Source organism: Empedobacter sedimenti (assembly GCF_030005555.1).
In the GTDB taxonomy this organism is placed as follows: domain Bacteria; phylum Bacteroidota; class Bacteroidia; order Flavobacteriales; family Weeksellaceae; genus Empedobacter; species Empedobacter sedimenti.
Genome location: NZ_JASCQG010000005.1, coordinates 1 through 57,671 on the forward strand (window position 1 = coordinate 1; position 57,671 = coordinate 57,671).

General features: G+C 30.4%; 53 protein-coding genes and 2 riboswitches (1 of these 55 running past the window's edge). Of the genes, 17 read left to right on the forward strand and 36 right to left on the reverse strand.

The genetic code is table 11. The features are described 5' to 3' along the window. Positions 1 to 422: 422 nt before the first annotated feature. Both QHG34_RS06390 and QHG34_RS06395 read right to left on the reverse strand, forming a co-directional pair. Positions 423 to 3,044: a valine--tRNA ligase gene (locus QHG34_RS06390; protein WP_282629370.1), complete on the reverse strand. Its 2,622-nt coding sequence runs from the start codon at positions 3,042 to 3,044 to the stop codon at positions 423 to 425. 77 nt (positions 3,045 to 3,121) lie between these two features. After that, positions 3,122 to 3,790: a hypothetical protein gene (locus QHG34_RS06395; RefSeq protein ID WP_282629371.1), complete on the reverse strand. Its 669-nt coding sequence runs from the start codon at positions 3,788 to 3,790 to the stop codon at positions 3,122 to 3,124. Positions 3,791 to 3,938: 148 nt separating this feature from the next. Here QHG34_RS06395 and QHG34_RS06400 point away from each other — a divergent pair, with 148 nt between their 5' ends. Next, positions 3,939 to 4,304, forward strand: a complete 366-nt coding sequence (locus QHG34_RS06400; protein ID WP_282629372.1) for a DUF1573 domain-containing protein — start codon at positions 3,939 to 3,941, stop codon at positions 4,302 to 4,304. 12 nt (positions 4,305 to 4,316) lie between these two features. Here the strand turns inward: QHG34_RS06400 and QHG34_RS06405 are convergent, their stop codons facing one another. Both QHG34_RS06405 and QHG34_RS06410 read right to left on the reverse strand, forming a co-directional pair. Further along, on the reverse strand, positions 4,317 to 5,981 hold the full coding sequence (locus QHG34_RS06405; protein ID WP_282629373.1) for an LIC_10190 family membrane protein: 1,665 nt from the start codon (positions 5,979 to 5,981) through the stop codon (positions 4,317 to 4,319). A gap of 6 nt (positions 5,982 to 5,987) precedes the next feature. Beyond that, positions 5,988 to 6,644, reverse strand: a complete 657-nt coding sequence (locus tag QHG34_RS06410) for a metal-dependent transcriptional regulator (RefSeq protein WP_282629374.1) — start codon at positions 6,642 to 6,644, stop codon at positions 5,988 to 5,990. A 105-nt stretch (positions 6,645 to 6,749) separates the two neighbouring features. Here QHG34_RS06410 and QHG34_RS06415 point away from each other — a divergent pair, with 105 nt between their 5' ends. Further along, positions 6,750 to 8,801 carry a TonB-dependent receptor plug domain-containing protein gene (locus QHG34_RS06415; RefSeq protein ID WP_282629375.1) on the forward strand — a complete coding sequence of 684 codons (2,052 nt, stop codon included), beginning with the start codon at positions 6,750 to 6,752 and terminating at the stop codon, positions 8,799 to 8,801. Further along, the gene (locus QHG34_RS06420) at positions 8,801 to 9,247 is read left to right on the forward strand and encodes a thioredoxin fold domain-containing protein (RefSeq protein WP_282629376.1); all 447 of its coding nucleotides are present in this window, start codon (positions 8,801 to 8,803) and stop codon (positions 9,245 to 9,247) included. Before QHG34_RS06415 ends, QHG34_RS06420 begins: the two co-directional genes overlap by 1 nt. Before the next feature lie 55 nt (positions 9,248 to 9,302). Here the strand turns inward: QHG34_RS06420 and QHG34_RS06425 are convergent, their stop codons facing one another. Beyond that, positions 9,303 to 10,484, reverse strand: coding sequence for a homoserine dehydrogenase (locus QHG34_RS06425; protein WP_282629377.1), 1,182 nt, complete (start codon positions 10,482 to 10,484; stop codon positions 9,303 to 9,305). 128 nt (positions 10,485 to 10,612) lie between these two features. Then, positions 10,613 to 10,713, reverse strand: a riboswitch (SAM riboswitch). 447 nt (positions 10,714 to 11,160) lie between these two features. Then, a riboswitch (SAM riboswitch) is annotated at positions 11,161 to 11,260 on the forward strand. A gap of 43 nt (positions 11,261 to 11,303) precedes the next feature. On the opposite strand from QHG34_RS06425, the gene QHG34_RS06430 reads away from it, so the two are divergent. The 3 genes from QHG34_RS06430 to metF all read left to right on the forward strand — a co-directional run bounded on the left by QHG34_RS06430 (position 11,304) and on the right by metF (position 16,313). Beyond that, positions 11,304 to 12,302 carry a homocysteine S-methyltransferase family protein gene (locus QHG34_RS06430; RefSeq protein ID WP_282629378.1) on the forward strand — a complete coding sequence of 333 codons (999 nt, stop codon included), beginning with the start codon at positions 11,304 to 11,306 and terminating at the stop codon, positions 12,300 to 12,302. Continuing rightward, a complete protein-coding gene (metH, locus tag QHG34_RS06435) occupies positions 12,290 to 14,953 on the forward strand; it encodes a methionine synthase (RefSeq protein ID WP_282629379.1) in 2,664 nt (887 codons plus the stop codon). The genes QHG34_RS06430 and metH overlap by 13 nt, the downstream gene beginning before the upstream one ends. A gap of 403 nt (positions 14,954 to 15,356) precedes the next feature. Further along, positions 15,357 to 16,313: a methylenetetrahydrofolate reductase [NAD(P)H] gene (gene metF, locus QHG34_RS06440; RefSeq protein ID WP_282629380.1), complete on the forward strand. Its 957-nt coding sequence runs from the start codon at positions 15,357 to 15,359 to the stop codon at positions 16,311 to 16,313. A gap of 39 nt (positions 16,314 to 16,352) precedes the next feature. Here metF and QHG34_RS06445 read toward each other — a convergent pair whose 3' ends face one another. Continuing rightward, positions 16,353 to 17,738, reverse strand: a complete 1,386-nt coding sequence (locus QHG34_RS06445) for an MFS transporter (RefSeq protein WP_282629381.1) — start codon at positions 17,736 to 17,738, stop codon at positions 16,353 to 16,355. 14 nt (positions 17,739 to 17,752) lie between these two features. Then, positions 17,753 to 19,078: a DcaP family trimeric outer membrane transporter gene (locus QHG34_RS06450; RefSeq protein ID WP_282629382.1), complete on the reverse strand. Its 1,326-nt coding sequence runs from the start codon at positions 19,076 to 19,078 to the stop codon at positions 17,753 to 17,755. Between the two features lie 598 nt (positions 19,079 to 19,676). Here QHG34_RS06450 and QHG34_RS06455 point away from each other — a divergent pair. Further along, positions 19,677 to 20,516 carry a GNAT family N-acetyltransferase gene (locus QHG34_RS06455; RefSeq protein WP_282629383.1) on the forward strand — a complete coding sequence of 280 codons (840 nt, stop codon included), beginning with the start codon at positions 19,677 to 19,679 and terminating at the stop codon, positions 20,514 to 20,516. A 31-nt stretch (positions 20,517 to 20,547) separates the two neighbouring features. Here the strand turns inward: QHG34_RS06455 and tyrS are convergent, their stop codons facing one another. Further along, on the reverse strand, positions 20,548 to 21,744 hold the full coding sequence (gene tyrS, locus QHG34_RS06460) for a tyrosine--tRNA ligase (protein ID WP_282629384.1): 1,197 nt from the start codon (positions 21,742 to 21,744) through the stop codon (positions 20,548 to 20,550). A gap of 198 nt (positions 21,745 to 21,942) precedes the next feature. Further along, positions 21,943 to 22,404 (reverse strand): YciI family protein, encoded by a 462-nt coding sequence (locus QHG34_RS06465; RefSeq protein ID WP_282629385.1) that lies wholly within the window; start codon positions 22,402 to 22,404, stop codon positions 21,943 to 21,945. 66 nt (positions 22,405 to 22,470) lie between these two features. On the opposite strand from QHG34_RS06465, the gene ybaK reads away from it, so the two are divergent. Beyond that, the gene (gene ybaK, locus QHG34_RS06470) at positions 22,471 to 22,962 is read left to right on the forward strand and encodes a Cys-tRNA(Pro) deacylase (RefSeq protein WP_282629386.1); all 492 of its coding nucleotides are present in this window, start codon (positions 22,471 to 22,473) and stop codon (positions 22,960 to 22,962) included. Between the two features lie 4 nt (positions 22,963 to 22,966). Here the strand turns inward: ybaK and QHG34_RS06475 are convergent, their stop codons facing one another. After that, on the reverse strand, positions 22,967 to 24,094 hold the full coding sequence (locus QHG34_RS06475) for a redoxin family protein (protein WP_282629387.1): 1,128 nt from the start codon (positions 24,092 to 24,094) through the stop codon (positions 22,967 to 22,969). 151 nt (positions 24,095 to 24,245) lie between these two features. On the opposite strand from QHG34_RS06475, the gene QHG34_RS06480 reads away from it, so the two are divergent. Continuing rightward, positions 24,246 to 25,016 (forward strand): hypothetical protein, encoded by a 771-nt coding sequence (locus QHG34_RS06480; protein WP_282629388.1) that lies wholly within the window; start codon positions 24,246 to 24,248, stop codon positions 25,014 to 25,016. 294 nt (positions 25,017 to 25,310) lie between these two features. Here the strand turns inward: QHG34_RS06480 and QHG34_RS06485 are convergent, their stop codons facing one another. From QHG34_RS06485 to QHG34_RS06515, 7 genes are all read right to left on the reverse strand, one after another. Continuing rightward, on the reverse strand, positions 25,311 to 25,652 hold the full coding sequence (locus QHG34_RS06485; protein WP_282629389.1) for a cysteine-rich CWC family protein: 342 nt from the start codon (positions 25,650 to 25,652) through the stop codon (positions 25,311 to 25,313). Between the two features lie 287 nt (positions 25,653 to 25,939). Beyond that, entirely contained in the window at positions 25,940 to 27,232 is a 1,293-nt protein-coding gene (gene brnQ, locus QHG34_RS06490) for a branched-chain amino acid transport system II carrier protein (protein ID WP_282629390.1), read from the reverse strand. A 176-nt stretch (positions 27,233 to 27,408) separates the two neighbouring features. Continuing rightward, positions 27,409 to 27,873, reverse strand: a complete 465-nt coding sequence (locus tag QHG34_RS06495) for a hypothetical protein (RefSeq protein ID WP_282629391.1) — start codon at positions 27,871 to 27,873, stop codon at positions 27,409 to 27,411. A 126-nt stretch (positions 27,874 to 27,999) separates the two neighbouring features. Further along, positions 28,000 to 29,409: a cell envelope integrity protein CreD gene (gene creD / locus QHG34_RS06500; RefSeq protein WP_282629392.1), complete on the reverse strand. Its 1,410-nt coding sequence runs from the start codon at positions 29,407 to 29,409 to the stop codon at positions 28,000 to 28,002. A gap of 65 nt (positions 29,410 to 29,474) precedes the next feature. Then, positions 29,475 to 29,774 (reverse strand): winged helix-turn-helix domain-containing protein, encoded by a 300-nt coding sequence (locus tag QHG34_RS06505; protein WP_282629393.1) that lies wholly within the window; start codon positions 29,772 to 29,774, stop codon positions 29,475 to 29,477. A 9-nt stretch (positions 29,775 to 29,783) separates the two neighbouring features. After that, the gene (locus QHG34_RS06510; RefSeq protein WP_282629394.1) at positions 29,784 to 30,410 is read right to left on the reverse strand and encodes a hypothetical protein; all 627 of its coding nucleotides are present in this window, start codon (positions 30,408 to 30,410) and stop codon (positions 29,784 to 29,786) included. Between the two features lie 108 nt (positions 30,411 to 30,518). Then, the gene (locus tag QHG34_RS06515) at positions 30,519 to 31,238 is read right to left on the reverse strand and encodes a 3-ketoacyl-ACP reductase (RefSeq protein WP_282629395.1); all 720 of its coding nucleotides are present in this window, start codon (positions 31,236 to 31,238) and stop codon (positions 30,519 to 30,521) included. 142 nt (positions 31,239 to 31,380) lie between these two features. On the opposite strand from QHG34_RS06515, the gene QHG34_RS06520 reads away from it, so the two are divergent. Beyond that, positions 31,381 to 31,662, forward strand: a complete 282-nt coding sequence (locus QHG34_RS06520) for a DUF1294 domain-containing protein (RefSeq protein ID WP_282629396.1) — start codon at positions 31,381 to 31,383, stop codon at positions 31,660 to 31,662. A 10-nt stretch (positions 31,663 to 31,672) separates the two neighbouring features. On the opposite strand, the gene arfB is transcribed toward QHG34_RS06520, so the two are convergent. From arfB to QHG34_RS06560, 8 genes are all read right to left on the reverse strand, one after another. Then, entirely contained in the window at positions 31,673 to 32,065 is a 393-nt protein-coding gene (gene arfB / locus QHG34_RS06525; RefSeq protein WP_282629397.1) for an alternative ribosome rescue aminoacyl-tRNA hydrolase ArfB, read from the reverse strand. Then, a complete protein-coding gene (locus QHG34_RS06530; RefSeq protein WP_282629398.1) occupies positions 32,065 to 33,249 on the reverse strand; it encodes an MFS transporter in 1,185 nt (394 codons plus the stop codon). Before QHG34_RS06530 ends, arfB begins: the two co-directional genes overlap by 1 nt. A 2-nt stretch (positions 33,250 to 33,251) precedes the next feature. Next, positions 33,252 to 34,205: an aldo/keto reductase gene (locus QHG34_RS06535; RefSeq protein ID WP_282629399.1), complete on the reverse strand. Its 954-nt coding sequence runs from the start codon at positions 34,203 to 34,205 to the stop codon at positions 33,252 to 33,254. A gap of 254 nt (positions 34,206 to 34,459) precedes the next feature. After that, positions 34,460 to 37,486: a sensor histidine kinase gene (locus QHG34_RS06540; RefSeq protein WP_282629400.1), complete on the reverse strand. Its 3,027-nt coding sequence runs from the start codon at positions 37,484 to 37,486 to the stop codon at positions 34,460 to 34,462. Next, entirely contained in the window at positions 37,473 to 38,267 is a 795-nt protein-coding gene (locus QHG34_RS06545) for a LytR/AlgR family response regulator transcription factor (protein WP_282629401.1), read from the reverse strand. Before QHG34_RS06545 ends, QHG34_RS06540 begins: the two co-directional genes overlap by 14 nt. A 79-nt stretch (positions 38,268 to 38,346) precedes the next feature. After that, a complete protein-coding gene (locus QHG34_RS06550; protein WP_282629402.1) occupies positions 38,347 to 39,501 on the reverse strand; it encodes an MFS transporter in 1,155 nt (384 codons plus the stop codon). Beyond that, positions 39,502 to 39,891, reverse strand: a complete 390-nt coding sequence (gene gloA2 / locus QHG34_RS06555; RefSeq protein WP_282629403.1) for an SMU1112c/YaeR family gloxylase I-like metalloprotein — start codon at positions 39,889 to 39,891, stop codon at positions 39,502 to 39,504. Between the two features lie 3 nt (positions 39,892 to 39,894). Continuing rightward, entirely contained in the window at positions 39,895 to 40,974 is a 1,080-nt protein-coding gene (locus QHG34_RS06560) for an NADH:flavin oxidoreductase/NADH oxidase (RefSeq protein ID WP_282629404.1), read from the reverse strand. Between the two features lie 181 nt (positions 40,975 to 41,155). Here QHG34_RS06560 and QHG34_RS06565 point away from each other — a divergent pair, with 181 nt between their 5' ends. Next, a complete protein-coding gene (locus QHG34_RS06565; protein WP_282629405.1) occupies positions 41,156 to 42,490 on the forward strand; it encodes an NAD(P)/FAD-dependent oxidoreductase in 1,335 nt (444 codons plus the stop codon). A gap of 46 nt (positions 42,491 to 42,536) precedes the next feature. On the opposite strand, the gene QHG34_RS06570 is transcribed toward QHG34_RS06565, so the two are convergent. The 8 genes from QHG34_RS06570 to QHG34_RS06605 form a co-directional block, all read right to left on the reverse strand. After that, positions 42,537 to 43,187: a hypothetical protein gene (locus tag QHG34_RS06570; protein WP_282629406.1), complete on the reverse strand. Its 651-nt coding sequence runs from the start codon at positions 43,185 to 43,187 to the stop codon at positions 42,537 to 42,539. A 136-nt stretch (positions 43,188 to 43,323) separates the two neighbouring features. Next, positions 43,324 to 44,109: a zinc ribbon domain-containing protein gene (locus QHG34_RS06575; RefSeq protein ID WP_282629407.1), complete on the reverse strand. Its 786-nt coding sequence runs from the start codon at positions 44,107 to 44,109 to the stop codon at positions 43,324 to 43,326. 2 nt (positions 44,110 to 44,111) lie between these two features. Further along, a complete protein-coding gene (locus QHG34_RS06580) occupies positions 44,112 to 45,209 on the reverse strand; it encodes a Nif3-like dinuclear metal center hexameric protein (protein WP_407080902.1) in 1,098 nt (365 codons plus the stop codon). Then, complete coding sequence (locus QHG34_RS06585; RefSeq protein WP_282629408.1) at positions 45,210 to 45,695, reverse strand: GNAT family N-acetyltransferase; 486 nt, start codon at positions 45,693 to 45,695, stop codon at positions 45,210 to 45,212. Then, complete coding sequence (locus tag QHG34_RS06590) at positions 45,667 to 46,698, reverse strand: phosphotransferase enzyme family protein (protein WP_282629409.1); 1,032 nt, start codon at positions 46,696 to 46,698, stop codon at positions 45,667 to 45,669. Before QHG34_RS06590 ends, QHG34_RS06585 begins: the two co-directional genes overlap by 29 nt. A gap of 4 nt (positions 46,699 to 46,702) precedes the next feature. Further along, complete coding sequence (locus QHG34_RS06595) at positions 46,703 to 47,623, reverse strand: nucleotidyltransferase family protein (protein ID WP_282629410.1); 921 nt, start codon at positions 47,621 to 47,623, stop codon at positions 46,703 to 46,705. Continuing rightward, positions 47,613 to 48,983: a Gfo/Idh/MocA family protein gene (locus QHG34_RS06600; RefSeq protein WP_282629411.1), complete on the reverse strand. Its 1,371-nt coding sequence runs from the start codon at positions 48,981 to 48,983 to the stop codon at positions 47,613 to 47,615. Before QHG34_RS06600 ends, QHG34_RS06595 begins: the two co-directional genes overlap by 11 nt. Before the next feature lie 88 nt (positions 48,984 to 49,071). Next, entirely contained in the window at positions 49,072 to 49,950 is an 879-nt protein-coding gene (locus QHG34_RS06605) for a ChaN family lipoprotein (protein WP_282629412.1), read from the reverse strand. 75 nt (positions 49,951 to 50,025) lie between these two features. Between QHG34_RS06605 and QHG34_RS06610 the strand changes: the two genes are divergently transcribed. Next, positions 50,026 to 50,925: an ABC transporter ATP-binding protein gene (locus QHG34_RS06610; RefSeq protein ID WP_282629413.1), complete on the forward strand. Its 900-nt coding sequence runs from the start codon at positions 50,026 to 50,028 to the stop codon at positions 50,923 to 50,925. Between the two features lie 3 nt (positions 50,926 to 50,928). Then, the gene (locus QHG34_RS06615; RefSeq protein ID WP_282629414.1) at positions 50,929 to 51,756 is read left to right on the forward strand and encodes an ABC transporter permease; all 828 of its coding nucleotides are present in this window, start codon (positions 50,929 to 50,931) and stop codon (positions 51,754 to 51,756) included. A 69-nt stretch (positions 51,757 to 51,825) separates the two neighbouring features. On the opposite strand, the gene QHG34_RS06620 is transcribed toward QHG34_RS06615, so the two are convergent. Both QHG34_RS06620 and QHG34_RS06625 read right to left on the reverse strand, forming a co-directional pair. Next, positions 51,826 to 52,704 carry a DUF808 family protein gene (locus QHG34_RS06620; RefSeq protein WP_282629415.1) on the reverse strand — a complete coding sequence of 293 codons (879 nt, stop codon included), beginning with the start codon at positions 52,702 to 52,704 and terminating at the stop codon, positions 51,826 to 51,828. Positions 52,705 to 52,748: 44 nt separating this feature from the next. Then, entirely contained in the window at positions 52,749 to 53,141 is a 393-nt protein-coding gene (locus tag QHG34_RS06625; RefSeq protein WP_282629416.1) for a hypothetical protein, read from the reverse strand. A gap of 144 nt (positions 53,142 to 53,285) precedes the next feature. Here QHG34_RS06625 and QHG34_RS06630 point away from each other — a divergent pair, with 144 nt between their 5' ends. The 4 genes from QHG34_RS06630 (at position 53,286) to QHG34_RS06645 (ending at position 56,993) form a co-directional block, all read left to right on the forward strand. Next, positions 53,286 to 54,011 (forward strand): AAA family ATPase, encoded by a 726-nt coding sequence (locus tag QHG34_RS06630; RefSeq protein WP_282629417.1) that lies wholly within the window; start codon positions 53,286 to 53,288, stop codon positions 54,009 to 54,011. Position 54,012: 1 nt separating this feature from the next. Further along, positions 54,013 to 54,498 carry a GNAT family N-acetyltransferase gene (locus QHG34_RS06635; protein WP_282629418.1) on the forward strand — a complete coding sequence of 162 codons (486 nt, stop codon included), beginning with the start codon at positions 54,013 to 54,015 and terminating at the stop codon, positions 54,496 to 54,498. Between the two features lie 79 nt (positions 54,499 to 54,577). After that, positions 54,578 to 55,612 carry a sulfite exporter TauE/SafE family protein gene (locus QHG34_RS06640; RefSeq protein ID WP_282629419.1) on the forward strand — a complete coding sequence of 345 codons (1,035 nt, stop codon included), beginning with the start codon at positions 54,578 to 54,580 and terminating at the stop codon, positions 55,610 to 55,612. A 97-nt stretch (positions 55,613 to 55,709) separates the two neighbouring features. After that, positions 55,710 to 56,993, forward strand: a complete 1,284-nt coding sequence (locus tag QHG34_RS06645; protein WP_282629420.1) for an MFS transporter — start codon at positions 55,710 to 55,712, stop codon at positions 56,991 to 56,993. 23 nt (positions 56,994 to 57,016) lie between these two features. On the opposite strand, the gene QHG34_RS06650 is transcribed toward QHG34_RS06645, so the two are convergent. Then, positions 57,017 to 57,671, reverse strand: partial view of an outer membrane beta-barrel family protein gene (locus QHG34_RS06650; protein WP_282629421.1) — the final stretch only. The gene runs 1,730 nt beyond the window's last position; the window shows 655 of its 2,385 coding nt (coding positions 1,731-2,385); the start codon falls outside the window, past its right edge; it ends in the stop codon at positions 57,017 to 57,019.

Below are 57,671 nucleotides of genomic sequence, written 5' to 3' on the forward strand. Positions count from 1 at the left end.
TAAAATTGCTCTGTTTCATAATTATCCCTAAGTTAATAAACTATATTTTTAAACGGTCCGGTTTTTAGGGAAGATTACACTATAAATCTATTAATAACAATTGTAATCGAGCTACTATTTATAGAAATAATACAAAAATTGGAGAAAGTATTTATATTGGAAAAAACGTTGTTCCTACACCTTTAGATCATTTCAAAATACATAGAAAAGATATGCTTCAATCGCTGTCTTATATAGATCCTCTAGAATCTGATTTTAACTACAATGTCAATATTGTTTTTGACAAAGAGGGGTTACCTAAAAGCTCAACAGAAAATAGTCCTAAAATACAGAATAGTACAAAAAATAATAACTTCTCTTATTATTAATAATAAAAAACCACTTCAAATGAAGTGGTTTTTAAATTTTATTTTGATAAAAAATTACAATGAAGCTAATTGTTCTTCAATTTGTGTAATTTTTTCTAAAGCATCTGCTTCTTTTTTGCGTTCTGCATTAATTACTTGTTCTGGCGCTCCAGCAACAAATTTTTCGTTTGATAATTTTTTACGAACAGAATTTAAGAAACCTTGGTTGTAATCCAATTCTTTTTGTAATTTCTCGCGTTCAGCTTCAATATCGATATTATCAGACATCGGAACCATAAATTCTAGCGTACCAACACGGAAAGCAAAACCTTTTTCTGGTTTATCTCCTGTATTGAAATTAGAAACATTTCCTAATTTAGAGAAAACATCAACATATATTTCGTTCGCAGCTTGTGCATCAGCAAAAACTTCTAAAGCTTCTTTTGGCGACATTCCTTTTTCTGAACGTAATCCACGAATTGCTGTTGTTGCTTCTTTTGTATTTTCGAAATTCTTGATAATTTCTTCGTTGAAAGATGTTACTTCTGGATATTTAGAAATAATCAAGGCTTCATCATCCGTTCTTTCAGCAATTAAATGCCAAATTTCTTCCGTTAAGAAAGGCATAAATGGATGTAAAACTTTCAATACATTTTCTAAATAAGAAATGGTTGCTGCATAAGTTTTTGCATCAATTGGTTCACCAAAAGTAGGTTTAATCGCTTCTAAATACCAAGAACAGAAATCATCCCAAATCAATTTATAAATCGCCATCAATGAATCAGATAAACGATATTGATCGTAATTATGTTCGATATCTGCTAATGTTTGTTGGAATTTATTTCCGAACCATTCTACAGATTTTGCTTGAGCAGAAGATTGTTCTAAATCTTCTTTCACTTCCCAACCTTTGATCAAACGGAAAGCATTCCAAATTTTATTCGCGAAATTACGTCCTTGTAAACACAAATCAACATCGAAAGGTAAATCGTTACCAGCAGGCGCCGTTAACAACATTCCCATACGCGTTGCATCAGCACCATATTCGTTCATCAATTCAATTGGATCTGGTGAGTTTCCTAACGATTTAGACATTTTACGACCTTGTTTATCACGAACAATTCCTGTAAAATATACATTTTCGAAAGGTAATTCGTTACGATATTCATATCCAGCCACAATCATACGAGCTACCCAGAAGAAAATAATATCTGGACCAGTTACTAAATCTTGTGTTGGATAATAATAATTGATCTCTTCGTTTTCTGGCTCATTGATTCCGTTGAAAACAGAAATTGGCCATAACCAAGAAGAAAACCAAGTATCTAAAGCATCTTCGTCTTGACGTAAACCTTCAATTGTTAATGTCGAATTTCCTGTTTTTTCTTGCGCTAATGGTAAAGCTTCTTCTTTTGTTAAAGCTACAACAAAATCTTCGTTTCCATCACCATAGAAAAATGCAGGAATTTGGTGTCCCCACCATAATTGACGAGAAATGTTCCAATCTGTTACATTTTCCATCCAATTACGATACGTATTTTTAAATTTCGCAGGATGAAATTTAATCGTATCATTCATTACATTGTCTAATGCAGGTTTTGCTAAATCTGTCATTTTCAAGAACCATTGATTTGAGATTTTTGGCTCAATCACAACTCCTGTTCTTTCAGACGTTCCTACATTATTTTTATAATCTTCTACTTTTTCAAGTAAACCTTTTTCTTCTAATTCTTTCTCAATTTCTTTACGAACTTTGAAACGATCCATTCCTGCATACTGCATTCCATAATCGTTCAATTTTGCGTCATCCGTAAAGATATCAATGAATTCTAAATTATGTTTTTTACCTAATTCATAATCATTTGTATCGTGTGCAGGCGTTACTTTAAGACATCCTGTACCAAACTCTAAATCAACATATTCATCTTCGATGATATTTACTTCACGACCAACAATAGGAACAATTACTTTTTGACCTTTTAACCATTGGTAACGTTCGTCATTTGGATTGATACAAACTGCAGTATCACCAAAAATTGTTTCTGGACGTGTTGTCGCAACAACAATGTATTTATCAGAACCTACAACTTGATATTTTAAATAGAATAATTTTCCGTTTTTCTCTTTGTAGATAACTTCTTCATCAGAAATATTTGTTTTCGCTTCTGGATCCCAATTTACCATTCGATATCCGCGATAAATTAATCCTTTGTTGTATAAATCGACAAAAACACGTTGAACTGATTCAGATAAATCTGGATCCATCGTAAATTTTGTACGATCCCAATCGCAAGAAGCTCCTAATTTCTTTAACTGATCTAATATGATTCCACCATGTTTGTGTGTCCAATCCCAAGCATGATTAAGGAACTCCTCACGACCAATATCAAATTTAGAAACACCTTCTTCTTTTAATTTCGCAACAACTTTCGCTTCCGTAGCAATTGAAGCATGGTCTGTTCCTGGCACCCAACAAGCGTTATATCCACGCATACGAGCACGACGAATCAATACATCTTGAATTGTATTGTTCAACATATGTCCCATGTGCAAGACTCCTGTGACGTTTGGTGGTGGTATTACAATTGTGTAAGCTTTACGTTCGTCTGGTGTAGATTTGAAATATTTTTTCTCCATCCAGTACTCATACCATTTTCCTTCAACCTCTGTTGGCGTATATTTTGATGCGATTTCCATTATTTTCTTATGACTTAAAATAAATTTGGGCAAATTTACACAATCTGCCCAACAAATGTTCGATATTTATAAATGATTTATTTATTAATAATTTCTACAAGTTTAATAAGATCTGCTTCTTTCTTTATATTTAGATTATTTGATTTAACGATAGATTCTACATCTTTACCAACTAAATTTCCAATTTTTTTGGCAGAAGAAGGTACATTAAATAGCTTATCATCAAAACCAAGCATTAATTTATCTTGCTTAAAGTAATTCTTTTTATTAGAAGCATTCAATCCGCTAGCACCTAAACCATCTGTATAATCAATTGCATATTTCTTATAAAGAACTATTTTATCTTCTGGAGATGATAATACTTGTAAATATCTTGAAGTTAATTTATCATTTTCAATAAAATTAACCAATTTAAAAACCTTGGTATTATCAAAAACGATAATTTGATTTGACATTCTAGTCATTTTATATAAATAGCCATCTCTTATATATTCAAAATCATCTAATAAAGCGTTGTATCTCAATTTTTCTTTTTCTTTGTAACCACTTATAGTTGCATCTCGAAAATCAGTATCAAAATATTCCTCTTTTCTAGTATTAATTTCATTGAATTTGTTCATTTTCAAATCAGCAGAAATCGTCTGAAGATTATACTCACTTAAAGTCCCACCTGGAGTTTCAGACATTCCTTGCCCAAAAACAAATAGCGAGCAGCAAAAAAAGAATGGCAAACAAATTTTTCTCATATCATGTTAATTTTGATTAAATATACAGAATATTTTTCATTAACTATTTAATAATTTGGAACATATTTTGCATCTGTAAATATTAACTATTTAAAATCATCTGTATAATAAATTTGTTTGTACATTTGAATTAGTAATTTTTATCGTTATGAAAAAAATAATGTTTGTAGGTACTTTTGCAATGGGATTAACTAGCCTTTTTGCTCAAGAACTTAAATTAGACAAAGAAGAAATTGCTTTTGGTGCTTTAAAATTAAACACAGAAGTAACTTCAAAAATGACTGTTACAAATACAGGTGACAAACCATTAATCTTAAAAAGTGTGGTCGGATCTTGTGGATGTACAGTTCCTGAATATCCTACTACTCCAATTGAACCAGGGAAATCTGCTGATATTATCATAAAATATTCTACAGGAGGAGTTAAAGGTGATTTCAACAAGTCAGTTACAATCTCATCAAATGATCCTGTAACATCAAGAAAAATTTTCAGAATCAAAGGTTCTGCAGAATAAAGAAAAAGCAAGTTATTTAACTTGCTTTTTTTGTTCTTCTATAATTATTCTCTCTAAATTCTTTTTCTCTTCTTCAGTCATTTTCTTCCAATAAAAACCTTTTTTTACGTTATTTGGATCAATTTGCTGAACATAACCTTCATTTATATAATACCAATTTAGCGTAGCTAAACTTATCGCAGGAACTTTTACTGAATAAATAAGTGGATAGTTTTCTGGAAAATTATATTTAAAATTACCTATTTGTCCAGTTTTGTAGGTTAAATCATATTGTCCTGGTTTTAATAAAAACTTCGATTCAAATTTTGATAAAAAACTAAATGTAGAAATACCATTCAAATGTTTTACCCATAAATTAGGAAAAACCAATCCTACAACTAACAAACAAACAAAGCTAAAATTTGAAAAAACCCATTTGGAGTTGAATAGTTCTTTTTTGAAAAACAGTAAAATTATGAAGCTGTCTATTACAAAAACATCTAACAAAAATCTAAATTGTGGTGAGGTAAATAAAATAAAAACAACTTTAATAACAACCGCTAACATTAACCAAAATCTCGTAGAGTTTTTCTTGTAATGAATTATTGAATAAATAAGTAAACCTAATGTGAATAATGTTATTACAAGTAAAATTTTAGAGCGCAAAGCGTTACCCAAAAACACATTTTGATAATATTCTAGTTTACTCATTCTAGAAACCTCATCAGATGTGAATAATTCCTTTAACGGAATAAATTTCCCACTATTCTCAGAAACAAAATACATTGATTTTGGTGAAGCCCAACTTAATTCTTCGATTGAAGTGTTAACCAACGGAAATAAAGGATTTCCGGATAAAACAATACCTTTTAGACAGAAAAAAATTGCTAAACTGATAATCAATAATATGTTCTTATCTTTTAGATCTTTGTATTCTTTTCTCTTAAAATATTCGATTAAAAAAAACACAATCAGTAAAATACTAATCGGTTTTATGATAAATACAATAGCAGCATAAAACAAATAATCTGAAACTTTATTAGTTGATTTTAAATATTCATTAAGAAGAATAATACTTAACGCCATTACGGGAAAATCTGGCGAAGGAGCATTCAGAAAAAATAGAAAAATCAAGTTAAAAGGTAATAATCTTGTTGATTTTGATTCTACCAAATAAAGATTAAAAACGATAAATAAGACAAAATTTAATCTATAATAATGATCTAACACCTCATTAACAGAAGCTTGCAAAACATGCCAAAAACTGTTTTGAACTAAAACCCATTCTAAATTCGACAAGCCTTTTACATACCCAGCAAAATCTAACCATTTAATTGTTGGTACATAATATCCAAAATGATCTAAAATATAGGGATAAGTGACAGTAAAAACTAATCCTGCCAATAAAATGCAATAAAAAAACCAGGGTAATTCTTTGAAAAATTTCAGAAAATTTATCGCTGATTTTCTATATACAGCTAAACCAAATAACGATAAAAGTATTAAAACGATTTCGTAAGTCTTGTTTAATGGAAACAAAAAAGCTACAACAAAGCTTAATAAACCAACCCCAATCATACCATTCAAAATCGTTAAACTATAATAATGATTCAATTTTGGAATTATTTTATTAAACAACAATCCAAAAGAATAAAAATAAAAAAGTAAAACAATTGAGAAAATTAATTGGTAAACCATTACAAGCTATATTTTTTTAACCAATAATTTTTCGGTAATCAACAAACTAAAAACTTCCATTTTATCAGCATATTCAACTTTCATACTTTTATCAAAATTTTCAATTTCAATAATCTTTAAAACTGAACCTAATGATAATTTTTTCGAATTCAGAAAACTCAAAAAGTCGTCAGATGAATACAAAACGGCACAAATCTCTATAGTATCTCCTTGTTGAAATTCAGCTAATTTCTTAAAATTCACTAAATCGAAATTTCCTTCTTTATCTGGAATTGGCGAACCATGTGGATCAAATTTTGGATAATTTAATAATTGATCCATTTTATCGAAAAAAATTGGACTTTGAATATGTTCAATTTGTTCCGCTATTTCATGAACTTGTTCCCAACCGAAATCCATTTTTTCAACTAAAAACATCTCTGTCAAACGATGTTTTCTTACAATTAAAGATGCTTTCAAAATTCCTTTATCGGACAAACGAAGAGGTTTATAAGACTCATAAATTACCAGATCTTTCTCTGCTAATTTTTTCATCATGCTATTTACTGTAGGCATTTTTATTTCTAAATGCTTACTCAAGTCTTTTACATTAACATCTCCCTTTCCATTTTTTGATAAATGAAACAGGGCTTTTAAGTAGTTTTCTTCGACTAATGAATTCATAGGAACAAATATAGTTGAAAGATTTATTCAATCATAAAAAGTAAGTTTCAAATAAAATTGTTAGATTTGTCTAACTTTAAAATTAATAAATAAAACTTTCTAATTATGAAAATAAAACTTTATTCACTAACAATCCTTTCCTCCATTATTTTAAATGCTCAAGAACAAACAGATAGTATCAATAAAAATTCACAAGAAAATTTAGATGAAATCGTAATTACAGGAACTATGAAAGCGGTAAAAAAATCTGATAGTCCAGTTCCGATTGAAATCTATACGCCTAAATTTTTTCAAAAAAATCCAACCCCTTCATTATTTGATGCTGTACAATTAATCAATGGAGTTCAACCGCAATTAAATTGTAACGTTTGCAATACAGGTGATATTCATATTAACGGAATGGAAGGTCCGTATACCATGATTTTAATTGACGGAATGCCAATTGTTTCTTCTTTATCTACTGTTTATGGTTTGAGCGGCATTCCGAATTCTTTAGTAGAGCGAATAGAAGTTGTAAAAGGACCAGCTTCTTCACTTTACGGAACAGAAGCCATGGGCGGAATAATTAATGTGATTACTAAATCTCCTAAATCTGCTCCAAAATTATCTTTGGATGCTTTTACAACTTCTTGGTTAGAAACCAATCTTGACGGAGGATACAAATATAATTTAAGAGAAAAGACTAATGGCTTATTTGGCTTTAATTACTTTAAATATGGCAACAAAAAAGATAAAAATAACGACGGTTTTACAGATGTAACGCTACAAGATCGTATCACTTTATTCAATAAACTCGATTTTGAACGTCAAGAAAATAGAATAGCTTCGATTGCTTTACGTTATCTATACGAAGATCGTTGGGGTGGAGAAATGGATTGGAACAAAAAATCTCAAAGAGGAAGCGACAAAGTTTACGCTGAAAGTATCATGACAAATCGTTTTGAAGCGATAGGAATGTATCAATTACCTATCAAAGAAAAAATAATGACTCAATTCTCCTATAATTTCCATCAGCAAAATTCATTTTATGGTCCAGAATCTTATCAAGGAAAACAACAAGTTATTTTTGCTCAAGCATATTGGGATAAAATAATTGGAAAACATAGTTTGCTTTTAGGTTCATCATTTAAATATACTTATTATGATGATAACACTAGAGGTACTGGTGAATTTGATGAGGATAATAATCTGATCAAAAACAATCCAATGAACACGCCTATTCCAGGCATTTTTGTACAAGACGAATGGACTTTGAATTCTGAAAATAAATTGTTACTTGGTTATCGATTTGATTACGATAAAACACACAAAGGAATACACTCTCCAAGAATTGCTTACAAATTTTCGCCTTCATCCCATCATACTTTAAGAGCGAGTTTTGGTACAGGATTTCGTGTTGTGAATGTTTTCACAGAAGATCATCGTGCATTAACCGGAGCTAGACAAGTGGTTTTTGAGAATGAATTGAAACCTGAAAAATCATACAACGGAAATATCAATTATGTGTTCAAATTACCAACTTCTTTTGCAGCTCTAAACTTTGATTTTACAACATTCTATTCTTATTTCACAAACAAAATTATTGCTGATACAGACACGGATGAAACAAAAATTATCTATGACAATTTAGATGGACACGCAATATCTCAAGGAGTTTCTTTAAATATAGATGCAACGTTTGATTTTCCCCTAAAAATAATGCTTGGCGCTACCTATATAGACGTTTACAAAAAAGAAAATGGAGAAAAAGAAGTTCAATATCACGCACCAAAATGGTCTGGAAATTTCATAGCAAGTTATACATTCAAAAAAGGCTTTACAATTGATTTAACCGCCAATTATAATGATAAAATGAAATTACCTCGCGTGGAAAATGATTATCGACCAGAATATTCAAAACCAACCATTATTGCAAATATTCAATTAAGTAAATCATTCAAAAACAATCTTGAAATCTATGGCGGAGTCAAAAATATTTTCAATATTCTACCAAAAGGCGATGTAATTGCACGTTGGTGGGATCCGTTTGGAGAACCAGGAAATGGCGTTACTCCTCCTAAAGGAAGAAACGATGTAATTTTTGAGCCAAATGATTACAGCTACACACCTATGCAGGGCGCAAGAGGTTTTATAGGTATTCGATACAATTTACGTTAATGAAAGTCTGGTATTTCATATTCATTTTATCATCGTTGAATCTTCAAGCTCAGATTTCATTAGAAAAATTTAATTCAATTTTTAATGAAAACCCTAAGCCTATTCTACTCTATTTTTCTACCAATTGGTGCAGTTACTGTATGATTCAAAAGAAACAAATCAAAAAAGATGATGAATTACTTCAAATTTTAAACAATGATATATATTTTTTAGAATTTGATGCAGAAGCAACTGAGCCTATTATTTTTTTAAACAAAAAATATGAACCTAAATCGAATGGAAAAATACATTCATTTTTAGAAGAGTTTAGTAATAAAAACGAACAAATTAGCTATCCATATTGGGTTTTAATCTCAAACGATTTTAAAATTGAAATGAGTTATGCTGGATTAATTAAAAATAAACCACTAAAACTTTTATTGAAAAAGTATTTACAAAAACCTTAATTTTTAGATTAAAAAAAAGCCTCAATTGATATTGAGGCTTTATAATCACAAAAATTTACTCAAACGCAATTATCGAAAGCTTTGGATTTTCAATAATCTCTTGTTGTTTGAGTTTTTCTATATCAATCACACCAACAATATGATTGTAATTTTTACTTTGATAACGCTCTTCTATTTCATCAAAAATGTTCGAAACATCATCTGTTTGATTTTCAAAACCAATGTAAACACGCTTCTTTCCTGTTTGATTAAAAATTCCTTCATCTTTATTATCATATTTTCGAATTGAATATTGATAATCATATTTCAACGCAGAAATATCACTCAATACAGCCGAAGAAGTTGGGAAACGACCTGCTCCTTTTCCATATAAAAATTGTTCATCCGAAAGCGAACTTCCAATCAAAACACCATTATATTCATTGTTTACAAGTGCAATTGTTTTATTTAATTCAACAAAAGTTGGTAAAACGGTAGATGTTATTTCTCCTGTTTGATGATTAACTTTGGAATTTGCTATCAACTTTATAGTATAATTTTTTTCTTTTGCGTATTTAAAATCTTCAACCTTAAGCGAAGTAATTCCTTTACGTATAACATTTTGTACATCAATCTTTTTACCAAAAGCATGCAACGTGATGATAGCCAATTTACTCGACGCATCAAAACCTTCAACATCTGCTGTTGGATCAGCTTCTGCAAAACCACTTTCTTGTGCTGCTTTCAAAGCATCTTGATATGACTCATTTTCATTTGCCATTTTCGTCAAAATGTAATTTGTTGTTCCATTTACAATTCCAGAAACATAATTCAATAAATCATTATCAAAATACTCTTCTAAATTTCTAATAATTGGAACTGATCCACAAACAGAAGCTTCATAAAGAAAAGAAACATTGTTTTTTGCTTGTAAATCCAACAATTCTTTGTGATGTTCAGCAATCAATTTTTTATTAGCACTTACCACATGCTTCCCTTTATTGAAAGCTTTTATAATAATATCATGCGCTGCATCAGCATCAGAAATCAACTCAACAACTACATTAATTTCGTCATCATTCAAAATATCATCTGCATTTGTCGAAAACAATTCAGTTGGAGCATTTCTTGGTTTAGATGCATCTTTGATTACAATTTTTTTAATTGCTGCATTCAACTGTGGTTTTTCCTCTAACACCTTATAGATTCCTTCTCCCACTACTCCAAATCCGAATAATCCGATATTTATTTTTTTCATTTATTTATGTCTTTTTATTGTTTTATCTTATCAGAAAAAGGAAGAAATAAAATGATTCAATTGTAAATAAAAACAATTGAACCATTTTAATAAAGATATTATTTGATTGATTGGTTTCTCTTAGTCTTTACTCATCTTTCCTTAATCAGGATGGATTTAGCACCTTAATTAATAAACTAGGTTGCTAAAGTTTCTTTGGGCCATTTCCCTCCACTTTTCTTGATAAAATGTAAATTTTTAATGAACTATTTCTGAGGACAAAGTTAGGTGAAAGAAATCTATATTTCCAAATATTTTTTTACTCAAATGTTGACTATTTTCTAAATAACAGAATAAAATCATATGAAATATTAATTTTATTCTATAAAACTAAATATATAAAAATAAAATTCTATAAAAGTATTTTAAAACAAAAAACAAATCTTATCATCACATCTCTAAAATATCAGTATTTATTAATTTTATTCTGATTTTATATAATATTAAAATCAATTAAAATATTATTTCCTAAAAAATATAAATAATACGAATATTTTTCTAAAAACAACAATAAACAAACCAATAAACACAATTATTAAATCAACAATGATTAACTTATTTTATTTAACTAATCTTAATCATTCATTTTAATCATTAACATTTTTTTATTTTAAAAGGAATAGATAATTTTGCAAATACCTTATGAAGAAAGATGGAGGGATTAGGCCCGTAGATATCTTGGCAACCCAAAGTAAAGTTGGGTGCTACATCCTACTCTTAATAGAGAAAGATAAGGACTCACTTCACCACTTCTTCCCATAAGGCACTAAAATATTTAGAATGAAATTAAACGATATATTAAAAGAACGTATTGTTATTTTAGATGGAGCAATGGGAACTATGATTCAGAAACATAATCTACAAGAAGAAGATTATCGTGGCGAACGTTTCAAAGATTTTCATACTTCTTTAAAAGGAAATAACGATTTATTGGTTTTAACGCAACCACAAATCATTAAAGATATACACAGAGAATATTTGGCTGCAGGAGCAGATTTGATTGAAACAAATACCTTCAACGCCAATATTATTTCTATGGTTGACTATGATATGGTTGATTTGGTAGATGAATTAAACTACGAAGCCGTTCGTTTAGCGAAAGAAGCTTGCGAGGAATATTCTACACCAGACAAACCTCGCTTTGTTGTAGGTTCTTTAGGACCAACAAACAAAACAGCTTCTATATCACCACAAGTTAATGATCCAAGTTACCGAGATGTAGATTTTGATTTATTAGCAAATGTCTATTATCGTCAAGCCAAAACAATGTTAGAAGCTGGAGCTGATATTCTATTAGTCGAAACTATTTTTGACACTTTAAATGCGAAGGCTGCATTTTATGGAATTCAAGATGCGATAGAAAAAACAGGAATTAATGTCCCACTAATGGCTTCTGGAACAATTACAGATAAATCAGGACGTACGCTTTCTGGACAAACAACCGAAGCTTTCTTGATTTCATTAGAACATATCGATTTAGTTTCAGTTGGGTTAAATTGTGCTTTAGGAGCAACAGATTTAATTCCTTATTTAGAAGTTTTAGCCGAAAAAGCGCCATTTTATGTAAGCGCTTATCCAAATGCTGGTTTACCAAACGCTTTCGGAGGATACGATGAAACTCCTGAAATGATGCGAGATTTTATAAAACCTTTTTTAGATAAAAAATTGGTAAATATTTTGGGTGGATGTTGTGGAACTACACCAGAGCATATCAAATTGATGGCTGATTTAGCAAAAGAATACGAACCAAGAAAAATTAGTGAACAATGTCAGGCGTAAAAATTCAACTTTCTGGATTAGAACCTTTAATTGTACGCGAAAATTCAAACTTTGTAAACGTTGGTGAACGTACAAATGTTACTGGTTCTAAAAAATTCTTGCGATTAATCAAAGAAGAAAAATTTGAAGAAGCTCTTCAAGTTGCACGTGATCAAGTAGATGGTGGCGCGCAAATTATCGACATCAATATGGATGAAGGGATGCTTGATGGTGTTGCTTCTATGGTAAAATATCTTCGCTTAATTGCTTCTGAACCTGATATTTCGAAAGTTCCAATTATGATTGATTCTTCGAAATGGGAAATCATTGAAGCTGGGCTAAAGAATGTTCAAGGTAAAGCGATTGTCAACTCTATTTCATTAAAAGAAGGCGAAGAATTATTTATCGAACATGCCAAAAAAATTAAACGTTATGGTGCTGCAACAGTGGTTATGGCGTTTGATGAAAAAGGACAAGCGGATAATTATGAACGCCGAATCGAAATTGTAAAACGTTCGTATGATATTTTGGTGAATGAAGTAAATTTCAATCCAAGAGATATCATTTTTGATGTAAATATTTTCCCTGTAGCAACAGGAATGGACGAACATAGACGTAATGCCATCGACTTTTTTGACGCAACAAAATGGATCAAAGAAAATCTTCCGCACGCGTTAGTTTCGGGTGGAGTTTCTAATGTTTCGTTTTCATTCCGTGGAAATAATGCGGTTCGTGAAGCGATGCATACAGCATTTTTGTATCATGCTATCAAACATGGAATGGATATGGGAATCGTCAATCCAGAAATGATTGAGATTTATGATGATATTCCAAAAGATTTATTAGAACACGTTGAAGATGTTCTATTAGATAGACGTGACGATGCAACAGAACGTTTGATTGATTTTGCCGAACATCTAAAAGGTGTTACAAAAGAGAAAAAGAAAGATGACGCTTGGCGTGAGTTACCATTAGAAAAACGAATTGAAATTTCTTTAGTTAAAGGAATAACAGAATTTATTGACGAAGATACTGCGGAAGCTTTAGAAAAAATTGGTTCGCCTTTACGCGTTATTGAAGGTCCTTTGATGGACGGAATGAATGTCGTTGGAGATCTTTTTGGAAGCGGAAAAATGTTCTTACCTCAAGTTGTAAAATCAGCGCGTGTAATGAAAAAATCGGTTGCTTATTTAACGCCATTTTTAGAGGAAGAAAAACTTAGAAATAAAACCGATAAAGAGCCTTCTAAAATCTTAATGGCAACTGTAAAAGGTGATGTTCATGATATCGGAAAAAATATTGTTTCAGTTGTTTTAAGTTGTAATGGTTTCGAAATCATTGATTTAGGTGTAATGGTTTCTTCTGAAACAATTTTAGAAGAAGCACAAAAGAATAATGTCGATGTGATTGGTCTTTCTGGATTGATTACACCTTCGTTAGATGAAATGGTACATGTTGCCAAAGAAATGAAACGTCTTAATCTTGATATTCCATTAATGATTGGTGGCGCAACGACTTCTAAAGCACATACAGCCGTTAAAATTGCACCAGAATATGACAAAGCTATTCACGTTTTAGACGCTTCTCGTTCGGTTACGATTTGTCAAAAATTGATTGGAACTCAACAAAACGAATTATTTGATGAAACAATTACTGATTATACAAAAATTAGAGAAGGTTTCTTGAATCGTGCTGTAGCAAAGGAATATCTATCGATTGAAGATGCTCGTAAAAATAAATTGAAAGTTAATTTCGAAGAAAATAAACCTTTTAAACCAAATAAATTAGGTGTTTTTACGCATGAAGCAACTGTTTCGGATTTGAAAGATTTTATTGACTGGACACCATTTTTCAAAACGTGGGATTTACACGGAAAATTCCCAGCGATTTTAGAAGACGAAATTGTTGGAACAAATGCCAAAGAATTATATGTTGACGCATTGTCGATGTTAAATAAAATCGAAACTGAAAATTTAGCTAAACCGAAAGCTGTTTTTGGACTTTTCAAAGCGAATACAGTAAACAATGATACGATTGAATTGTTTGATGAAAATGACAACAAAATCGAGGAATTTTATACACTTCGTCAACAAGCAAAGAAATCAAAAGATCAACCAAATATTTCGATTGCTGATTTTATTGCGCCAAAAGATTCAGAAATTCAAGATTATATTGGTGCGTTTGCTGTCACAGCTGGTCAAGAAATTGAAGAAGTTGCCAAAGCTTACGAAACCAATTTAGATGATTACAATTCGATCATGGTGAAAGCAATTGCCGATCGTTTAGCTGAAGCTTATGCAGAATATTTGCACAAATATGTACGTACGGAAGTTTGGGGTTATGCGAAAGATGAAACTTTATCGAATGATGAATTAATCGCCGAAAAATACAAAGGAATTCGCCCTGCTCCTGGTTACCCTGCGTGTCCTGATCATTTAGAAAAAGAAACAATTTTCAAAATTTTGGAGGTTGAGAAAAATGCAGGAATTGAGTTAACAAGTTCGTTGGCAATGTATCCTGTTTCGTCTGTTTCAGGTTATTATTTTGGAAATCCTGAAGCAAAATATTTCGGAGTTGGTAAAATAAAAATGGATCAGGTTGAAGATTTTGCAAAACGTAAAAATATAGAGCTTGATAAAGCCGAACGTTGGTTAAGTCCTAATTTGGCGTAAAAGCGTTAAGCGTCAAGCGTTAAGCGTTAAGCGTTAAGCGTTAAGCGTTAAGCGTTAAGCGTTAAGCAAAAATAAATTTTGTCATTCTGAATGAAGCGTTAGCGGAATGAAGAATCTTAGACTCCTCGACAAGCTCGGAATGACAGAAAAACAAGATCATTCTGAACTCGTTTCAGAATCGCACAAGATTGGATGAAATGCTGAATAAATTTAGCAGACAACGAACAATAGAACAAAAAAATGCGTTAGGAATTGTAGTGGAAATCCTTTTTTGTTGATTGAGCGGAGTCGAAATTAACAAAAAAGATTGAAACGAAAAGCCCGACCGAAGGGAACGCCCTTATAAAAGAAATTATATAATCGAAATTCGATATTCGAACTTCGCTAAACGATAAAATAAAGAATGAAAGTAACTGAACATATAGAACGCGCAAATGGAAAACCATTGTTTTCTGTGGAAATTTTGCCACCTTTGAAAGGGCAAGATGTAAATGCGACGTTCAAAACTTTAGATCCATTAGTTGAGTTGAATCCTGCTTTTATCGATGTAACGTATCATCGTCAAGAGTATATTTACAAACAGAAAGAAAACGGGTTGTTGAAGCGTTATCAGGTACGAAAACGTCCTGGAACGGTTGCAATTTGTGCTGCGATACAGAATCATTATAAGGTAGATGCAATTCCGCATTTGATTTGTGGTGGATTTACGAAAGAAGATACAGAAGACGCATTGATCGACTTGAATTTCTTAGGAATTGACAATCTTTTGGTTTTACGAGGAGATCCTATTAAATCGGAAAAATCATTTGTTCCTGAAGTTGGTGGACATGCGCATGCTTCGGAATTGATTGAGCAAATTACTGCGTTGAACACAGGAAATTATTTGGACGAAGATATACAAGAATCTCACTCGATGGATTTTTGTATTGGTATTGCTGGATATCCAGAAAAACATTTCGAATCACCAAATCTTGGAATGGATTTGTATTATTTGAAAAAGAAAGTTGAATTAGGAGCTGATTATATCGTGACACAAATGTTTTTCGATAATCAGAAGTATTTTGACTTTGTGAATAAATGTCGTGAAATGGATATTAATATTCCGATTATTCCAGGAATTAAGCCATTAACAACTTTTAATCATTTAACTTCAATTCCTCAAAATTTTTACATTGATTTACCAGAATGTTTGTCTATGGAAATTTTGAAAGCCAAGAATAAAGAAACAATCAAAGAAATTGGTATAGAATGGAGTATTAATCAATGCAAAGAACTAATAGAATTTGGTGTTCCTGGGTTACATTTCTATACGATGAGTAATTCGATCAATACTAAAAAAGTTGCAGAAGCAATCTACTAAATAAAAAGAGGAACCATTAAATAGTTCCTCTTTTCTTTATTAATTATCTTCTGTTAAATCAGTTTTATATGTTTCTGGAATTGTAAAATAGTTCACTAGAATTGCTATAAAAATTAACACTAACGGATAAGCTAATCCGATATAAGGCGACATTGCAGCGGTAACAATTAACGTACTTTTCAGTAATTCTGTGATGAATGTTGTTGCACCACCAATAAAACCATTCCCCATATTTTGTGCAAATCCCATACTTGTATATCGAATTTTAGTTGGAAAAATTTCTAACATAAACGCACCAAGTGGTCCGTAAGTAGCTGCTCCTGCGATAGAAGTTATTAAACTAACTACAATAATTCCGAAAACTTGCATATTTGTTATACTATGAACTTCTTTCAATCCTTCTGGATTACCTAATTTCATGTATAAAAAGAATGATAAAGGAATTAAAATAAAACTAGAAATCATTCCTCCCAACATTACTGGTTTACGACCTATTTTATCACTTAATGCACCAAACCATTGATAGAAAAACGAACTAAATAATGTAGAACATAAAACAACTATTAATACAGTTTCGTAAGGTAAATTAACTGCTCTTTGCAAAAAGAAAAGCGTTACAAAAAGTGTTGTTTGCATAATTGTACTTTGTGCAGCATTTCCTCCAAAAATTGCTTTCAACATTAATTTTACATTTCCTGGTGTTGTAAAAGCGTCTTTAATAGGAGTTTTTGAAGTTTTTCCTTCTTTTTTTAATTGCTCAAAAATTGGACTTTCGTGTAAACGTTGACGAATAAAGTAACTTAAAATAACTAAAACTCCACTAAATAAGAAAGGGATTCTCCATCCAAAACTTGCAAAAGCTTCTTCTGATAAAAATGATTGCGTTAAGAAAACAACTGTTAAACATAATAATAATCCAATCGGAACTGTTGCTTGAATAAACCCTGTATAAAAACCGCGTTTTTCTGCAGGGGCGTGTTCTGCAACATAAATTACCGCACCAGCATATTCTCCACTGATTGCAAGTCCTTGCATGATGCGGCACACTAATAATAATACAGGAGCAAACCAACCTACGTTATCGTAAGTAGGAATACAACCAATTAAAAAAGTTGCAGCTCCCATCATAATTAAAGATACTAAGAATGAATATTTTCGTCCGATGCGATCTCCAATACTACCAAAAATCAATGATCCAATTGGTCTGAACATAAAAGATGAAACAACAACGGCTAATGTTTCTAAGAAATGTGATGATCCATCGTTTGGAAATAATTGTGTAGATAAAACACTTGCCAAAATAATTGCCAAGAACATATCATACCATTCGATAAGTGTTCCGACTGATGAAGCCAAAATAATTTGGAAAATATTATCCTTCTTCGCGACCGGCTGCGAAGGATCTAAAGTATTAATTGTACTCATTTTTTTGTGTGATTTTAGAAATTGAATAAAGTTGTGATTTGAAATCTATTGTTGTTTGCTAAGTATTTATTGTCCGTACCAGTCCCTTTTATCGTTGCATCTGCCCATTGTGCAACGCTACGATCGTACTCAAATCTAAACTTAAGAGCTTTGCTTAATGTTAAGTCTAAACGAGGAATAACTTTGTACATATAATTAACAGTACGTCCTCCTTTACTAGCAGAAACAGCACCCCAATTAGTTGTTACACCATAGGTAGTTGCTGTTGCTCCTTCAACAGGATTCTTTACACCATTATTACGGACATAACCAGAGAATAATCCAAATGCAAACTTACCTTTTGAGTTTTGTTGTAAATCAATCCAAAAACTATGTGTATTCATTGGTTTGTAAGTTTCTACAGCAGTCGGACTTGTCTGATAACCGACGATTCCTCCAAGTTGAACAAACGATGAAGCGTCTTGCATTAGGTAACCAGCCAAAGTAATTTGCAATGGTTTTGTATTAAATTTTGAATAAGCCATAAACGAGAAATTCTCAACTCGTTCATTTGATTTTATTGCAGGTGAGCCTGAAGATAGTTTAGGTTTCAAGTTTTCATATTGTGCTCCAATTCCGGCAGTAACAACAGGTGTTTTATATTGCAATTGTAAATGAGCTGCTGGCATTCCACTATTACGGAAAGGCTCATTATTTGGAGTAAAATCACGTTGAGAATGTAAGGCAGCAATTAATTTAAACTCTTTTGTGAATTTATGAGTAACACGAACTTGAGGATTTCGATTCAGTGCGTAAATAGGAGCTCCAGTACCATAATTAACAACGTTAGGTAAAGCTTCTAATACAACAAAAGGATGCCAATATTGTCCAATACCAAGCTGCGTTTTTTCCCAATCTAGCATAACGTAAGCATGTCTTAAACGAAATTCGTTAATACCACCTTCCGTCGCACCAAAAAACTCTCCTTCTAACACTCCAGATGTTTTAGCTCCCAGTAATTCAGGTCCTTTTAGATTAACTCCTGCACGAGAAACAATAGACAACATATGAAATTTAGACGCATCATTAATATCCGCTCCATTTACATCTAATAATCTATCCTTAGGATAAAGTGGAACCAATGTCTCTCCCGCCCCAATCATTTGTCGCGTATCCATAAAAATATCATTTCTGATAAATCCGTAAAACTGTACGTCTACTTTGTCTTTGTTTTCAGTAGGTTTTTCAACTTTTACTTCTGCTTTTACAACCTTTGTAGTATCGGTAATATTCTGTGCAGAAGCACTAGAATAAAGGCATAGGAATCCCACGCAGACCAATTTAACTAAATTTCTACTCATTTTTTTGTGATAATTTGACGACTAAAATAAGGAAAAGAAAAAAACTAACAAATGTTCGTTATTATTTTCTTAATAAAAATCTAAAATTTTATTGAATAAGCACTATTTCAATCTATTTATTATGAATTATGTGGTAATATGAATTTAAAAAAGGAGAATAATTATGAATTTAATAAAACTAAAAAAATTCACTATTCTAATTTATTGAAAGATTATTTAGAAATTATATCTAAAAGGAGAAAAAAAATGAGAGAAGAACGATATATTTCAACAAATGAGGAGAAATTTATTCTTCTCTCGAGTTTTAGTTTTAAAAATGTATGCAAATTTATCACAAACAGAATTTATTTCAGTAAATGCAATGATAAGCTTATGTTAAATCAAAGTTTTTCGAAAAAAAATTAATTTTAAACACTTATTTATTCATGAAATTGAATAAACAATCCCATTCTTTTAAGGGTTTATATTATAATATGGTATTATTTATTAATTCAAGAATTCAATTCCTTAATAAAAGTTTAAAAACTATTAATATTTTAAGATTTTTTTAGGAAATAAATTAAATGTTGGTTATATTTTTGTTGTGCAAATAACAACTATGCAAACAAACATCGAAATACATTCTTTAGTTGACGTTGATATGAATGAAATATCAGCTCTATACAACCTTTCTTACCAGAATTATTATGTTCCTATTAATTTAACTGTTGAGCAATTCCAGAACAAATTAAAAATGGAAGATATTAAACTTAACTATTCTATTGGTGCTAGCATTGACGGAAAATTAGTTGGTTTTTTATTGTATGGAATAAGAAATTACAATGATATCAAAACTGCTTATGTAGGGGGAACTGGGGTTTGTCCTGAACAAAGAGGGAAAAAAATAACACAACAGATGTTAGACTACAGTTTTCCTCAATTAAAAGAAAGTGGTGTTAAGCAAATTTATTTAGAAGTTAATACAAAAAATGACTTTGCAATTAATGCTTATGAAGCAAGTGGTTTTGAGAAAACAAGAGTACTTAACAGTTACAAAGGTGTTCCTATTTTAATTGTAAATCCTTTACATGAAATTGTTTCATTTGAAGATTTAGACTTGATTACTGGTGAAAATTTTTGGGATATTAAGCCAACTTGGAAAAATGATATTCAGAGTGTAAAAAATATCTTAGAAGATTGTATTGTAAATGGAATTTATGAGGACGGGATTTTGGTTGCTTACAAAATAATCAATAAAAACAATACACGTATATATCAATTTGGTGTTCATCATGACTACAGAAATCGTTATTTAGCTTCAGTACTTTTTAGTGATCTAAAAAATAAAGAAGTAAAAATGATTAATGTTGATGAACGAGAAATATCTACAAATGATTTCATTAAATCTTTGGGATTAGAATTGTACGATCGTCAATACGAAATGAAAAAAGAATTATAAATAAAAGCCTCTTAAATAGAGGCTTTTTTGTTTATTTTAATTCAAAAAAATCACGTTTTCCTATTTTTATTTTGGTAGAGTTTTTAGTTTCTAAAATTGACAAAGGATCTAGGTTCTTTTCTCCGTCAATTTGTACAGCTCCACTTTCTATCAATCTTCGTACAGCAGTTTTTGACAAATCATTTTTTAACAGATGACAAATTTCTAATAGTGTATTATTCTCTAAGTTTAATTCTTCTGCTTTAATCTCTACAAACACACGATTTTCGTCGTTCCTTTTCTGAAACTGATTATTGAAAAACTCTTCTGCTTCTATTCCATCCTGTTCTGAATGATATTGCGCAATTATATTTTTTGCAACAATTTTCTTAATCAACATTGGGTTTTCAGTAGCTAATCGTTCAACTAATTTTGTTTTATCATCTATACCAAAATCTGTAGCTAAGGCAATAAATTCTTCTAATAAATCGTCTGGAATAGACATTGTTTTACCAAACATCTCATTTGGTTCATCAATCAATCCAATAATATTATTCAACGATTTACTCATTTTCTCTTTACCATCTGTCCCTCGTAACAATGGCATACACATTACAATTTGCGCATCATCACCATTCGATTCTTGCAACTGACGCCCCATCGTACAATTAAATAATTGATCTGTTCCGCCCATTTCTATATCTGCATTAATTTCGACAGAATCATATGCTTGTAAAATTGGATAAACTAGCTCATGCATCGCAATTGGTGTATTTTCGGTGAAACGCTTATTAAAATCATTTCTATGCATCAATTGTGCTACTGTAACTTTTGACAATAACTGAATAACTTCAGAAAATTGCAATTGATCTAACCAATCCGAATTAAAAACAATCTCTGCTTTCTCAACATCAATAATTTGAGATAATTGATTGATATACGTTTCTGCATTTGCTTTTACTTGGTTAGCATCTAAAGGTTGACGACTTTTATTTTTCCCTGTAGGATCGCCAATTTGAGCAGTAAAACTACCCACTACAATAACAATTTGATGACCTAGATCTTGAAATTGCTTCAATTTTTTTAAAACTACTGCATGTCCTAAATGCAAATCTGGAGCTGTAGGATCGAAACCTAATTTGATACGCAACTTCCTATTTTCCTTTTCGGCTAATTTCAGTTTTTCATCTAAACCATTTTCGGGCAAAATGATTGAAACATTTTCTTTTAATTTTTCTAAAATTTCCATATTTTTTGAAATAAAAAAAGCCCGAGCATTTGCTCGGGCTTTTAGATTATGATTATTTTTTACGTACAAATTAATACGAAGTACACACATAGTCTACCCGAGCAAATATTGTACGATAATAAGTGCTGAAAAATGGTAAACGTAATATGTGTTGTAAAAACTTCATTTGTAGTGCAAAGTTATAAAATGTTTTTGAGTTTAAGGATTTTCTTTCCAAATTTTATCCGAAGCGTCTAAATATACAGGTAACGCTGCAGAACCATACCAATTATAAATTTCAGGTTCTAACAATTTTGCTTCGATAGCAGGATCAGATTGCAATAATTTTTGCATTTCTTCCATTGTTTCTACATTCTGAAAAATAAAGATTCCTCTATAATTTTTATCATTTTTACCCATCGGGCCTGCAACAACCAGCTTTCCATCCTTCACTAAACGGTTGATATTATCCAAATGTCCTCTAAATTTTTCTGTAATTAATTCTTTATCTTTCGACGTATTACTTCCCGTTTTGAGAATCACAAAAAAGTAAGATTTCATTCCATAATCGTCACCTTTTAATTGCTTAGCTAAAGCTTCGTCATAATTTGGATTCGTTTTTTGAGCCAATAAATTAAATGAAGAAAACATCAATACGAAAGAAAATAATAGTCTGAACATGTATAATTTTTTATAAAAGTAGTGTAATTTTCTTTTTCGTTATAACTTTGTTTTAAAATTAATAAAATGAGCAGTAAAACTGCAAAAACAAATGCTGTTAGATTATTGGATACACATGCTATAACCTATCAGTTACGTGAATATGAGGTAGATGAAGAACATGTTGATGCTTTGCATGTCGCACAATCTTTACAAGTTAATCCAGAAAGTATTTATAAAACGTTAGTTTTAAAAGGTAATGTTGACGCTTACTTGGTTGCAATAATTCCGGCAAATACTCATTTGGACATGAAAAAATTTGCAAAAATTTCTGGAAATAAAAACTGTGAAATGCTTCCGTTAAAAGATTTATTAAATGTCACTGGATATATTCGTGGCGGTTGTTCTCCAATTGGTATGAAAAAACAATTTCCTACTTATATAGAAGAATTGGCTACTTTACAAGAAAATATTTGTATAAGTGCAGGAAAAAGAGGATTACAAATCATTCTTAATCCTGAAGAATTAGGAAAACTAATCAATGCTGAATTTGTCGATATTACACAAATTGATCTTTAACTAATTATTTTTTATTATTTACAATTAATCTTTCCAAAATTGACGGGAAATTAGCTTCATCTACAAACGTAAAATCTGGATTTGCATAAACGATAATTCCGTTTTGATCAATCACATAAGTCGCTCTATTATTGTATCCTAATGAATTGTACGAATTATAAATCTGCGAAATTTCATAATTTTCATCATTAAGATAAGTAATATTTGATGTACGTAAAGCCGTTTTCCATAATTCTAACAATGGATTTGTAGAACTAGAAATTGCATAGGTTTTCACTTTCTCTAAAGCTGGATTGTGATCAATTAATTGTATTTGAGCTGCACAAGACATCATCGCATGTTTGTCTACAGAAGTAAAATCGGGTAAAATTTGTCCACTAAAAGCTGCAGGATAAAATGTCAAAACTTTAAATTTAGACTTATCATCAAGCAATTTAACTGAAGAATTTTTATCAAAATTTGGTCCTCTCAAAATAAAATCTGGTGCTTTATCACCTACTTTTAACGAAGAACTATTTACTTGTTTTACAACAACTTCATCCGTTTTCACAACTTTCTTAACTAGCCTTTCTAACGGCTTCAAATGTTCTCCTTGAGCGCGATAATCGTTGTCTCTGAAAAGAATTTTGTTGTTCTTATCAACAAAGAAAAGAATAGAACTTTCGACTAATATTTTACTCGTAGAAAAAGAAACAGGAATAATATTGGACATCGAATTTTGTCTAAATGGTTTAATTCCTATATCGTTAAATACTTTACCTCTATCATCATAAATTACTGTTGCTCCATCTAGCTTATTTTGGTTTGAAACATCATTCAAAACAAACGTCTTCTGTGCTTCTTTACTCCATTTATCCTCTTCATTTACAATATAAATTACGTCAACCTTAGGCGATTTATCTGTAGAAAAAGCTAAACCTTGTACAAAATAATGATACAAAGACGTCGTTAACATACTCGCATAATTATTTGTTTTATATAGACTTGGAGTAAAAACTATGATCTTCGGATTTGAAGAATTTCCATGATTTTCTATTTTATTGATCGGAAAATCACTTCCTATATTTAGGTTTTGAGCATTTACAAATCCTAAACTAAAAACAAACACAAGGATAGTACAGATTCTTAACATAAATCGTTTATTACAAATAAGTTAATATTATTTTATAGTTACAAGGTAGTTATTTTATTGTACTTACAAAAATCTATGACTAAGAACACTTAATTAATTATCAAGAGAATCAGTTATCTTTGTAAGGATTTTAACTAAACAATTAATCAAAATGGAGTTTAATGTAACCACTTCTTTGCAACAATTAAACACTGAATATTCAGAAGAAAAAGCATCAGAAATAATAGAAAATTTATTGTACAATCCTATCGATTTGAGCGATGAAGATCATAACATTATCGATAAATTAGGAGATAAATTCTTAAGAATTGCTGCTCAAATTTTTGTTGAAGATTTATCGTATGACTTTAATACATTGGTCAATTACTGGGAAGCATTTATTGGTCAATTAAGTGAAGAACAATCTCAAAATTTGTTGAAATTTGCCTTAGAGCAAACTGATCTCGATTTTGTGGAAGATTTTATCATCGGTTACCGTAAATTTTACTCGAATCCGAAAGAAAGTATTACTTTTTTCAATAAACTAAATGAAGAAGAGTTTTATGAAATCAAATTCTTCAAAGCGCGTTGCTACGAAGTTTTAGGTGAAGATGAACAAGCTATTTTGGCTTACAGAAATTACCTAAATTCGGATTACTTTAAATTAGAGGAAAACAAAGATCAAGCTACTGTTAACGAGTTTTATATTAATCATACAATCGCTTCACTTTTAGTGAAACAAAAAAAATATGAGGAAGCTAATCTTGTTTTTGAGAATATTTTAGGACAAATAAATTTTGAAGAATATTTAGAGAATTTTGATCCTTCAAATAATCAAGAAGTTAAATCTTTTCTGAATGATTATGTTGAAACTTTGGAGCAAATTGGACAAAAAAATAAGGCTTCAGAAATTTCTGAAAAAATAATGAGAATTTTTTCTTAATTCGACAACATTCGAAAATACATTATTGATTTCTTATAAAGCAAGGATGAATAGCCAACTTTAAATTTTTGTTATCATTATAATAAATCTAATCTATTAAGACATAAACAAATAAATATAAAAATATTTATTTAATTTGGAAATTTATTTACCTTTGTACTATAAATAATTTATTCATAGTTGTTGAGGATAATATGAATTAGATAAATGAAGAAGAATTATCCTTAAATAATAGAGTTTTTTTATAGTATTTTTAGGTTGGTTTAAATGGTTCAATGCAAATTGAACCATTTTTTATTTCTGATAACCGTATGCGCAATGTCTACAGCCATTTTTACAACACTTTCCTTTCTGGTAATGAAAAAATTCTGTAAAAACCCAATAACCATTCTCAATATAATAATGTATGTGCGGAACAAACTCTGAAGGCGTTTGAGGATGTTTATACTCTTTATCTAAAACAGAAAAGTAATCAAGCTGCTTTAAACAATCATTGCATAAACAATCGTAATTCGTTTTCTTTAAAAACTCCTTAGTTTGAGAATCTAATTGAATTTTGCTACAATCGCAATTTTCAATATCATCTACATTACACTTTATTGTGTTTTTACATCGAGAACAAGTTGTTTCTTGCATTAGATCAAATTTGAAAAATAATTAAATATTGTTGAAGATACTAAAAATCTTAAAAAGTTCTTAAATATTAATAGCCAGCACATCAAAAACATTGATTAATAAATAACTATAAATTAATCTTATTAAGTCATTATATAAATCTCTTAAGTTTTAACTATTAATAATCAGTAAATTATGAAATTTGCATCATTATAATTTTTGAGTATTTCATATTCAATTTAGTGTTTTTTATAGTAGTTTTGATTGGTTAAATCCTCAGATAGTAATTGTCTGAGGATTTACTTTTTTTATTTTTTACTAACTTTATCGTAGACCAAACCAATTAAAAACCCGATAACAGAAGGAACTATCCATCCTAAATCGTACTCGAAAAAGGGTATTTTGTTTAAGCTTAAAACGATATCTTCACTTAATAATCCTAACAATTTTAGTAATCCTAAAGTCGCAACAATACTCGAAGCTATTAATGCTCCGATATAAGGTGTTTTTGATTGAACTGATTTCCCAAACAGCACAATGTAAATGACTAAAGTAATTGTAATTGGATAAACAAATGCTAATGGTGGATAAGCAAAATTGATAATTTCGTCAACTCCTTTTACTGATAATCCAAATGAAATAACGGTACAAATAATTGCTACAACAGTATAACTTAATGTACCTTTTGATAATTGACTAAAGAAAGATGCTACTGCTGTTGTAAGTGCGATAGACGTTGTAAGACATGCAAAAGCCATACACAATGCAATTGCTACTAAACCATAATCTCCAAGGATGTTACGTGAAATATCAATCAATAATTCGGCACGAGAAATTGATGAATCAGTTATCCCAGAAGTGGCGCCTAAATAGATTAAACCTCCGTAAACAAACAGCAAACAAGTAGTTGACAATAAACCCGAGACAATTACAACCTGTGTTTTGCTTTTTGTATCTGTGTAACCTTTGTCACGAGCAGCATTGATGATAATTCCTGCAAAAATAACCGAAGCTAACACATCTAATGTTTGATAACCTTCTATAAATCCACGCGAAAAAGACTCGACCATTGTCATTCTAGAAACCTCTAAATTAGCTGTTGGATGTACAATACCAACTACAATTAATAATGCTAAAAGAACCAATAAAACAGGTGTCAAATAATTTCCGATAACGTCTACCACTCTTGATGGACGAATAGCCAGAGCAAGTGTAATTGAAAAGAAAATAACTGAACCCCAAATAGGATTCAATTCAGGAAAAAATGGTTTCAAACCTACTTCGTATGTTGTAGCAGCTGTTCTCGGAATGGCGATTAATGGACCGATGCAAGCCATAATAATTGTCCCTAAAATTGCTGCTAAATGTTTGTTGACACGATGTCCCAAATCATTAAAACTATCTCCAGAAAAAACTACTGATAAAATTCCTGTAAAAGGCAATAAAATACCCGTTAATCCAAATGCAAGCATTGCAACAAAATAATTAGAACCAACTTCTACACCGATTAATGGTGGCAATAATAAATTTCCGGCTCCAAAAAACATGGCAAACAACGCAAATCCAAGCGTCAAAACATTGGTTAACTTCTTACTTTTCATATATTTATTTTCTCCTAAGTGTAATTAAAAGGACTGCAAAATTAACTGAATCGCATTTTGCAGCCCTAAACTTAATCGATTTATTCGATTTTTACTATGTAATTTTATAAAATCGACAGATTTGAATAAATAATGATAAATTTTATATAATAATTCGTGATGAAATTACGAATCATTTAATCGTCTATACCCTCAAATCTTAGTTCGTTTGAAGTTTTTGAGATTGAAATTGACCGATCTGCTGGTGCATATCCATTTCCATTTGTTTGAAAATAATGCCTTGTATACCAACTCTCATCTTCATAATTCCAAAATGTTTTTTTGCCTTTGTAACGATCTGGATAAACAATTTTGGAAGAAGAATACGTCTTTTGATTCATGTAATTTTTAGACGATTTTATTTCATTAATTAATCTTGCCTTGTCTTTATCTGAAATTTCTAAGATAAATTTGTGATAAGACTCTTCAAGTCCCCAATTTGAAGTATTTTCTATAATTTCAAAATTATCATTTAGTTTAAAATCTAACTCTTCGACCAATTCAGTTGCATCATGTTTAAAGAATAATTCGTCTTCATAAATAACTGAAATTGGAATATAAATAATAAACAATCCATAGGCAACTGTAGCTAAAATCGCCAATTTTGGAAAATTAATATATCTTAAAAACTTGTAAATTAAGTATCCTATTAAAAATATTATCAGAATAATAAACAAGACAAAAATGACTAACACAATAATAAAACTGTACATACAACTATCTTTTAGTTACTTCGTTTTGTTCCATTCGATATTTTTTGAATAGTACATTAAGATTGCTACAATAATAAATAATCCTATACTACCCACTAACAAAGCATGTTCTTTTAGTTGTAAAACACTGTAAATAAATGCATATAAAACAACTAACATCATTGATATTTTTAGAGATAAACTTATCGATTTCAAGAAAGAGTTAACGAAAAAAGTAATCAGTAAAATTGTTGCTCCCGATGAAATAAAATAGGCAATGTCAAATCCTAAATACTCTGATAAAGACAGTAAAAGTACAAAGTTTACACTAATAGCGAAACCAACCAAAGCATACTGAACTAGATGGATATTGAAACTATTTCTACTTTCTATAAAGAAAAATGCTACAAATGTTAAACCAATAAACAGAATTGCATATTTTGTCGAACGATATGTTTTATCATAATGATCGTTCATTTGCAAAAAGTTGACACCAAAACTATAATCTGCAAAATTACTTGCATCTTGCCAAACTTGTCCTTGTAATGGATTTTGTTGATAAATAGACCATTTCACGTTCGTTTTTCCATCTTTATGAGTAGGATCTGTATTTGGTAAAAAATTCCCATCATATTTCAAATCTTTCCAATTTGTTGTCAAATCAACTTTTGTATTAATTGCTGATGGTATAAAATTAAGTACTTGAGAACCTTTCATCGAAAAATTAAGCGCAACTTCATTAAAATCAAACGTCGCTGGATCTATTTTCTGCGACATAAATTGAACCGACAAAGTTTTTACATTTTCTTTATTTTCTGCATAAACTCTTCCTTCACTTCCAGTCGAAATAGGCTCAGGAAGAGTTTCTAAAACAACTGTTTTAGGATCTGCAGTTAAAGGATAATCTTTGGAACCAGATTTTACAATCAACTTGTTTTCATATCCTTTTGTATCCGAAATTCCAAATACAATTTTGGTAGAAACAATACTTTCTCTTGGTATTTCTGCTTCTTTCAACATTTCATCATAACTCATGAATTTTGAACTTAAATTCATTTTAGAAGTGTACACAACCGCATCATAAATACTTCTGCTTTTTAGCTGAGAATCTATTGCCCCGTTAACTAACAGATCGTTTGCAGAAACATATTTTGTTCTTTCTTGTGATACAGCTTTACCATTTTCATCATTTACTTTTTCTAAATAAGTAAGCTGAATAAAGGGTCCGTAAACAGTTTGTTGACCACTCCATTTATTTGATATTTCTGTAATTACACCTGCTTTATTCTCTTGTCGTTCTTCGATAAGATTTAAGATAAAAGGAATTGGAATCAACATCAATAAAACCAATAAGCACACTAAAAATCCTTTAATCATTGTTTTGTTTGATGAATAAACTGATTGATTTACAGTTTTATATTCATTCTCTAATTCATTGTTTTCCATAAGTTTGTTTTTTATTAATTATTTTAAAAAGCACTTTGTTTTTCAAAGTATAAATACAAAAAAAATTATTTTATTTTATTAATTAATTTTTCGAGATAGTTTAAATGCTCCTGAAAAGCCTGTTTCCCAAGTGCTGTTATTGAGTAAGTTGTATTGGTTTTACGTCCAATAAAACCTTTGTGTACAATAATATAATCGTTTTCTTCTAAGTTTTTTAGGTGCGAAGCCAAGTTACCATCCGTCAAATCTAAAAAGTCTTTCAAATCCTTAAAAGAAATCTCTTCATTCATCACCAAAGCACTCATAATTCCCACACGAATACGATTGTCAAAGACTTTGTTTAGTTTATTAAGGTTAAAATCCATGACACAAATTTAAGCTTTGTAATCGTATTTACGCACCATCCATACACCAAAAACCACATGTAGAACACCAAAACCTAAAAACCAAAACAATAAACCATTGAAAATAAAATAGAAAGCTAATAGTCCTAAAATTATTTCACAAATTGCTAAATATTTGATCTCTATAATTGTATCACGTTCTACTGTATACAATGATAGACCATAAAACAATAAGGTAGTTAGCGCAACATAAGCAAAACTTAAATTATTGATAAAAATTAAACCAACTATACCTCCTACAACTAATACAAAAAGGAACTTACGCAAAATACGTTTGGTAACTGGGTTTATAAATTTAGTTCCATCTTTAGCACTTTTTCTAATCATGAAATAAAAACCACCAGCACAAGCAACAAACAAAGTAATAAAACCTAAAATCATTAATTTAATATCTGTTTCAGAAGTTATTAAAACTCTTTGTGCTCCTCTGTAATTAACAAAATCAGTTAGAATGAATAGATAGGCAATCCATGCCGAAATCATTCCAACAATTCCTACCCATACTCCACTCCATCCACTAATACTCGTGAATTTTGATGTACGTTGCATCATCGATTTGATTTCGTTTAAACTTTCTACTGGATTATTTTGACTCATAACAAAAAGTACTTTGTAATTCAAAGTTACAATTAAAATTGAATTCTCAAAATATTTTTCAAAAAAAATCCAACTTATAAAAGTTGGATCTCTATTTAATATTTTATTTTAAGGATTTGTTGACCATAGCGATGCAGAAGCTAACATTGCACGTTTATCTAATTTCAATAAATCGACAATTAATTGAGCAAAATCTTCGGGTTGAACAACTTTTTCTGGATCACCATCCGTAATTTTCAAAACATCTTTAGACATTTCTGATGCAATGGTACTTGGTGTAAGTGTTGTAACACGAATATTCTTCTTTCTCAGCTCAAACATCAATGATTCTGATAAACCTATCAATCCTGCCTTTGATGCTGAATAAGCTGAAGTTACAGCGTTACCTTTTAGTCCAGCTGTCGAAGAAACATTTATAATATCTCCGCTTCCTAACTCAATCATAGACGGAACAACAGCTTTAGAAACATAATACGGACCAAATAAATTGGTGCGTACAATATCTTCCCAATCGTTTTCTGCCATTTCAACAAAACTTCCGAAAGCTGCTATTCCAGCATTATTGATTAAAATATCAAATGCTCCGAATGAATCAATCAATCGCTGAATTTGCATTTTAACTTCAACTTTTTCTGCTACATTAAAAATAGAATACGTTGCATTAACTCCTAAAGATTTAATTTCTGCAGTCGTATCTTCTAATGTACTTTTATTACGACCTGTAATTGCAACATCTACCCCTTCTTTTGCCAACGCAATTGCAATTGCTTTTCCTAAACCTCGGCTTCCTCCTGTTACTAATGCTTTTTTACCTTTTAAATCTTGCATATAAATATTTTTTAATCGTTAAGATATGTTTATTAATCAGCTTCCTTTTTGATTATCATAAAATTATACTTTATATTTAACTAATATTTGAAATTTTATAATAATACATTATATTCGCAATAATTAACTCTATCACCTTATTATGAATACTCTACTCTATTTTTTTCTCTATTTTATATTGATCAATATCTTTTCATTTTTTTTAATGAAAATTGATAAAAAGAAATCAATCAAAAAACAGTCTCGTATTTCTGAGTTTACACTCTATTTAGTTAGTCTTTTAGGCGGATCTATAGGAACCTTACTTGGTATGCAAATTTTTAGACACAAGACAAAAAAGAATTCTTTCATTTTTGTAATTGTGATAATCATCTTTATACAATGTGTTCTGTTCTATAAGTTCATTGATCTTTTACCTGATTAAGCATTTCTACTTATAACCTAAATCTACGATTATCTTTTTTCTCTGATTGTATTTTTTTATGATCTAATCGTTTCAAATTTGAAGCCTTCGTAGGTTTAGTTTTTTTCCTTGATTTAGGAACAATTAATGCTTTTTCAACTAACTCCTGTAACTTCTCTGTTGCTTTCTCTTTATTCTCTAATTGAGAACGTGACTCTTGCGAATTGACTTGTAAAAATCCTTCTGAATTAATCTTATTCTTTAATTTTTCTACAATCAAATTCTTTTCTTCATCAGTAAAATAAGTTGATTCTAAAACGTTCCATTTAGCCAAAACCATTGTTTCAACTTTGTTTACATTTTGACCTCCTGCTCCACTACTGCGTGCTGTTTTGTATATTATTTCTGAAGAAAAATCTTTCATTAATTATTTGTTTTCTTTGTAAATAATAGATGAGATGCTAAACAAATTATTGTAAAAAATGTACCAACCATCACAACTCCATTCCATTGATATTTATCCCAAGCATTGGCTGCAATAAATGTACCCAACGAGCCACCAATAAAATAACTTGTCATATATACAGTATTGACTCTGTTTCCTGCTTTTGTATTCAGACTAAAAATAATTGTTTGATTAGATACATGCATCGCTTGTAATCCTAAATCGATTAATATTACACCAACTATTAATCCCCAATATGTATAACCAAATTGATAAAAGAATCCCCAGGCAAGTAGCATAATAATGATGGAATAAAAAATAATTCTGGATATAGAAAACAGTTTTGACACTTTACCTACCAAAGCTGCAGCTAATGCTCCTACAGCTCCTATTAATCCAAAAGCTCCTGCTACATCACTTCCTACATGAAAAGGAGCCTCTTCCAGATGAAAAACCAAAGTTGTCCAAAAGGCACTAAATGCTGCAAATCCTGTTGCACCACGAAAAGCAGCTAATCGTAATTGTGGTTGTGTTTTGACTAAATCAACAATAGATTTCATTAATCCACCATAAGTTCCTTTAAAATTTGGTTGAATTTCTGGTAAAAAAATGTAAATAAAAACCCATAAAACTACCATCAATACTGCTCCTAATAAATAAACTTCGCGCCAACCTAAGTGTTCTCCAATAAAACCACTAAAAACGCGAGAAAGTAAAATACCAACTAACAAGCCACTCATCACCATACCAACAGATTGTGCTCTATTTTGTGGTTCGGCTAACTCCGCTGCCATTGGAACAAAAATTTGTGGAATAACTGACGTAAAACCAATTAAAAAACTAAGTGGAAAAAGCCAAGTTACAGAAGGTGCAAAATACATACCCAAAAGTGAAGCAATAATGAAAACAAAATCAATCAAAATCATTCGTTTTCTTTTTAGCAAATCTCCTAAAGGTATGATAAACAATAATCCTGATGCATAACCAATTTGAGTCAACATCGCGATATTGGAAACATTACTTTCGGAAACATTGAAATCTTTTGCTATTAATGACAACAATGGTTGATTGTAATAATTATTAGCAACTACTAACCCACTTCCAATAATCATAATCCATAAAATTATTGGTGTTAGTTTTGGTTTTTGTAAACTATTTTCCATGATTAATAATCGCTTGCCTCTGATAAAAGTTTTACATCGTCATGAGAAAGTTGAATATTAACTGCTTCTACAAAAGCATCAAGATGACTCTCTTTTGTTGCACTAACAATAGGTGCTACAACTGTTTTTTGCTCCAATAGCCAAGCCAATGAAACGGCAGAATAAGAGATATTGTAACGATTAGAGATTGTTTCTAAAGCATCTAGAATTCTAAAACCTCTTTCATTCAAGTATTTTTTTACACCATTACCTCTTACACTTTTCTCTAAATCATCTTCACTCTTATATTTTCCAGACAAAAACCCACTAGCTAAACTATAATAAGGAATTACACCTAACTTGTACTTTTCTGCAACTGGTTGTAAAAACTCTTCGAAATGCTGACGATCAAATAAATTATATTCAGGTTGTAAGGTTTTATATGCAGGTAAATTATATAATTCGGCTTTATCTAATGATTCGATTAATCGTTCTGAAGAAAAATTTGAAGCTCCAATAAATCTAACTTTCCCTTCTTTGATTAATTGATTATATGCTGACAATGTCTCTTCTACAGGTGTTTCTGTATCATCATAATGAGTTTGATATAGATCTATATAATCAGTTTGTAAACGGATAAGTGATTCTTCTACTTCTTTAAGAATATGTGCCTTGGATGTGTTCGGTTTGTCCTGAATCATATTTCGTCCTCCTACTTTTGTAGCAAGAATTACTTGATCTCTTACTTCTCTTGATTTTATCCAATTTCCGATAATTCGTTCAGATTCTGTTCCAACATTACCTTCAACCCAATAAGAGTAATTATTTGCGGTATCTATAGCATTAAATCCTCTATCCAAAAAAGCATCAAGAATTCGGAAAGATTCTTCCTCATTTAATGTCCAACCAAAAACATTTCCTCCAAAAAAGATAGGCTTTATCTGTAAATCTGTATTTCCTAATTGTACATTTTCCATGGGTATAAAGATAAAAAAAAGCTACTTTGCAGTAGCTTTCTTCTTGTAAAATTTTTTGACTCACACGTCGAAAAATGTAACTTTTAGGATACTTTACGTTTTCATAGGTTTAGAAAACTAGTACCTAAGTTTAATACTTAGTTTGAAATCGATATACAAATATAGTATTGTACTTATTTCTATCAAAAAAATAGAGTTTCCGTTTTGTGAATTATCATTTAGCGATGGTAAACATCTATTTTAAACAAGTGAATTTATAAATCAATTCTCAAAATCAATGTAACTTTAGTTCCGTCTGAATCCGAAATTATTTCAATATTCTTTGTTGTATTATCATTCAGAAGTTTCAATCGTTCTTCAATAATTTTCAACGCCTTTGACTCATGCAAAGCATTTGCTTCTTTCGCAATCATACCTTTTCCGTTGTCTATGATATTGATTTCGAGAAGATCTCCTAATTTATTAATATTAAGTTTTATTGTTGGATCTACATCATTCTGGTCAAAAGCATGAACAAAAGAATTCTCTAAAAGTGGTTGAATTAACATTGGTGGAATCTTAACATTATAAATATCAATTGATTCGTCAATATTAACTATGAAATTAATCTTATTCTTCCATCTAAAATTCTCTACTTCGACATAAAGTTTTAAGAAATCGATTTCTTCTTTTAAACTAATTTCATTTTTTGTCGATAAGTTTAACATTTGTCGAATAAGATGAGAAAAACGACCTAAACTGTTCAAAGCATTGTCTACATCGTTATCTAATATGTAGTATTGTATTGAATTAAGAACATTGAAAATGAAATGAGGATTCATCTGAGATTGTAAAGCAACAAGTCGAGTTTCTGTTAACTGTCTTTCCAATAAAAGGCGATTCGTTTCTTGCTTACTTTTCTCGTTTAATTGATTAATTTTTAATTGATTAATCGTTTTAAGTGTTTTTATTTTAGAAGAATTGTATTTGTAAATAAGTAATCCTAAAGAAATTAAAGACAATAAAATAAAGTAAATATTAAGATAAAAAGGTTCTTTAATTTTAAATGAAATCAAATCTACAATTTCCACATCACCATTAATTGTATTAGTAATCTCGAGTTGAACCTGGTAAGAACCAAAAGTTAAATTTCGGAAGTAAACAAACTCATCCGAAAAATACTCGCTCCATTTTTCATCAGGATTTACTCTATAACGGTATTTATAATTCAACGGAAATTCTACATCGACAAGTGAAAAATCGATAAAAATATTGTTCTCATTGTTTTTTAATTCTAAGTTTTTGTTGATCAAATCAAACCACATAAACTTCTCATTATCAAACTTTTCTTCATTAATTTTTACACTTGTAATAATTAGTTGGTGACTTTTTTTAGCTTGATTAATTAATTGATTAAGATTTATCTTATACAATCCATTTTCTACACCCAATGTAAGTGTTTTTCCATCAAAAATAGACGAATGAATATCTTTGTTTACAAACCCTAACTCATTATTGATAGTGTATATTTTTTCTTGATCAAAAATCAATAAACTTCTGTTTGTCCCAATTACAATTTTTTGATCAAAAACATCTATTGAGCTTATATTTTCTCCACCAATTTTACGAATATCGATCTCTTTTAACTGACGTAATTGCTCACCTTTAATTTCTAATAAAAATACTTTTGAAAACTCTGTAGCAACCAAAATCTGATTATTACCAATGCACTTTATCATCTTCAACTTGGCTTCTTTAAACTGATTTGTCTGTAAATATGATGTAAAAGCTCCGTTTTCATATTTAAACAAACCGTCCATTGTAGAACCAAAAAAAACTGAATAATCATTCTTAGTTATAGACACAACATCTTTTGGAACGTTAGCTTGAGAATCAGCAAACTTCGTGTATTTTAAGTTATACAAATCATCAAAAATCAGCATTCCTGTTACTGAATTTGCAACAATAAATTGATCATTAAAATAGGTGAAATAATATGGTTTAATTGGTAAATAATTCTTAATATTTGCTTGAAAATCAACTTCAAACAAGCCTAAATTTGTCGAAACCCAAAATGAATTTTTATACTTAATAATACGATAAAAGCGTAATTCATTTGGTTTCAGATTATAATTAATTTCCTGAAAATCTTTGTTTTTCTCTTGAATAAATTTTGAATGCTTAAAACGATTATTCTCCATAAAAGCATAAAATTTTTCTCTGGACAAAAACGTTTTAATCAGTTCATTTTCTTTTATATACAAACCAAGTGGCGATAAAAAATAATCCTTACCATTGATTTTGAACATCTCAATTATTTTTCTATTATCAATAGTAGAATAATCAAGAAAATGATTCAAATGAATTTCAAAAACTCCTTTATCTAATGTTCCGAGATAAATTAAATTTTGCCGATCATCCAAAGCAAACTCATTTGGATACTCGGAAGTAATCTTAAAATTAACATTCTGATTGATAAAAAGATTGTTTTTGAACTCAGCGATCATTCCGTTTCCAGAACTATTATCGTACCCTGTAGTAATTAACGAATTTCGTTTGTGAGAAATAAACTGATCGCGAACACTAGAAACATCAATTTTATGATAAGTATTTTTTTTTGCTAAAAAATCATCTATATTGATAGTGAAAAATCCATTATATGTAGAAAAATAAAGTCTATTTTGATATAAATAAGCATTTAATAATCGATTAAAGCTGTTTACAAAAATCAATTTGTCTTTTGTTACCTCAAAAACTCCGTGATCTATCGTAGAAACATATAGCTTGTTTTTATACTTAAAAAAAGTAAGTGCCTCAAAAACAATATTATTACTTTTCTCAAAAGAAGGATTAGATATTTGTTGCGATTTCAAATCAATAATAGAAACTCCACCTTGCGTAGCAACATACATTAAATCATTATCTATAAATAATTTACGAACCCTATCTGAAACTAAACCTTTAGATGTATTAATCTTTTCAAAACCTTGTCCTGTAAATTTAACCAAGCCTTGTCCATAACTACCAAACCACATATTGTGCTGTTTATCTTCAGTAATCGTCGCTATATTATTGAATTGTATTTTTTCAAAACGTTTTAATAATTTAAAACTTTCCATATCTTTTACAATAACACCAAAACGAGATCCAACCCAAAGAAAATTTCTTGAGTCTTTGTAAATACTTAAAATTTCATTTGCAGGTAAACCGTTCTCGTAAGTATATTGTTTGGTTAATGTATATTGACCAAATACAAAACTTTGGAAAAGAAAAAAGAATACGAATAGATTACGAAATAACATTCGATAAAATTTTATAGCCTAACGAAGTGACTGGTAAGCTGATTTCACCATCTTTTGGTTCGCAATTCAAAATCAACACATTATTACGTTTATCAAACTTTTTGGCAAAATTTATATTCACCAAATAGGAACGATTAACTCTAAAAAAATTTGTTTGATTGATTAAACTTTCTACCTCTTTTAGTGTTTTAGTAACCATGTAAGCATCGTCTTTTGTAAAAATTGTACAATAACTATCGTCTGCTTTACAATAGATAATTTCGTCAATTTTAATTACTAAAACCTCTGTAATTGATGGAATAAAAATGATTCCGTGCTCATTTTTAAAGATGTTTTTTAAATCCTCATTACTTAACTCTTCTTCAATTTCATCTAAAATTGGCGAAGAATTCTCTATTTTTTGAAAAGAATTTTGTCTCTCATCAAACCGGTTTAATAAAGTTTTTAACTCCGCAATAGCAATTGGTTTCATCAAATAACCTAAACATCCCCATTGATTAACTGCTTGTAAAATATAATCGGAATGAGCTGTTGTAAAAATTACATCAAAGGTAATTTCATCAAAATAATCAAATAGTTTGAACCCAAATTCATTTGGCATCTGAATATCCAAGAAAACAATATCAGGGTTAATTTCATTAATTAGCTCAACGCCTTCTTTAACAGAACTTGCAGTATCAATCGATATAAAAAAATTTGGCAAAGCATGTTGAATAATTTTCTTAAGCCCTTGTTGTGCAAAATGTTCATCATCAATAATAAGTGCTTTGTAATTTTTCATGGTCTTGATTATTTCTCACAAATATAACTAAAAAAGGATGCTCTATAAGAACATCCTTTTATTTGAATCATTTATTGTATTATATTTTTTTTGACTTTAATTGCAAAAAAACGCAAGCGATAATTGCTCCGACAGAAGCCATTATAAAACCTACCCATAATTGCGAATTATAACCTAATCCCATCGCAATTGGAATTCCACCTAAAAAAGCCCCCAAAGCATTCCCAATATTGAAACTTGCTTGTCCAGCTGCAGCTGCTAAAGTTTCTGATCCCTTTCCGTTCTTAATCAACATCATTTGTATTGGCGAACCAATTGTAAAAGCTATTAAACCAGTTATAAATGACATGACATACGCCATAATTTCGTTATGAGATGTAAAATACACTACAACTAAACATATAGCCATTGAAGAAAATGAAATAATCGCGGCTTTATTAGGTGACATCGTATCTGCTAATTTTCCACCAATAAAATTCCCTACAAACATTCCTAAACCAATCAAGGTCATAATAATAGGAACTTTAGCCTTTGGTAAATTAGCAACGTTTGTCATTAAAGGAGAAATATAACTTATCCAAGCAAATAGACCTGATGTACCAATAGAAATCATTAATATTAGTACCCAAGCTTCCCATTTTTTAAAGAAACTTAACTGTTCTGTTAAACTTCCTTTATTTGTATTTTTAAGATTAGGTATCCAAAGTGATATAGCTAACATGGTGATTAATCCTAAACTTGTGATAATTCCGAAAGTTAAACGCCAAGAAAAAACTTGTCCTAGTTTTGTTCCTAACGGAACACCTACCAAATTAGCAAATGTAAGACCTGCAAACATAATAGAAATAGCCTGAGCTTCCTTTCCTTTTGTCGCTAGTTGAGCTGCCACAACAGATCCTACTCCAAAAAAAGCACCATGTGGTAATCCAGACATAAAACGAGCAATTAATAAGGTATTATAACTAGGAGCTATCACAAATAATGCATTAAAAATGGTAAATAAAAGCATATAAAAAATCAATACTTTTTTAGGAGAATATTTACTTGTAGCCATAATTAGTGTAGGTGCGCCAACCATAACGCCCATTGCGTACATGGAAATAAAATTTCCGGCTGTTGGAATTGAAATATTCAAATCCTTTGCAAAATCTTCTAACACTCCCATCATCGAAAATTCCGTCATTCCGATGGCTAAACCTCCCATTGCCAAGGCAAGTAAACTCTTTTGTACCATTTATTCTTCGTATAATTCTATCGGCAAACCGTCAGGATCTTCAAAAAAAGTAAACTTCCTTTGTGTATATTCATCCACACGAATTGGCTCTGCATTTATCTGATATTGCTTCAACTTCTCTATTTCTTTCTCAATATTACTCACTGCAAATGCCAAATGCCTCAAGCCAGAGGCTTCAGGACGAGAAACACGTTGTGGTGGATTGGGAAACGAAAAAAGTTCGATGCAATAATTATTTTGCAAAGCTAAATCTAATTTATAAGAATCTCGCTCTTCTCGGTAAACTTCTTGCAAAATTTCTAAGCCTAAAATTTCTGTATAAAAATGTTTTGATTTTTGGTAATCAGAACAAATTATGGCAATATGATGAATTTTATTTAATGTTAACATTGTTTATAGGTAATGATTGTTTTTTGCTCTTTCGTATTGTGGTGGCCAATTAATATCTTCCTTTAACTCTTTTGCAGCAAGCAATGCAAAGTATGGATCGCGCAATAATTCTCTACCTAAAAAGATTAAATCTGCTTCATTATTTTGAAGAATTTCTTCAGCTTGTTTTGCTTCAAAAATTAAACCTACAGCACCAGTTATTGTATTTACTTTATTTTTTATTGTAGATGCAAATAGAACTTGATAATTTTTTTTAACCTCAATTTTCTGTTGACTTACTCCTCCTCCAGACGATATATCCATTACTTCCACTCCTTTATCTTTCAGAATTTCACATAACTTTACTGTTTCTTCAAGATTCCAACCATTTTCTGCCCAATCAGTTGCTGACAAACGAATCCAAAGAGACTGAGTTGTTATGTATTTCTTCATTTCATCAACGATTTCTAAAACAAAACGAATTCTATTCTCGAAATTACCACCATAATCATCTGTTCTATAATTAATCAATGGAGATAAAAATTGATGAACCAAATATCCATGCGCTCCGTGAATTTCCAAAATCTCAAAACCAGCTTTAATAGCTCGTTCCGTCGCTTTTCCCCATTGTTTTATGACATCTTTTATTTCAGGAATTGATAATTTTTGCGGTGCTTCATCAGTTTCATTAAAAGGAAGATCAGAACTCGAAATTGTTTTCCAGCCATTTTTTTGGTCAGATTTTATTTGTTGATGTCCCAGCCAAGGCTTTTCTGTACTTGCTTTTCGTCCTGCATGCGCCAATTGTATTCCAGGAACACAATTATACTTTCTTATTTCTTGAGTTAACTTTAGATATTCAGTAATATGATCATCGTTCCAAATTCCTAAATCACCATACGAAATTCTACCTTCTGGTGTTACAGCTGTAGCTTCTTGAATTATTGCAGAAACTCCACCTACAGCCCTCGAAACATAATGTTGAAAATGCCAATCATTAGGAAATCCATCCTTCGCAGAGTATTGACACATTGGAGACATTATAATTCTATTTTTTAACGAGATAAAATCGTTTATATTAATCTGTTCAAACAGTTTATTCATTTGTAAAATCTTTTAATGCAATATAAATTTATAAGATTTATTCAATACTGACAAAAAACATGAATTTAAAAAAATCTAATAATCAGTTGAATATCGTGATAAATCGTTAAGCCTCAGAATAATTTTGAAGAAATCTTTCATTGTTTCTCACATTGTTCGTAATTTTACAAAAAAGTGAATTTTGGAAAAGAAAAAGATTGTCATTTTAGGTGCTGGATTTGCCGGACTTAAATTAGCCCGTAAATTAAATAATAACCCACACTTTTCTGTTACACTTATTGACCGCTATAATTACCATCAATTTCAACCTCTTTTTTATCAAGTTGCAACAGCTGCAATTAACGCAAGTGATATTTCATTCCCTATACGTAAAGTTTTTCAGGGAAGTAAAAATGTGAGCGTTCGTTTAGCAGAAGTTACGGCTATAAATAAAGAAAATAACGTTGTTGAAACTACAATTGGTGATTTTGCATATGACCACTTGGTTGTTGCCATGGGATGTACCACAAATTTCTTTGGTAACAAGCAAATTGAGGAACTATCGTTCCCAATGAAATCGACTAATGAAGCGTTAACGCTAAAAAATCGATTATTAACAAACTTTGAGAGTGCCTATTCTGCTGAATCTCCCGAAGAAATGGAAGAAATAATGAATATTGTTGTTGTAGGTGGAGGACCAACTGGTGTTGAGCTTTCAGGTGCAATTGCGCAAATGAAAAAATTTATTCTTCCGAAAGATTATCCAGATTTAGATTTCTCTAAATTGAATATCTACTTGATTGAAGGTAGTCCAAATTTATTAGGACCGATGTCTGATTTGGCTCATAAAAAATCAAAAGAGTATTTAACTGATTTAGGAGTAAATGTTTGGACAGAAGGACGCGTAACTGATTACGATGGAAAAACAATTTCTCTTGCTGATGGTCGTACCATCAAAACGCGTAATTTAATTTGGGCAGCTGGTGTTATGGGAAATGTCCCTGATGGAGTTGTGACAAAAGAAGAATTACAAAGAGGTTTCCGTATCAAAGTTGATCGCACAAGTAAAGTTGAAGGATCTAACAACATTTATGCAATTGGTGATATTTCTTACATGGAGACGCCAAAGTATCCACAAGGACATCCACAGTTAGCACGTGTTGCAGGAGATCAAGCTGTTAATTTAGCTAAGAATTTCGAAAAAATTGGTAATGGTGCTAATCAAGAAAGCTTAAATTTATTTGAGTATGATGATCCAGGATCTATGGCAACAGTTGGTAAACGTAAAGCTGTAGTAGATTTACCTAAATTCTCTTTCTCTGGACGTTTAGCTTGGTACACATGGATGTTTTTACATTTAATGTTAATCTTAACAGTACGTAACAAATTAGCTATTTTCTTAAACTGGGCTCAAACATATTTTACGAATGATTCTTCATTACGTATCATTGTTCGACCAACGAAAAAAGATTTTAGATTTAACCTAAAACAATATCGTCGTTTTCCAAAAAACAGAGATAAGGAAGTAGAAGCTTAGAAAAAAATCAATAAAAAAAGCCACTCGTAGATGAGTGGCTTTTAATTTATCTTGACTTCGTCGGATTACCTTTACGGTCGGTTTTAATTCTTTCAGTAGATATTTTAGCAGATGTAGCTACTTTTGCAGATTTTTTATATTTCTCAATGAATTCAAACAATCCATCAAAATCACCTGTCAAACTATTTCCATTTTGATCTTTTAAAGAAAAATTAGAACGTAATAAACTTCTGTTGTAATTATCGAAATAGTTTTCTAAGAACATACTACCTGATCTAAAATCTTCATCATATACATTCATAGAACCAGAACCTGTTATTGGCTCGTAATTAGACATCATTGGATCTTCAAAGTACTCAATGTAATCTATTCCACGATCATCGTTTTCTGTAACATAAGTTCCATTAAATTTTAAATCGCCTCTTTGATAAATTTTCATATATACATATGCTCCAGATAATCTTCCATTTGCAGGAACAGGATTTGTAGAAAACTCTACTCCATAATAATATCCTCCATCTTTTTGCTCGATGTCTGCAACTACAGCATTTCTTAAAGGGAAAGAATGTCCCATATAATTAATCTGTCCAACATTTACAATATCTGGCGCATCATAATAACCATCATCAGTATTAACACAAGAAGTTAATGATACCGAAGAAACAGCTAACATTGCTAAAAATATAATTTTTTTCATAATTTCTAAATTTTCAAACTAATAATATTATCCGTAAATACAAATAGCGTGCTAAAAAATAATAACAACTATTATTTGCATAAAAAAAGTGTTGCAAAAAAATGCAACACTTTTAGTATGAATATTTTAAAAATTATTATCCTTTGATAACAATCTCCATTTTTTCTTGTTCTTCTAAAGCTAATTCTAAATCAACTAAGATACGACCTGAATGTTCGTCAGCGATAATTTTTTTACGTTGAGCAATATCCATTTGTCTTTGTGGTGGAATTGTAAAGAAAGATCCTGCAGAAGCTCCACGTTGTACAGGTACAACAGCTAAACCATTTTTTACAGAATTTCTGATACGGTTATAAGCATCTAATAATCTTTGTTCGATTTTAGCAGAGTATTCAGAAGATAATTTAATTAAATTACTTTCTTCTTTCTCTGTATCTTTTACAATTGTATCTAATTCAGCTTTTTTGTGCTCTAAATGTTGTTTCATCGAAGCTAATTTTTCGTTGAAATCTGCAATTTGAGCATCTTTCTGAGAAATTTTAACTGTAAACTCACGAATACGTTTCTCAGCCAATTCGATTTCTAAACCTTGGTATTCAACTTCTTTTGCTAAAGCATCAAACTCACGATTATTACGAACGTTATCTTGTTGTTTTGTATATTTTTTAATTAAAGCTTCAGCATTTTTAATTGCTTCTTTCTTTAATTTAATTTCTTCATCCAAACCTTTTGTTTCGTCTACAACTTTTTGGATTCTTGTTTCTAATTGTGCAACATCATCGCTTAAATCATCCACTTCTAAAGGTAACTCACCTCTTGTATTTCTGATTTCATCTAAACGAGAATCAATTAATTGTAAGTCGTATAATGCGCGAAGTTTTTCTTCTACGCTTAGTTCTTTGATATTTTTTGTTTCAGACATAGTTAACAATAATTAACAGGATTGGTATTAATTCCAGAATTAAAGACCACAAAATTAGTAAATTTTTCTTTAAGATACGAAGTTATTAAGTTTTTTGTAAACTGTTCCGACTCAAAATGTCCAATATCTGCCAAAACAAGCTTATTTTCAGCTGTAAAAAAATCGTGATATTTCAAATCAGCCGTAATATAAACGTCTGCATCTGCCGAAATTGCATTCTTTATTGCAAAAGCACCAGAGCCTCCAAGTACAGCAACTTTCTTTATTTTTTTGTTTAATAATTTAGAATGACGAATAACTGGCGTATTCATTTGAGTTTTTAGATAATTGAAAAAATCAATTTCATCCATTTCATTTTCCAATTCTCCAATCATTCCAATTCCAACATAATTGTTCTGATTATTCAACGAAATAACAGAATACGCAACTTCTTCGTACGGATGGTTTTTGAATAAAGCATTCATAATATCACCTTCCAAATGTTGTGGCATTACGACTTCTATACGTGTTTCGTTTACTGTTTCCAATTTCCCTATTTCACCAATAAAAGGATTTGCTCCAGCAATTGGTCTAAAATTCCCACTACCTTCTACTGTAAATCCACACGAATCGTAATTACCAATTTTACCTGCTCCAGCTTCATACAACGAAGATTTCAATTGCTCTACATGTTTGGTTGGTACATAGGTAATCAATTGTTTGATCGTTTGTGATTTCGGAATTAAAATATTAGTATTCAATAAAGCTAATTGCTCAGAAATCTTGAAATTAACTCCAACTTTCGAATTATCTAAAGCCGTATGCGTCGCATAAATATTGATTCCATTTTTGATCGCTGTCATCACTGCTTTTTCAACATAATTTTTTCCGTTCAATTTCTTTAAACCTGAAAAAATTATTGGATGAAAACTCACAATCAAGTTACAATTTTTCTCAATCGCTTCTTCTACAACTTCTGGCGTTGTATCCAACGTAATCAAAATTCCTGTAACCTCATCATTGTAATCACCAACTAGTAAACCTACATTATCAAAATCCTCTGCATACGCCAAAGGCGCTATCTCTTCCATCGCTGATGCGACATCTTTTACTCGTATCATTTATTTTTTTAAAAGCAATTTTTCTGTAGGTAAATCATTCTCGATTCCCTTCCAATACGATTCAAAATTAAACTTTTCTAATAATTTTTTAGAAGCTACATTATCAGGATCGATGACAGCCATTACTTGTAAATCAGGAAATTTTTCTTTTGATTCTGCCAATAAATGTTCGCAAATCATTGACCCAAAACCTTTTCTCCAAAATTCTTTTTTTAACAAATAGCCAATTTCAAGTGAATTTTCGATGTGTTTATTGTAAACTAATTTACAATCACCTAAAAGATTATCATTTTCATCATAAACTTTGAAAAAACCTAAATTTTCATCAACTTCTCCTTTTTCTAAAATTGATGTAAATTTATGATTTGCTTGCTCTTCACTCAAACCTTTGCCAGAGATGTATTTCATTACTTCATCATCTTGCACAAGTTTAAAAAAGTTATTAAAATCTGTAGGTTTATATTTTTCGAACCGAATTTTCTTCATGAAATTTTGTTAATGCTTTTAATAAATTGATTTGATTTATCGTACGATTAAGATTTTGTTTTGGATAAGAAATCGAATAATAAATATCGTTTTCTAAATAATCTGCCAAAAATCTTACCGCCTGAATATAAATTACAATATACGCAACAAAATCCATATTGTCAAGCTCAGTTGGAGTCAAGACATTTTTTAAATGTTCCTGAAAACCATCTTTAACAGCTAAATAATAGTCTTCTGAAAATCCATTTTCACCATTCGGATCGTCTTCTGCCTTTAGATTTGCATAGGTACGAATCATGTCTCCAAAATCGCACATAATGTTCCCAGGCATTATTGTATCCCAATCTATAACTGCGATAGCTTGCGAATGATTATCATTGTTGAATAAGAAATTACTGATTTTTGCATCAGCATGAACAACACGTTTTGGAAAATCAATTTTAAGATAATCTTCAATTTGATATAAATTATCTAAAATATAAGCGACTTCTTCTTTTGTTTCTTCTAAGCGTTCAGTTGAAGCATTTTCTAATGCTTTCTTAAAATCGTTGACACGTTTCTGATAATCTAAAAACCCTACAATTGAAGGATGAATTTCATCTACATTTACATCAGATAAATATGAATGAAACTCACTGATTGTTTTAGCAGCTTCATATGCTTGTTCTGCAGATTCTACTTTCTCAAAACAAATAGAATTTGGAATAAAGGATGTCATTCTCCAAATTTCACCATCTTCTTTTGCTAATAAATTACCCTGCAAATCTTTTACAATTTCAATTACTGAATTTTGATAATTTTTAGCTTTTAGATGATTCGAAATAATATCAATATTGTTTGAAATTACTTCTGGTTGTGGAAAAACGTGTGTATTGATTTTTTGTAAAATATATTTTTTTCCTTCATACTCAACCTCATAAGTAGAATTAATCCAACCAGAATTGATTGGATTAACACTTACTTGATCAATATTTTTGAAATAATGTTTTAATATTTTCTCCATTATACTACTTCCAAAGTGCGTTTGGATACTTTTGATCGTTGATTAAATTTTGAATAGAATTTACAACTACTTCTCTATCTTCCGGATATGTCATTCCGAACCAATTATCATCAGATTGTTTTACAATCACCTCTAATTGATCTTCTTTAATCATATCATTGACAACTTTAGGTAAAAAGAATTCTGCCTTAAGTTGAGATGCGTTCTCTTTTAGAAATTCTTCAAATTTATCTTCTAAATTTCTAAAAATAGATGGATGAAGTACAAAGAAATTCATTGATACAGGAGAACTCTCATCTAATGGTGCTACAACATCGTTTTCTTCGTATACAATTTCTCCTTCCTCATTAGAAAAGATATTTGTACGTTCTACAACATTTGCTAACAAACCATTTTCTACGGTACAAACACCTCTTGAAACAGAACCATTTTCACTAATTGTATTGGCTAACTTATAAGCAACCATACCATAGCTATTTGCCGTAATTTTATCTTGTTGAACTAATTCGCTTGCTTTTTCAAAAGCTTTTCGTCCATAAAAATCATCTGCATTAATCACAATAAATGGATTATTTAAATGATTTTTCGTAATTAATAACGCATGTCCAGTTCCCCAAGGTTTTTCGCGTTGTTCTATTGTATCGTAAATACTTCTTGGTACTGCAGTATAAGTTGTTTGTAAAACAAATTCTACAGAACCTCCTTTACTTTCAATAATATTCTGAAAATACTTTTTTGTTTCATTATTCAAATGTTCATTGATAATGAATACATAATGTTTGATTCCACAAGAAAAAGCATCATAAATAGAATATTCCATTAATGTTTCTTTGCTTGGTCCTATTGGATCAATTTGTTTTTGACCTTTGTAACGGCTTCCCATTCCTCCAGCCAAAATGACTAATGATAGTGCTTTATACTCCATAATTTTCGAATCCGAATACCGGTTTTCTCGTTTTATATTTTCCTCTTGTAAAGTCTGGCATTTCTTGAGATGCTCCGTTTCCTTCGATTGATTTTTCACTTAAAGGAGTTACTGCATACCAAGTTGCTAAATCATAAACATCAAAAGGGAATTCTTTGTTTGCTTTAATACATTCGATAAAGTCATTCATTAAGAAGAAATCCATTCCTCCATGTCCTGCTCCTTCTGCTTGAGTTTGATATTTTGTCCAATATGGGTGATCGTGTGTTTTTAAATAATCTTCAGAGTTACCCCATTTGTGAGAGTGATTCATATCTTTCTCAAAATAGATAAATCCTTGATTAAATCCTCCTGAACCAATATCTTGCCAAATACCATCTGTTCCTTGTACACGGAAACCTAAGTTATAAGGACGTTGTAATGATGTATCATGTGTTAATAAAATAGTTTCTCCGTTCTCACATTGTAACATTGTTTGTACAATATCACCTTGTTTGAATTTTACTTTCGCATTTGGATGATCTGCACCTCCATTTTTCACGATATAATCTGTAAGACCAGCTTGTTTAGAAGCCATAGAAGTAAGATGTGTAATACGATTTCCTCTATTTACATCAAACATAGTTCCTACAGGACCTAAACCATGTGTTGGATATAACTCTGCATTACGCTTTACATAATGATCTGTACGCCAAGCAGCTTCTGAGAAACCTTTTTCTCCGAATTCAACTCCTCCACCATAAGGTTGTTTACCGTCATTAAATAATACGTTTCTTAAATCGTGTTGGTAACCACCTTGACCATGTAAAATAGTTCCGAACATTCCTTTACGAACCATGTTCATTACAGCCATAATATCACGACGGTAACATACGTTTTCCATCATAAATACAGGAACTTTCGTTTTTTCGTATGTATCTACATAATCCCAACACTCTTGTAAATTCATAGCTCCACACACTTCTAAACCTACAATTTTACCAGCTTTCATTGCTGCAATTGCTTGTTCAGCATGAAATTCCCAAGGAGAAGAAATTACAACTGCATGAATTTTTTTGTCTTTATATAACTGTTTGTATCCATCTAAACCTTTGATGTATTTAGCTGGTTTCTTTTTATGTTTTGCGAAAATTTTGTTACAACGATCAATCATTCTTTGATCTGGCTCTGCAATAGCAACAACTTCGACATCATTTCTTTTTAATAACTCATCAAGATGAACTTGTCCTCTCATCCCGCAAGCAACCATACCTACTTTTACTTTAGTTATTTTTCCTGAAAAATCGAATAAAGAATCAGGAGATACCAAAGCTACAGTAGAAGCTGCAGCAGTAGATTTAATAAAATTTCTTCTGTCCATAGTGGTTTTTGAATTTTGTTTTCTTAAAATTTTTAAGATTGCAAAATATTAAAAAAGATTCAAATATTGTAATTAATTCAACCTAATATTAGTATGATTTTGGAAAATCCTTAGGAAATACTATTATAAATTCTGTAGCCGAATAATTTTCCGATTCTGAGTCTAGAATAGATAATTTTTCACCACTCGACTCTAGGATTTCTATCACTGCAATCTTCAATTTTGGTTTTTCACGTTGCAGAAACCAATAAATACCACCATAATTTTTAGAATGATAGTCACCATTGAAGTGTATAAACAAATTTCCTTGCTCAAAATTGTTCAAAATAGACTCAGCCATCGTAGCATCTTTTAATGCTTGCGCTGCAACAAATTGTTTTGCTTTTTCACCAGCATGTTCGCCCATCATACTCATCATTTCTGGATATCCTGGTGCTTTATAATCTATAGTTAATGGTAATTTTACTATGAATGATTTTTCTTCATCAGAAATAGTATCTAAACTTGATAATCCATTCTTAGCAACATAAGAAGCATACTTTCTTGTTACATTTGTTGCAACGAATTTTAGTTGATGATCTTTTGCAAAATCTACCAATGGCTTATAATCCGTGCCATAGTTTTGCCACAATTTAGTATTCGTCTGAAAATCTTTATCTGTAATCTTACCCGTAACATAATCAGATAAGTTACTCTGTTGATGACGTTCAAACATTTCAGCTCCAAGAATTAATTGATCCTTTTTAATCTGATACAACGCTTTTGTAGTTTGTAATTGCAACCAATGATTTATTGCATTATTATGATACTCACCAAAAAGTACAACATCATATTTGGACAACTCTTTTATCATTGATCCAAAATCGACTTTTTTCTCTTTTTTATTATAAATTTGATAATTCATTAGCTCTTGCGCAGTAAGATTTAGCGAAAAAAAAGTAACTAGAATACAAATAATCTTCTTCATTCAAATTCAATTAATCCTTGATTGTAACAAAATAACAAAAAACAATACATATTAAGTAAATAAAATTCATCTACTATGAATAAAGTTCTTGAAATAAACCAACTTACAAAACGATTTGGCAGTTTTACTGCTGTTAATGACATTAGCTTTTCTGTAGAAAAAGGAAATGTTTATGGACTGCTTGGTCCCAATGGTAGTGGAAAATCTACTACATTAGGAATGATACTTAACGTTATTAATCCTACAAATGGCTCATGGAAATGGTTTGGTGAGGAACCAAATACAAATTCGCTTAAAAAAATTGGTGCTATTATAGAAAGTCCAAAATTTTACCCTTATTTATCTGCCCAAAAAAATCTTGAGATTGTTGCTGATATTAAGGAAGCTGATTATAGTAAAATTGACGAAAAACTTGAATTAGTTGGACTTTTATCACGTAAAAAAGATAAATTTCAGCATTATTCTTTAGGAATGAAGCAACGTTTGGCAATTGCTGGAGCCTTACTTAATGATCCTGAGGTATTGATTCTTGACGAGCCTACAAATGGACTTGATCCGCAAGGAATTATCCAAATTAGAGAGTTAATTATAAAAATTGCAGAACAAGGAACAACAATTATTTTGGCAAGTCACTTATTAGATGAAGTAGAAAAAGTGTGTTCACATGTTGTTGTACTTAATCAAGGTAAAATGCTTTATGCAGGTTCGGTAGATCAAATGAACTCGAGCTTTGGTACTATAGAAGTTTCTGCAAGCAATATGGAAAGTTTAGAATATACTCTAAAAACACTTCCTTTTGTAAGTAAAGTAACAAAAAACAACACCAAAATTGTAGCTGTTTTAAGTGAAGAAAAAGATCCTGCTGAAGTAAATAAATTATTGTTTGAGCAAGGAATTATCGTCAATCATCTTATAAAACGAAAAGAATCTTTAGAGCAACAATTCTTCCAATTAATTCAAAACCAAAAAAACTAAGCCATGAATAGATTATTAAAAATAGAATGGAATAAAATATTCTACAACACAGGTACACGTGTATTTATCATTTTATATTTTGTAATGATTGCATTAATGGGTGCTACTTTACCTAATATAAAACCAAATATTAATGGTTTAGAAATTAATTTCATCAAACTTGGTGCTTTAGACTTTCCTGCAATTTGGCACAATATCACTTGGTTGATAGGCTTTGGAAAATTCTTCTTAGCTATTATTGTGATTAATAATATTACAAATGAATATTCTTTCGGAACTTTCAAACAAAACACTATTGATGGTTTAACGAAAACAGAATTTTTAAATACAAAAGTGTTGATGAATTTAGCGATTACGCTTTTATCATCATTATTGGTTGCAGTTTTAGTTTTCACTTTAGGCTCTATCTTTAGTGAGAAATTTGACTTTGTAAATGGAATTGAATTTTTAGCAGGATATTTTGTAGAAATATTTGCTTACATAGTTTTTGCTATGTTTTTATCTTTTTTATTAAAGAAAAGTGCTTTTGCAATTCTTTCTTTAATTGTGCTAAACATTACAGAATCTATCTTAAAAGGTGCTGAATTTTTAGTTAGATTTAGAAATAATCCTGCTGAAGGTAAAGACGCTACATTTTTTACAGATTATTTACCTTTAAACTCTAATTCAAAAATAATCGATTATCCTTCTATGGATATTAGCGAAGCAATGATGGGGAAGAAACTCTTTACTGCAGACCATGTACAATGGGAGTTTTTTGGAATCAGTGTATTTTACATTATTCTTTTCTTAGGATTATCATTATTTATCATCAAGAAAAGAGATTTGTAAAACAACTTTTGATAAAATAATAACATAGAAAAAGCCTCCAAAATTTGGAGGCTTTTTTGCATTTATATCTTAATGACTACTTTTTATATTAAATAGTTTCTTAAAAATTGTAACTAATGCAACAACAATCAATCCTGCTATTAGAGCTACGATAATTTCACTAATCATAACCGGAACATTTGTAGGTAAATGATGGTGAATATAATCTATGTTATGAGCAAATATTTGTCCAGATACCATCAACAAAGCAATTGTACCTACAAAACCTAATATTTTAATAACAAAAGGTAGTGCATTCACTAAAAAATGTCCTAAAGAAGAGACAGCTCCTTTATCATTTGATACTTTGATTAATTTGTAACCCGCATCGTCCATACGAACAATTAAAGCTACAATACCATAAACACCAACTGTTGCAATAATTGCAATAGCAGAAACGGTAAGTATTTGAATCATCCAAGGTTCTTCTAAAACTGTACTTAAAGCAATAATGACAATCTCTATTGATAAAATAAAATCTGTTGTAATTGCAGATTTTACTTTTGATTTTTCTGATACCTCTTTCTTTTCCTCTTTATGATCTTCCTCTATTACTTCTTTTCCTTTTTTAGCACGATGAAAAATAAATTCGATAATTTTTTCAACTCCTTCAAAAGCCAAATAAAATCCACCAACAATCAAAACGTATTTTACTGCATCCGGCAAATAATGATTAAGTAATAAAACAATTGGTACAATAATTAACTTATTGATAAAAGAACCTTTTGTAATTGCCCATAAAACAGGAATCTCTCGTGAGGATAAAAAACCCGTTGCTTTTTCTGCATTTACGGCTAAATCATCACCTAAAATTCCCGCTGTTTTACTTGCTGCTACTTTGCTCGTAACCGCTACATCGTCCATCAAAGCTGCAATATCGTCTAATACTGCAAATATTCCTGAAGCCATATTTCTATTAAAATTTGTGTTGTAAATGTAAAACTATTGATTGATTATTTTTGATTTTCTTTTAAAGTTAAATCACCTAAAGTTCGAAAAAAGTCATCTTCCTTTTCTGTAGCTTCAGCTTTAAAATTCAACGTCTTTTTATCTTCATCTGTATAAATAAGATAAACGTTTAAACCATCTTGACAAACATCTTTTCCTTTCGTAATTTTTTCTTTAAAATATAAAAAACCCAGTTCATCTTCTTTAATAAACTTAAGCTCTCCACTACATCCTTCTGATGTATAATTGATTAAGTATTTTTTATCTTTTGTGATAGTTAGCTCAACATTAAAAAGTGCATCAGCTGCAGCTTGATATGCTTCACCTACAAACACTTTTGATTGAGCAAAACTAAATGTACTTACAAACAAAGCAATTGTTAAAAGTATGTTTTTCATAGATTGATTATTTCGCGATAAAGTTAAACTAATTCAAAAAAATAACGAATAAAATATGCCTCATTACATGACAAAATTTATTATTCAGATTGCTTACGAATTCATTTTCAAAATCATTAATTTTGCTTTTCTAATTTTCGGAGTATGAATGTATATGATTTGATTGTTGATGATAAAGAAGAAATTTCTTTGAATGATGTTTTTTTGGATGATGATAATTTACAAAAAGTAAAACAACTAGTTAAAGAACATCGATATATAGAGGAATTGAACAAATACAATTTACCTGTTAACAACAAAATTTTATTACATGGTTTTTCTGGTTGCGGAAAAACAACATCTGCAAAAGCAATTGCTCATGAAATCGGAAAACCTATATTGATTCTTAATCTTAGCAACATTGTTTCGTCTCGAATTGGCGAAACTTCTCAAAATATTCGAATGCTTTTTGATAAAGCTGCACGAGAAAAAGCCATTCTTTTTTTAGACGAATTTGATCAAATTGGTAAAGCGCGCGGAAATGATGACAAAGATGTTGGAGAAATGCGACGATTAGTCAATACTGTAATTCAGTTGATTGATTATCTGCCACAAAACTCGTTATTGATTGCTGCAACAAATCACGCTCATATCATTGATGTTGCTCTATTGAGAAGATTTCAGTTAAAAGTTGATTTCAAAATGCCTACTCCAGAAATGTTAGACGATTATTATGATAAAATTTTAGCTACTTTTCCGGAAGATATTAAACATCTGAACCGAAAATATGAAATCTCTTTTGCCGAAGCCAAAGATTATGCGCTAACAAGTGTAAAATCGTTATTGATTAAAAAGCTGGAGCAACAAGAATTATCTAAAGTAACGGATTAATATGGAAGACGAAAGAGTTTATTTTAGAGAATTAGAAGAATCGGATGCAAATCGTTTGTTCGAAATTTACTCAAACGCCGAAGCTATGAAGTTTCGTGAAACTGAACCAATGAAAACGATTGATGATGCCTACAAAATGTTGACTCGTGATAAAGAAATGAAACAAACATCGTATGAGTTTCGCTTTGCTATCATAGAAAAACAATCAAATATTTTAATCGGAACAATAATGTATCAACCAGTTGGTGACAAAGCCATTATTGGCTATTCTATTGACGAAAAATTTTGGAACAAAGGCTACGGAAGTTCTGTTGTAAAAATTATGATAAATGAATTGATTTCTAAAAAATTTCATCTATTAGAAGCTTGGGTAAAAAAAGGCAACCTTTCTTCGTGCAAAGTTTTAGAGAAAAATCTTTTTCAATCAATCTCTCAAACTGTTCATCCTAATTTAAATTTATATCAGTACCACATTTTCAATTCTTAAGTTTCGCTTAAATTCAATTTTCGCTACCAATAAATTTTACAACACAGCCTAAATTTACATCTGTAAACAACTAGATGTAATGGTTTTTAATATTTTCATATTATTTCTTGGCGCAATATTAGCTTTTTGGATAAGTGCAATTTGTGGTGGTGGAGCAAGCTTGATTCTTATTCCGATTCTCAATTTAATTATTCCAACATCAGTTGTACCATTTTCGTTAACAATCGGAACTTTTACAAGCTCTGCTTCTCGTATTGCTGCTTTCCGAAAATCTGTACATTGGAAAATCTTTTTTTGGTTTGTACCATTTTCTATTCCTGCTGTCCTAATGGGAGCGTATCTAATCAAATACATCAACCCTATTTACTTACAATTAATTGTTGCTGTATTACTGATAGCAAATGTTCCTCAATTATTTTTAACTAAAAAAGAACAAAATAAAGAGGAGAAACCTTCTCCAAAATACATTTTAGCAATTGTTGGGTTTTTAGCTGGATTTGTTTCAGGAATTACAGGCGCAATTGGTTTATTATTTAATCGATTTTACCTAAAGTATGGTTTAACAAAAGAAGAAATCATCGCTACACGAGCTGCAAACGAAATCATTTTGCATTTAATCAAGCTCGTTATCTATATTATTCTTGGTTTATACTCAAAAAATGCTTTGTTACTTGGTTTAGCGATTGCTTTGGCTTCTATCGTTTCGTCATATACTGTCAAATATATCTTACCATTTTTCAGCGATTTTATTTTCAGAAAAGTGGGATATGCTGCAATGGTGGTTTCTGGCATCACACTTTTTTATACAAGTTCTCAAAAAATAATCAATCAAGATAATATACACATTTCTACTATCGAAAAAGGAGATGAAAACCAAACAACACTAAAATGGCGCAACAGTGATTTTGTATTAGAATATTCTTTAGATGGTGAATTTGAAGTAGAACGTCCAATTCATCCAAACGAATTACCTGATAATTTATTGAAAAAATACAACGAAATTTTAGCTAATTACGACGAAATTCATTTAGAGAAAGTTTTCAAGATTGGAGAAGATAGCTATGAATTTTACTATATTAAAGACAAGAAATTAACTAAATTAAAATTTGACTAAACATTAAAAGTAAACGATTGTATCAATTTTAAAAATAATAACAATTCCTTTTCGTTATTTTTCTTAAGTTTAGCGTCTAAATACTACAAAAAAACATATGATACAAAAAGACACCCCAAAATTAGTCAAAGCTTGGGTTTCTTATGATTGGGCAAATTCTGTGCATTCATTAGTTATTGCTTCAGCAATTTTCCCTGTATATTACGGAGCTTTAACGCTTTCTAGTTCAGAAAATCCAACCAAAATATTAGGTCTTCTACCAGAAACTGCATTTAATTTCTCCTTAGCAATCGCCTTTTTTATTGTAATTGTTATGTCACCCGTTTTATCATCAATAGCGGATGTAATTGGAAACAAAATCAAATTTTTACGTTTTTTCTGTTACTTAGGATCTCTTTCTTGCATGGGAATGTTTTTTTATTCAGATTCAAGTTTAAATTGGTTAGGATTATTACTTAACATCACTGCAAGTATAGGCTTTTGGGGAAGTTTAGTATTTTACAACGCCTATTTACCAGAAATAGTTTCAGAAGAAAAAATGGACAAAGTTTCGGCACACGGCTATATGTTTGGGTACATTGGCTCTGTCGTGTTACTTACAATTTGTTTAGCGATGATACAATTTGCACCAGAAGAAAAACAAGGCTTTTTTACGCGATTAAGCTTTTTATTGACAGGATTTTGGTGGATTGGTTTTGGGCAAATAGCCTTAAGAACTTTACCAAATAAAAAATTAAACCGCGAAATTCCGAAAGATATTATCAAATCGAGTTTCAAATCTTTGAAAGAAACGTTTCATCACTTAAATCAATTCAAAAACTTAAGAATATTTTTAGCTGGATTTTTCTTTTATAGTTTAGCCATGCAAACCATTTTCTTGATGGCCGCTTTATTTGGAAGTTCAGAAATTGGAATGGAATCTTCAGAATTAATTTTAACTATTCTTTTAATTCAGATAGAAGCTGTTTTAGGAGCTTGGCTATTCTCTTTTCTATCTGGTAAAATAGGAAACAAAAAAACATTGTTAATCGGTATTTTTATCTGGATTATCACATGTATTATTGGTTATTTAATCAATAAAAATGATCCAAATGTAAAAACTCAATTCTATATAATGGCAGCAATGGTTGGCTTGGTAATGGGTGGAATTCAAGCACTTTCTCGCTCAACTTATGCCAAATTATTACCAGAAACAGAAGACACAACAACCTATTTTAGTTTTTATGATGTTTTTGAGAAATCTGCCTTGTTTTTAGGTTTAGTTATTTATGGATTATTAATTGAATATTCGGGCGGAATGAAAGCTTCTGCACTTGCTATGGGCGTTTCGTTTGCAATTAGTTTTGTCATCTTATTATTCTATAAAATGGAAAAAAAATAAAGCTCAAATTGAGCTTTATTTTTTTATAATCTATTTTTCTCCGAACTACTTTTTGACTGTTCTATATTAAATTTCTTTCCAAAATTATAGGTTACACTAAAACGATAATATCGTGCAGATTGTCCAGTATAAACAAACTTTGTATTGTTACTATAACTAGTATCTTGCCAAGCTCTATCTTTTAAAACATTGCTAAGATTAAGTGATAACTCCAATTTTTTAGCAAGAAATAATGCTCTAAAACCTAAAGATGTTCCCCAAGCTGCTCTACTTCTTGAAATTCCGTCTATTGATTTTGTTGTATAATTTGTGGTATGATTAAACAATAACGTTTTCGCTTTATTTAATTCAAGGTTATTTGTTAAACGAAATTCTCCCGTAAAACCATCTAGTACATAATTTGTTTCTGGAATAATTCCTTCCGTTTTTTTGTAATACAAATCGATTGCTCCATTCACTTTCCACCATTTTAAAAGCTTAAAGTTTATATTCTCGCTAATTCCATAACTTTTAGAGTCTGCGTAATTAAATGGCATCCAATTTTGTGTATTCTGATCAGGATTTACAATGACTACTTGACTAATTTCGTTTGTAGAATTACGATAATATAAAGTTGTAACAGCTAAATCTTTAAACGCATATTCCAATTCGTAATTATAAGAATAAGAAGGTTTTAAA

Excerpts from the sequence above, each read along its gene's own strand:
- QHG34_RS06580 (WP_407080902.1), bottom strand. The coding sequence starts at position 45,209 with ATGATACGAGTAAAAGATGTCGCATCAGCGATGGAAGAGATAGCGCCT.
- QHG34_RS06560 (WP_282629404.1), bottom strand. The coding sequence starts at position 40,974 with ATGAATAAACTGTTTGAACAGATTAATATAAACGATTTTATCTCGTTA.
- QHG34_RS06645 (WP_282629420.1), top strand. The coding sequence starts at position 55,710 with ATGATACAAAAAGACACCCCAAAATTAGTCAAAGCTTGGGTTTCTTAT.
- QHG34_RS06615 (WP_282629414.1), top strand. The coding sequence starts at position 50,929 with ATGAATAGATTATTAAAAATAGAATGGAATAAAATATTCTACAACACA.
- metF (WP_282629380.1), top strand. The coding sequence starts at position 15,357 with ATGAAAGTAACTGAACATATAGAACGCGCAAATGGAAAACCATTGTTT.
- QHG34_RS06585 (WP_282629408.1), bottom strand. The coding sequence starts at position 45,695 with ATGAAGAAAATTCGGTTCGAAAAATATAAACCTACAGATTTTAATAAC.
- QHG34_RS06395 (WP_282629371.1), bottom strand. The coding sequence starts at position 3,790 with ATGAGAAAAATTTGTTTGCCATTCTTTTTTTGCTGCTCGCTATTTGTT.
- QHG34_RS06400 (WP_282629372.1), top strand. The coding sequence starts at position 3,939 with ATGAAAAAAATAATGTTTGTAGGTACTTTTGCAATGGGATTAACTAGC.
- gloA2 (WP_282629403.1), bottom strand. The coding sequence starts at position 39,891 with ATGTTAACATTAAATAAAATTCATCATATTGCCATAATTTGTTCTGAT.
- QHG34_RS06420 (WP_282629376.1), top strand. The coding sequence starts at position 8,801 with ATGAAAGTCTGGTATTTCATATTCATTTTATCATCGTTGAATCTTCAA.
- QHG34_RS06575 (WP_282629407.1), bottom strand. The coding sequence starts at position 44,109 with ATGTCTGAAACAAAAAATATCAAAGAACTAAGCGTAGAAGAAAAACTT.
- QHG34_RS06530 (WP_282629398.1), bottom strand. The coding sequence starts at position 33,249 with ATGGAAAATAGTTTACAAAAACCAAAACTAACACCAATAATTTTATGG.
- QHG34_RS06550 (WP_282629402.1), bottom strand. The coding sequence starts at position 39,501 with ATGGTACAAAAGAGTTTACTTGCCTTGGCAATGGGAGGTTTAGCCATC.
- metH (WP_282629379.1), top strand. The coding sequence starts at position 12,290 with ATGTCAGGCGTAAAAATTCAACTTTCTGGATTAGAACCTTTAATTGTA.
- QHG34_RS06595 (WP_282629410.1), bottom strand. The coding sequence starts at position 47,623 with ATGGAGTATAAAGCACTATCATTAGTCATTTTGGCTGGAGGAATGGGA.
- QHG34_RS06625 (WP_282629416.1), bottom strand. The coding sequence starts at position 53,141 with ATGAAAAACATACTTTTAACAATTGCTTTGTTTGTAAGTACATTTAGT.
- tyrS (WP_282629384.1), bottom strand. The coding sequence starts at position 21,744 with ATGGAAATTTTAGAAAAATTAAAAGAAAATGTTTCAATCATTTTGCCC.
- QHG34_RS06445 (WP_282629381.1), bottom strand. The coding sequence starts at position 17,738 with ATGAGTACAATTAATACTTTAGATCCTTCGCAGCCGGTCGCGAAGAAG.
- QHG34_RS06510 (WP_282629394.1), bottom strand. The coding sequence starts at position 30,410 with ATGAGTCAAAATAATCCAGTAGAAAGTTTAAACGAAATCAAATCGATG.
- QHG34_RS06425 (WP_282629377.1), bottom strand. The coding sequence starts at position 10,484 with ATGAAAAAAATAAATATCGGATTATTCGGATTTGGAGTAGTGGGAGAA.
- QHG34_RS06450 (WP_282629382.1), bottom strand. The coding sequence starts at position 19,078 with ATGAGTAGAAATTTAGTTAAATTGGTCTGCGTGGGATTCCTATGCCTT.
- QHG34_RS06475 (WP_282629387.1), bottom strand. The coding sequence starts at position 24,094 with ATGTTAAGAATCTGTACTATCCTTGTGTTTGTTTTTAGTTTAGGATTT.
- QHG34_RS06465 (WP_282629385.1), bottom strand. The coding sequence starts at position 22,404 with ATGTTCAGACTATTATTTTCTTTCGTATTGATGTTTTCTTCATTTAAT.
- QHG34_RS06610 (WP_282629413.1), top strand. The coding sequence starts at position 50,026 with ATGAATAAAGTTCTTGAAATAAACCAACTTACAAAACGATTTGGCAGT.
- QHG34_RS06505 (WP_282629393.1), bottom strand. The coding sequence starts at position 29,774 with ATGGATTTTAACCTTAATAAACTAAACAAAGTCTTTGACAATCGTATT.
- brnQ (WP_282629390.1), bottom strand. The coding sequence starts at position 27,232 with ATGAAAAGTAAGAAGTTAACCAATGTTTTGACGCTTGGATTTGCGTTG.
- QHG34_RS06455 (WP_282629383.1), top strand. The coding sequence starts at position 19,677 with ATGCAAACAAACATCGAAATACATTCTTTAGTTGACGTTGATATGAAT.
- QHG34_RS06535 (WP_282629399.1), bottom strand. The coding sequence starts at position 34,205 with ATGGAAAATGTACAATTAGGAAATACAGATTTACAGATAAAGCCTATC.
- QHG34_RS06430 (WP_282629378.1), top strand. The coding sequence starts at position 11,304 with ATGAAATTAAACGATATATTAAAAGAACGTATTGTTATTTTAGATGGA.
- creD (WP_282629392.1), bottom strand. The coding sequence starts at position 29,409 with ATGGAAAACAATGAATTAGAGAATGAATATAAAACTGTAAATCAATCA.
- ybaK (WP_282629386.1), top strand. The coding sequence starts at position 22,471 with ATGAGCAGTAAAACTGCAAAAACAAATGCTGTTAGATTATTGGATACA.
- QHG34_RS06635 (WP_282629418.1), top strand. The coding sequence starts at position 54,013 with ATGGAAGACGAAAGAGTTTATTTTAGAGAATTAGAAGAATCGGATGCA.
- QHG34_RS06545 (WP_282629401.1), bottom strand. The coding sequence starts at position 38,267 with ATGAAAAATTACAAAGCACTTATTATTGATGATGAACATTTTGCACAA.
- QHG34_RS06620 (WP_282629415.1), bottom strand. The coding sequence starts at position 52,704 with ATGGCTTCAGGAATATTTGCAGTATTAGACGATATTGCAGCTTTGATG.
- QHG34_RS06540 (WP_282629400.1), bottom strand. The coding sequence starts at position 37,486 with ATGTTATTTCGTAATCTATTCGTATTCTTTTTTCTTTTCCAAAGTTTT.
- QHG34_RS06600 (WP_282629411.1), bottom strand. The coding sequence starts at position 48,983 with ATGGACAGAAGAAATTTTATTAAATCTACTGCTGCAGCTTCTACTGTA.
- QHG34_RS06605 (WP_282629412.1), bottom strand. The coding sequence starts at position 49,950 with ATGAAGAAGATTATTTGTATTCTAGTTACTTTTTTTTCGCTAAATCTT.
- QHG34_RS06570 (WP_282629406.1), bottom strand. The coding sequence starts at position 43,187 with ATGAAAAAAATTATATTTTTAGCAATGTTAGCTGTTTCTTCGGTATCA.
- QHG34_RS06590 (WP_282629409.1), bottom strand. The coding sequence starts at position 46,698 with ATGGAGAAAATATTAAAACATTATTTCAAAAATATTGATCAAGTAAGT.
- QHG34_RS06485 (WP_282629389.1), bottom strand. The coding sequence starts at position 25,652 with ATGCAAGAAACAACTTGTTCTCGATGTAAAAACACAATAAAGTGTAAT.
- QHG34_RS06630 (WP_282629417.1), top strand. The coding sequence starts at position 53,286 with ATGAATGTATATGATTTGATTGTTGATGATAAAGAAGAAATTTCTTTG.
- QHG34_RS06405 (WP_282629373.1), bottom strand. The coding sequence starts at position 5,981 with ATGGTTTACCAATTAATTTTCTCAATTGTTTTACTTTTTTATTTTTAT.
- QHG34_RS06410 (WP_282629374.1), bottom strand. The coding sequence starts at position 6,644 with ATGAATTCATTAGTCGAAGAAAACTACTTAAAAGCCCTGTTTCATTTA.
- QHG34_RS06515 (WP_282629395.1), bottom strand. The coding sequence starts at position 31,238 with ATGCAAGATTTAAAAGGTAAAAAAGCATTAGTAACAGGAGGAAGCCGA.
- arfB (WP_282629397.1), bottom strand. The coding sequence starts at position 32,065 with ATGAAAGATTTTTCTTCAGAAATAATATACAAAACAGCACGCAGTAGT.
- QHG34_RS06480 (WP_282629388.1), top strand. The coding sequence starts at position 24,246 with ATGGAGTTTAATGTAACCACTTCTTTGCAACAATTAAACACTGAATAT.
- QHG34_RS06415 (WP_282629375.1), top strand. The coding sequence starts at position 6,750 with ATGAAAATAAAACTTTATTCACTAACAATCCTTTCCTCCATTATTTTA.
- QHG34_RS06520 (WP_282629396.1), top strand. The coding sequence starts at position 31,381 with ATGAATACTCTACTCTATTTTTTTCTCTATTTTATATTGATCAATATC.
- QHG34_RS06640 (WP_282629419.1), top strand. The coding sequence starts at position 54,578 with ATGGTTTTTAATATTTTCATATTATTTCTTGGCGCAATATTAGCTTTT.
- QHG34_RS06390 (WP_282629370.1), bottom strand. The coding sequence starts at position 3,044 with ATGGAAATCGCATCAAAATATACGCCAACAGAGGTTGAAGGAAAATGG.